This window comes from Desulfoluna sp. CYM3A, assembly GCF_056829965.1.
This window is the reverse complement of sequence record NZ_CP186556.1, coordinates 2,682,956-2,739,711: the sequence shown is the minus strand read 5'-3', so window position 1 is coordinate 2,739,711 and position 56,756 is coordinate 2,682,956. Positions and strand designations below refer to the sequence as shown.

General features: G+C 55.5%; 54 protein-coding genes and 3 pseudogenes (2 of these 57 running past the window's edge). 28 read left to right on the top strand and 29 right to left on the bottom strand.

All coding sequences use genetic code 11. The annotated features are described in order from the left end of the window. Both ACOYW1_RS13925 and ACOYW1_RS13920 read right to left on the bottom strand, forming a co-directional pair. Positions 1-383, bottom strand: partial view of an alpha/beta hydrolase fold domain-containing protein gene (locus ACOYW1_RS13925; protein WP_482423263.1) — the 5' portion only. 382 nt of this gene lie to the left of the window's left edge; 383 of the gene's 765 nt are visible here — the first part of the coding sequence; it begins with the start codon at positions 381-383; its stop codon lies beyond the left edge, outside the window. Between the two features lie 157 nt (positions 384-540). Continuing rightward, positions 541-1,737, bottom strand: a complete 1,197-nt coding sequence (locus ACOYW1_RS13920) for an MFS transporter (protein ID WP_482423262.1) — start codon at positions 1,735-1,737, stop codon at positions 541-543. Between the two features lie 393 nt (positions 1,738-2,130). Here ACOYW1_RS13920 and ACOYW1_RS13915 point away from each other — a divergent pair, with 393 nt between their 5' ends. From ACOYW1_RS13915 to ilvN, 5 genes and pseudogenes are all read left to right on the top strand, one after another. Then, the gene (locus tag ACOYW1_RS13915) at positions 2,131-3,006 is read left to right on the top strand and encodes a radical SAM protein (protein ID WP_482423261.1); all 876 of its coding nucleotides are present in this window, start codon (positions 2,131-2,133) and stop codon (positions 3,004-3,006) included. Positions 3,007-3,664: 658 nt separating this feature from the next. Continuing rightward, positions 3,665-3,951 (top strand): annotated as a pseudogene (locus ACOYW1_RS13910) (thiamine pyrophosphate-binding protein); the annotation flags it as partial. A gap of 12 nt (positions 3,952-3,963) precedes the next feature. After that, on the top strand, positions 3,964-4,683 hold the full coding sequence (locus ACOYW1_RS13905; protein ID WP_482423723.1) for an acetolactate synthase large subunit family protein: 720 nt from the start codon (positions 3,964-3,966) through the stop codon (positions 4,681-4,683). Continuing rightward, complete coding sequence (locus tag ACOYW1_RS13900) at positions 4,680-5,297, top strand: thiamine pyrophosphate-dependent enzyme (RefSeq protein WP_482423260.1); 618 nt, start codon at positions 4,680-4,682, stop codon at positions 5,295-5,297. Before ACOYW1_RS13905 ends, ACOYW1_RS13900 begins: the two co-directional genes overlap by 4 nt. Before the next feature lie 18 nt (positions 5,298-5,315). Next, positions 5,316-5,591: an acetolactate synthase small subunit gene (gene ilvN, locus ACOYW1_RS13895; RefSeq protein ID WP_482423259.1), complete on the top strand. Its 276-nt coding sequence runs from the start codon at positions 5,316-5,318 to the stop codon at positions 5,589-5,591. Between the two features lie 126 nt (positions 5,592-5,717). On the opposite strand, the gene ACOYW1_RS13890 is transcribed toward ilvN, so the two are convergent. Beyond that, on the bottom strand, positions 5,718-6,596 hold the full coding sequence (locus ACOYW1_RS13890; protein WP_482423722.1) for an acyl-CoA dehydrogenase family protein: 879 nt from the start codon (positions 6,594-6,596) through the stop codon (positions 5,718-5,720). A gap of 1 nt (position 6,597) precedes the next feature. Continuing rightward, positions 6,598-7,425: a hypothetical protein gene (locus tag ACOYW1_RS13885; RefSeq protein WP_482423258.1), complete on the bottom strand. Its 828-nt coding sequence runs from the start codon at positions 7,423-7,425 to the stop codon at positions 6,598-6,600. A gap of 384 nt (positions 7,426-7,809) precedes the next feature. Between ACOYW1_RS13885 and ACOYW1_RS13880 the strand changes: the two genes are divergently transcribed. Beyond that, a complete protein-coding gene (locus ACOYW1_RS13880; protein WP_482423257.1) occupies positions 7,810-8,517 on the top strand; it encodes a FadR/GntR family transcriptional regulator in 708 nt (235 codons plus the stop codon). Positions 8,518-8,653: 136 nt separating this feature from the next. Here ACOYW1_RS13880 and ppdK read toward each other — a convergent pair. Next, positions 8,654-11,316: pseudogene (ppdK, locus tag ACOYW1_RS13875) on the bottom strand (pyruvate, phosphate dikinase). A gap of 760 nt (positions 11,317-12,076) precedes the next feature. Between ppdK and ACOYW1_RS13870 the strand changes: the two are divergent. From ACOYW1_RS13870 to ACOYW1_RS13830, 9 genes and pseudogenes are all read left to right on the top strand, one after another. Continuing rightward, complete coding sequence (locus ACOYW1_RS13870) at positions 12,077-12,802, top strand: SulP family inorganic anion transporter (protein WP_482423256.1); 726 nt, start codon at positions 12,077-12,079, stop codon at positions 12,800-12,802. Positions 12,803-12,900: 98 nt separating this feature from the next. Continuing rightward, positions 12,901-13,209: pseudogene (locus ACOYW1_RS13865) on the top strand (SulP family inorganic anion transporter); the annotation flags it as partial. Positions 13,210-13,326: 117 nt separating this feature from the next. Next, complete coding sequence (locus tag ACOYW1_RS13860) at positions 13,327-13,794, top strand: STAS domain-containing protein (RefSeq protein ID WP_482423721.1); 468 nt, start codon at positions 13,327-13,329, stop codon at positions 13,792-13,794. 200 nt (positions 13,795-13,994) lie between these two features. Then, entirely contained in the window at positions 13,995-14,912 is a 918-nt protein-coding gene (locus tag ACOYW1_RS13855; protein ID WP_482423255.1) for a LysR family transcriptional regulator, read from the top strand. A gap of 122 nt (positions 14,913-15,034) precedes the next feature. Continuing rightward, positions 15,035-15,622, top strand: a complete 588-nt coding sequence (locus ACOYW1_RS13850) for a LysE family translocator (RefSeq protein WP_482423254.1) — start codon at positions 15,035-15,037, stop codon at positions 15,620-15,622. A 444-nt stretch (positions 15,623-16,066) separates the two neighbouring features. After that, the gene (locus ACOYW1_RS13845) at positions 16,067-16,501 is read left to right on the top strand and encodes a hypothetical protein (RefSeq protein ID WP_482423253.1); all 435 of its coding nucleotides are present in this window, start codon (positions 16,067-16,069) and stop codon (positions 16,499-16,501) included. Between the two features lie 1,550 nt (positions 16,502-18,051). Continuing rightward, positions 18,052-18,381, top strand: a complete 330-nt coding sequence (locus ACOYW1_RS13840) for a GNAT family N-acetyltransferase (protein WP_482423252.1) — start codon at positions 18,052-18,054, stop codon at positions 18,379-18,381. A 115-nt stretch (positions 18,382-18,496) separates the two neighbouring features. Then, positions 18,497-18,847, top strand: a complete 351-nt coding sequence (locus tag ACOYW1_RS13835) for a carboxymuconolactone decarboxylase family protein (protein ID WP_482423251.1) — start codon at positions 18,497-18,499, stop codon at positions 18,845-18,847. Positions 18,848-19,056: 209 nt separating this feature from the next. Further along, positions 19,057-19,800, top strand: a complete 744-nt coding sequence (locus tag ACOYW1_RS13830) for a class I SAM-dependent methyltransferase (RefSeq protein WP_482423250.1) — start codon at positions 19,057-19,059, stop codon at positions 19,798-19,800. Between the two features lie 168 nt (positions 19,801-19,968). On the opposite strand, the gene aspA is transcribed toward ACOYW1_RS13830, so the two are convergent. Then, positions 19,969-21,381 (bottom strand): aspartate ammonia-lyase, encoded by a 1,413-nt coding sequence (gene aspA, locus ACOYW1_RS13825; protein WP_482416005.1) that lies wholly within the window; start codon positions 21,379-21,381, stop codon positions 19,969-19,971. 621 nt (positions 21,382-22,002) lie between these two features. Then, positions 22,003-23,574 carry a sigma-54 interaction domain-containing protein gene (locus ACOYW1_RS13820; protein WP_482423249.1) on the bottom strand — a complete coding sequence of 524 codons (1,572 nt, stop codon included), beginning with the start codon at positions 23,572-23,574 and terminating at the stop codon, positions 22,003-22,005. Positions 23,575-23,779: 205 nt separating this feature from the next. Between ACOYW1_RS13820 and ACOYW1_RS13815 the strand changes: the two genes are divergently transcribed. Beyond that, on the top strand, positions 23,780-24,514 hold the full coding sequence (locus ACOYW1_RS13815) for a DUF169 domain-containing protein (RefSeq protein WP_482423248.1): 735 nt from the start codon (positions 23,780-23,782) through the stop codon (positions 24,512-24,514). A gap of 118 nt (positions 24,515-24,632) precedes the next feature. Here ACOYW1_RS13815 and codB read toward each other — a convergent pair whose 3' ends face one another. Together codB and ACOYW1_RS13805 are read right to left on the bottom strand one after the other, a co-directional pair. Continuing rightward, positions 24,633-25,898, bottom strand: coding sequence for a cytosine permease (gene codB, locus ACOYW1_RS13810; RefSeq protein WP_482423247.1), 1,266 nt, complete (start codon positions 25,896-25,898; stop codon positions 24,633-24,635). Between the two features lie 284 nt (positions 25,899-26,182). Continuing rightward, positions 26,183-27,211, bottom strand: coding sequence for a phosphoribosyltransferase (locus ACOYW1_RS13805; RefSeq protein ID WP_482423246.1), 1,029 nt, complete (start codon positions 27,209-27,211; stop codon positions 26,183-26,185). 435 nt (positions 27,212-27,646) lie between these two features. Between ACOYW1_RS13805 and ACOYW1_RS13800 the strand changes: the two genes are divergently transcribed. Together ACOYW1_RS13800 and ACOYW1_RS13795 are read left to right on the top strand one after the other, a co-directional pair. Continuing rightward, positions 27,647-28,087, top strand: a complete 441-nt coding sequence (locus tag ACOYW1_RS13800; RefSeq protein ID WP_482423245.1) for an enoyl-CoA hydratase-related protein — start codon at positions 27,647-27,649, stop codon at positions 28,085-28,087. Next, on the top strand, positions 28,021-28,452 hold the full coding sequence (locus ACOYW1_RS13795; protein WP_482423244.1) for an enoyl-CoA hydratase-related protein: 432 nt from the start codon (positions 28,021-28,023) through the stop codon (positions 28,450-28,452). The genes ACOYW1_RS13800 and ACOYW1_RS13795 overlap by 67 nt, the downstream gene beginning before the upstream one ends. Before the next feature lie 31 nt (positions 28,453-28,483). On the opposite strand, the gene ACOYW1_RS13790 is transcribed toward ACOYW1_RS13795, so the two are convergent. Further along, positions 28,484-28,672, bottom strand: a complete 189-nt coding sequence (locus ACOYW1_RS13790) for a hypothetical protein (RefSeq protein ID WP_482423243.1) — start codon at positions 28,670-28,672, stop codon at positions 28,484-28,486. Between the two features lie 26 nt (positions 28,673-28,698). Between ACOYW1_RS13790 and ACOYW1_RS13785 the strand changes: the two genes are divergently transcribed. After that, positions 28,699-28,989, top strand: a complete 291-nt coding sequence (locus ACOYW1_RS13785; RefSeq protein ID WP_482423242.1) for a GNAT family N-acetyltransferase — start codon at positions 28,699-28,701, stop codon at positions 28,987-28,989. Here ACOYW1_RS13785 and ACOYW1_RS13780 read toward each other — a convergent pair. From ACOYW1_RS13780 to ACOYW1_RS13755, 6 genes are all read right to left on the bottom strand, one after another. After that, positions 28,976-29,479, bottom strand: a complete 504-nt coding sequence (locus ACOYW1_RS13780) for a hypothetical protein (protein ID WP_482423241.1) — start codon at positions 29,477-29,479, stop codon at positions 28,976-28,978. The two genes, ACOYW1_RS13785 and ACOYW1_RS13780, sit on opposite strands and share 14 nt — an antisense overlap. 187 nt (positions 29,480-29,666) lie before the next feature. Beyond that, positions 29,667-31,115: an amidohydrolase family protein gene (locus ACOYW1_RS13775; protein ID WP_482423240.1), complete on the bottom strand. Its 1,449-nt coding sequence runs from the start codon at positions 31,113-31,115 to the stop codon at positions 29,667-29,669. A gap of 233 nt (positions 31,116-31,348) precedes the next feature. Continuing rightward, a complete protein-coding gene (locus tag ACOYW1_RS13770; protein ID WP_482423239.1) occupies positions 31,349-31,801 on the bottom strand; it encodes a DUF3465 domain-containing protein in 453 nt (150 codons plus the stop codon). A gap of 78 nt (positions 31,802-31,879) precedes the next feature. Then, on the bottom strand, positions 31,880-32,377 hold the full coding sequence (locus ACOYW1_RS13765; protein ID WP_482423238.1) for a GNAT family N-acetyltransferase: 498 nt from the start codon (positions 32,375-32,377) through the stop codon (positions 31,880-31,882). 173 nt (positions 32,378-32,550) lie between these two features. After that, the gene (locus tag ACOYW1_RS13760) at positions 32,551-33,072 is read right to left on the bottom strand and encodes a GNAT family N-acetyltransferase (RefSeq protein ID WP_482423237.1); all 522 of its coding nucleotides are present in this window, start codon (positions 33,070-33,072) and stop codon (positions 32,551-32,553) included. A 196-nt stretch (positions 33,073-33,268) separates the two neighbouring features. Next, positions 33,269-33,811 (bottom strand): GrpB family protein, encoded by a 543-nt coding sequence (locus ACOYW1_RS13755; RefSeq protein WP_482423236.1) that lies wholly within the window; start codon positions 33,809-33,811, stop codon positions 33,269-33,271. Between the two features lie 467 nt (positions 33,812-34,278). Between ACOYW1_RS13755 and ACOYW1_RS13750 the strand changes: the two genes are divergently transcribed. The 6 genes from ACOYW1_RS13750 to ACOYW1_RS13725 all read left to right on the top strand — a co-directional run bounded on the left by ACOYW1_RS13750 (position 34,279) and on the right by ACOYW1_RS13725 (position 41,399). Further along, entirely contained in the window at positions 34,279-35,805 is a 1,527-nt protein-coding gene (locus ACOYW1_RS13750) for a hypothetical protein (RefSeq protein WP_482423235.1), read from the top strand. 114 nt (positions 35,806-35,919) lie between these two features. Beyond that, positions 35,920-36,834 (top strand): lysophospholipid acyltransferase family protein, encoded by a 915-nt coding sequence (locus ACOYW1_RS13745; RefSeq protein ID WP_482416018.1) that lies wholly within the window; start codon positions 35,920-35,922, stop codon positions 36,832-36,834. A gap of 370 nt (positions 36,835-37,204) precedes the next feature. Continuing rightward, on the top strand, positions 37,205-38,770 hold the full coding sequence (locus ACOYW1_RS13740; RefSeq protein WP_482423234.1) for a hypothetical protein: 1,566 nt from the start codon (positions 37,205-37,207) through the stop codon (positions 38,768-38,770). 109 nt (positions 38,771-38,879) lie between these two features. Next, positions 38,880-39,446 carry an LPP20 family lipoprotein gene (locus ACOYW1_RS13735; protein ID WP_482416020.1) on the top strand — a complete coding sequence of 189 codons (567 nt, stop codon included), beginning with the start codon at positions 38,880-38,882 and terminating at the stop codon, positions 39,444-39,446. 322 nt (positions 39,447-39,768) lie between these two features. Further along, positions 39,769-40,173: a hypothetical protein gene (locus ACOYW1_RS13730; protein ID WP_482416021.1), complete on the top strand. Its 405-nt coding sequence runs from the start codon at positions 39,769-39,771 to the stop codon at positions 40,171-40,173. Continuing rightward, entirely contained in the window at positions 40,170-41,399 is a 1,230-nt protein-coding gene (locus ACOYW1_RS13725; RefSeq protein WP_482423233.1) for a transglycosylase SLT domain-containing protein, read from the top strand. The genes ACOYW1_RS13730 and ACOYW1_RS13725 overlap by 4 nt, the downstream gene beginning before the upstream one ends. A 12-nt stretch (positions 41,400-41,411) precedes the next feature. Here ACOYW1_RS13725 and ACOYW1_RS13720 read toward each other — a convergent pair whose 3' ends face one another. Beyond that, positions 41,412-41,879 (bottom strand): hypothetical protein, encoded by a 468-nt coding sequence (locus tag ACOYW1_RS13720; protein WP_482416023.1) that lies wholly within the window; start codon positions 41,877-41,879, stop codon positions 41,412-41,414. A gap of 453 nt (positions 41,880-42,332) precedes the next feature. Here ACOYW1_RS13720 and ACOYW1_RS13715 point away from each other — a divergent pair, with 453 nt between their 5' ends. Further along, the gene (locus tag ACOYW1_RS13715; protein ID WP_482423232.1) at positions 42,333-42,947 is read left to right on the top strand and encodes a YkgJ family cysteine cluster protein; all 615 of its coding nucleotides are present in this window, start codon (positions 42,333-42,335) and stop codon (positions 42,945-42,947) included. A 341-nt stretch (positions 42,948-43,288) separates the two neighbouring features. Continuing rightward, a complete protein-coding gene (locus ACOYW1_RS13710; protein ID WP_482416025.1) occupies positions 43,289-44,968 on the top strand; it encodes a DEAD/DEAH box helicase in 1,680 nt (559 codons plus the stop codon). 24 nt (positions 44,969-44,992) lie between these two features. Here the strand turns inward: ACOYW1_RS13710 and ACOYW1_RS13705 are convergent, their stop codons facing one another. From ACOYW1_RS13705 to ACOYW1_RS13670, 8 genes are all read right to left on the bottom strand, one after another. Continuing rightward, positions 44,993-45,418 (bottom strand): hypothetical protein, encoded by a 426-nt coding sequence (locus ACOYW1_RS13705; protein ID WP_482423231.1) that lies wholly within the window; start codon positions 45,416-45,418, stop codon positions 44,993-44,995. Between the two features lie 215 nt (positions 45,419-45,633). Next, positions 45,634-46,008: a hypothetical protein gene (locus ACOYW1_RS13700; RefSeq protein ID WP_482416027.1), complete on the bottom strand. Its 375-nt coding sequence runs from the start codon at positions 46,006-46,008 to the stop codon at positions 45,634-45,636. A 480-nt stretch (positions 46,009-46,488) separates the two neighbouring features. Beyond that, positions 46,489-47,538: a metallophosphoesterase gene (locus ACOYW1_RS13695; RefSeq protein WP_482423230.1), complete on the bottom strand. Its 1,050-nt coding sequence runs from the start codon at positions 47,536-47,538 to the stop codon at positions 46,489-46,491. 337 nt (positions 47,539-47,875) lie between these two features. Further along, complete coding sequence (locus ACOYW1_RS13690) at positions 47,876-48,607, bottom strand: amino acid ABC transporter ATP-binding protein (RefSeq protein ID WP_180141666.1); 732 nt, start codon at positions 48,605-48,607, stop codon at positions 47,876-47,878. Positions 48,608-48,609: 2 nt separating this feature from the next. Next, complete coding sequence (locus ACOYW1_RS13685; protein ID WP_482423229.1) at positions 48,610-49,617, bottom strand: amino acid ABC transporter permease; 1,008 nt, start codon at positions 49,615-49,617, stop codon at positions 48,610-48,612. Positions 49,618-49,820: 203 nt separating this feature from the next. Then, positions 49,821-50,636 carry a transporter substrate-binding domain-containing protein gene (locus ACOYW1_RS13680; RefSeq protein WP_482423228.1) on the bottom strand — a complete coding sequence of 272 codons (816 nt, stop codon included), beginning with the start codon at positions 50,634-50,636 and terminating at the stop codon, positions 49,821-49,823. An 80-nt stretch (positions 50,637-50,716) separates the two neighbouring features. Beyond that, positions 50,717-50,881: a hypothetical protein gene (locus tag ACOYW1_RS13675; RefSeq protein ID WP_482416030.1), complete on the bottom strand. Its 165-nt coding sequence runs from the start codon at positions 50,879-50,881 to the stop codon at positions 50,717-50,719. A gap of 115 nt (positions 50,882-50,996) precedes the next feature. Continuing rightward, positions 50,997-51,659, bottom strand: a complete 663-nt coding sequence (locus ACOYW1_RS13670; protein ID WP_482423227.1) for an arginine deiminase-related protein — start codon at positions 51,657-51,659, stop codon at positions 50,997-50,999. A 527-nt stretch (positions 51,660-52,186) separates the two neighbouring features. On the opposite strand from ACOYW1_RS13670, the gene ACOYW1_RS13665 reads away from it, so the two are divergent. After that, entirely contained in the window at positions 52,187-52,798 is a 612-nt protein-coding gene (locus ACOYW1_RS13665; RefSeq protein WP_482423226.1) for a MarC family protein, read from the top strand. Here ACOYW1_RS13665 and ACOYW1_RS13660 read toward each other — a convergent pair. From ACOYW1_RS13660 to guaA, 4 genes are all read right to left on the bottom strand, one after another. Then, on the bottom strand, positions 52,791-53,249 hold the full coding sequence (locus ACOYW1_RS13660; RefSeq protein ID WP_482423225.1) for a hypothetical protein: 459 nt from the start codon (positions 53,247-53,249) through the stop codon (positions 52,791-52,793). The genes ACOYW1_RS13665 and ACOYW1_RS13660 overlap by 8 nt on opposite strands. A gap of 38 nt (positions 53,250-53,287) precedes the next feature. Next, entirely contained in the window at positions 53,288-54,427 is a 1,140-nt protein-coding gene (locus ACOYW1_RS13655; RefSeq protein WP_482423224.1) for a SidJ-related pseudokinase, read from the bottom strand. Positions 54,428-54,886: 459 nt separating this feature from the next. Further along, positions 54,887-55,717 (bottom strand): hypothetical protein, encoded by an 831-nt coding sequence (locus ACOYW1_RS13650; RefSeq protein WP_482423223.1) that lies wholly within the window; start codon positions 55,715-55,717, stop codon positions 54,887-54,889. Positions 55,718-55,723: 6 nt separating this feature from the next. Next, positions 55,724-56,756 carry the 3' portion of a glutamine-hydrolyzing GMP synthase gene (gene guaA, locus ACOYW1_RS13645; protein WP_482416036.1) on the bottom strand. Its footprint extends 500 nt past the window's final position, so only the last 1,033 of its 1,533 coding nucleotides appear in the window; its start codon lies off the right edge, out of view; the stop codon is at positions 55,724-55,726.

The window sequence follows — 56,756 nt, the reverse complement described above, 5'->3', positions numbered from 1 at the left end:
GGGTAGGGGCATTCCGGGGCAAGGCGGTAGTCTGGGGCCACCACGATGTGGTCTGTGGCAAGGGCTGTTCTGCGGAAGATGGGGTCGTAGACGGTGACGCTCCCGGCCATGTGGCCGCCCCCGTGGAAAAAGACCAGGACCGGAAGGGCCCGGGACGGGTCCGGGTGGTAGATGCGTACCGGGATGTCAAAGCCTGGGCTGGGGATGATGTCGTCTTGGACCCAGGCAACATCGGGACTGGAACTCACCAGTCCCCGGGTGAGGTTTGCCAAGCCTTCCCGGGCGTTGGTGGGGGTGGCCTTGAAGCCGGTGGCCTGCAGATGAGCAAGGAGCGCGTTAAACTTTTTCAGCCAGGGTTCCAGTTTGGGGGATACCTTTCGCATGGTGCCTCCTATCCCGAATATTTGATGAGAAAACAAACGTCCAAGATGAAAACTGCATGATTTCAGAGTACTATAGCAAAAATGCCAGCCATTTTGAAAATGCAAAATGTAAAAAAGGGTTTGCTGCTTGATTTTCTCACCCTTCGGGCGAGCCGGGCTATAAGGTGTCTTCAGCGGTGACAGTTGGTGACGGTGCCTTTTGCCGACCGGTCTCAGGCAGGAAGAACGAGGCAAGGAAAAAGGTCGAAGAGCAGGCCACAGCAAAGTAAGCGGCAACGGAGATATTGCCCGTGGAGTCGGCTAACACCCCAGCCACGTACATCAGGATGGTTTCGATGAGGTAGGAGACGGACCAGAACATGCTGAACACCACGGTGATGCGTCCCGGCGTCATACCCGGTAGCTCCTGGGGCAGGGTGGTGAGGGCCGGCATGGGAAGGAACATGAAAAAACCGGCCATAAAGGCCGTGGCATAGGCAATGACCGGGTTTGTGGTGAGAACCATCACCGCCGCGCAGGCGGTCATGCTCAGCCCGCTGTAGCGGATGACGGGAATTCGCAGGGGGTATCGATTGGCGCTGAGGATCCCGGCAACGGTGCCGGCCATGCCCGCAGCGATCATGATGGCCGAAAGGTGGGCGGCCTTTGCTGCAAAGTCAGGCATCAGTGGAAAGAGAGCAAAAATGGAGATGTAGCAGAAGAGAAGCCCCGAGTACGTGATGGGGAGCCACCAGTTCACCGGCTCACGGAACCCTTGCGTGAGGGTGTACTCCGCGCTGTCTGCGGTGCCATCGGCCCCTTGCCCTCCCAGGTCGAAATCCTCGCTTAACACCCACCAGATGAGAAGGAGCAGGCCGCTGGCTGCGGAGATGGTCAGGTTAACGTTCTGCCAGGTACCGAGTTTGGAGAGCAATGCGCCGGTGAAAAGCAGGGCCAGCAGGTTTCCCGTGTTGAAGGCGGCTGCGTTGATGCCGTTGACCAGGGGGCGCTCCTCCGGGTCGAAGTACCGGACCACGATGGGGGCGAAATAGACGATCACCAGGGCCCCGCCAAACCCCATGACGAACCGGGAGGCGACATACACTGTGTAGGAAGGGGCAAAGGCGCCGATGACCCCGCAGGTGATGAGGACCGAGGCCAGGGCAAAGGCTTTCTTGGGCCGGAGTTTTACCAGGAACCAGGCCGCGGCAAGGTTTCCCACGATCTTTGAGAGGGTGATGGCGTTGTTGAGCCAGGTGGCGTCAGCCATGGTGTCGATGCCGAAGTGCTTCATGATATCCAGGGTCAGGGTGGAGCCTGCAACCCAGGACATGGCATAGGGAGTGAAGGCCTCGATGACGATCTTTTTTTTCATGGATTCAGGTATCCTGTTTGGGATGGCGGGGCGGGGGGCGAACAATGTGATTGTTTCGTTTACGGTTAGCAGGGATGATGAAAAAAGTAAAGTGTCTCAGTGGGTTGTCATGTCATGCACATGAGTGCACCCGACTCGTGAAATATCCGTACTAAATGCCTTTCATCGCATTTCCTGTAGAATGAAATGGGTCTCTCCTGCAAAAGCGGTTGCCATATGTCACACTGCACGCGAATGCCTCAAAAACGTTGGCATGATGATTGCCTTGGTGCCTTCGCAACCTGGCGTCCAGGGGATTTATTCCCTGGACGCCGGAGGCGTTTTTTGCTTGTCTCCATTCCTCAGGGATGAAATAGTTCCGTGGCATATTCACCCCACCTGAGGAGCGACACAATGCGATACGAAGGACAGATTTTCAGGCCGTTCAGCGAGGCCAACAGTTACTTGCTGCAGTGCACCGTCGGGTGCTCCCACAACAAGTGCACCTTTTGCGGGATGTACAAGGACAAGCGTTATCGGGTGCGCGCCATGGACGAGATCATGGAAGACATCCGCATGGCCAAGGCCCACTACGGCGATGTCGAGAAAGTGTTCCTCTGCGACGGGGACGCCATCGCCATGGAGACCGACGCCCTCCTTGAGATCCTTGCCGCCCTTTACCAGGCCTTTCCCTCCCTGCGCCACGTGGGCAGCTACGTGGGTCCCCAAAGCACCCTGGCCAAGGGAGGCGATCTTTCGGTTCTGCGGGAAGCCGGACTCACCAAGGCCTACCTTGGCGTGGAGTCCGGGGATGATCAGGTTTTGGCCGCCGTCAAGAAAGGGGTGACCGCAGGCGAGATGCTCGAAGCCGGGCAGCGCCTGGTCCAGGCCGACATCAACCTTTCCTCCATGGTGCTCCTGGGCATTGCCGGAACCGGCGAGGCCGCCCGCCGACACGCCGAAGCCACCGCAGAGATCACCAACCGCATGAAGCCCCGATACCTCGCTGCCCTCACCTACACCCCGGTTCCGGGAACCGCCCTGTTTAAAGCCTGCGAAAAAGGGACTCACCTGTTGCCCGACCCCTTCGAAACCCTGGAAGAGATGAAGACCATCTTCGAGAACATCACCATCGATAAGCTTAAATTCGTGGGGGCCCACGCCTCCAATTACCTGCCGGTGAGTGGGGAGCTTCAGAAGGACAGGGCCAAGATGCTGGCAACGGTGAATGAGATTCTTGAAACGAAGGATTCGGGGGCGCTGAGGAGCGAGGCGGCGAGGGGGCTTTAAGGCAGTGAATAGTGAATGGGTAATAGTGAGTAGGGAATAGGAAACAGGTCATAGGTTATAGGTTATAGGAGGGGGGCGTCGTGGGATTGATGGGGTTGTTTTATTTGCGTGACCCCGGCAAACTCACCTGAATGGTTTGATTTGTAAAAACAGTTGACAAATGTCTTGAATGCCTTCAAAGTTAACCAATATTCCATTTTTTGACGATAAGGAAACAACAACGTGCTCAGCCTCAACAACATTCAGATGACCGCTTCAAACGCCGACGTTCGCGTGGTGGGTGTGGTGGTGCATGTGGTGGTGTGCTCCGGCTGAGACTTTGCTCCCATAGATTGAGACAAAGCCCGGCCGGAACAACCGACCGGGCTTTTTTTTATATTTTTAACAACCTCGACTTAACCCAACGGACCTTTTTGATGATGACCATCTCAACCAACCATACCACCCTGACGATTTCCTCCCTCGTGGTGTGTGTGGTGGTGGTGGTGGTGGTGGTGGTCTGCGTGGGCAGGCCGGGGTGAGACGAGTCGCAGAGCAACGCTGATCAAAACCCCGGCCGGAACCAACCGACCGGGGTTTTTTTATGCATGAATTTTGGGCATCCGGCACGACAGCCGGACACGCACGCATGATTTCATTTTAAGGAAAGGAGAGAACCATGGAGTATTCAGGAGCAGAGATCGTTATCAAGCTTCTCGAACGGCAGGGCGTTGAGTGCTTTGCCGGGATCCCCGGCGGCACCAACCTTCCCCTGTACGACGCCTTGCGGGAGAGCCCCATCCGCCACATTCTGGCCCGGCATGAGCAGGGGGCGGGGTTCATCGCCCAGGGCTGTCCACGGGCGTTCCGGCGGTCTGTTTCGCCACGTCCGGTCCCGGTGTTACCAACCTCATCACGGCCATTGCCGATGCCCATCTGGACTCGGTGCCGGTTGTGGCCATCTCCGGCCAGACCCCCATGAGCCTCATGGGCACCGACGCCTTTCAGGAGGTGGACACCTTCGGCATGAGCCTGCCGGTAACCAAGCATAATTTTCTGGTCCGCAGCGCAGCAGAGCTTCTGGAGGTGATCCCCGAGGCCTTTCGCATTGCCATGAGCGGTCGGCCCGGGCCGGTCTGGGTCGATATCCCCAAGGATGTTCAGACAGAACTCATCGACATAGACACCCTGCCGGAGAAGGGCACAAGGATCTGTCCGGCATCACCGGAAGAGGAGGCCCTTGCCAGTGCCGCAGAGATCATCAACGCGTCCGAGCGCCCCGTTTTCTACGCAGGTGGGGGCATCATCAACTCCGGGGCCGGTGCAAGGGTTCGGGAATTGTGCGAGAAGGCGGGGATCCCGGTGGTCACCACCTTGATGGGTCTTGGCATCATGCCTTCGGAGTCGCCCCTCTCGCTGGGGATGCTTGGAATGCACGGTTCACGGGCCACCAACCTGATTTTGGATCAGTCGGACCTGCTCATTGCCGCGGGGGTTCGGTTTGACGACCGTGCCACCGGGCGCATTGCCGCCTTCTGTCCCCATGCGCGCATCATTCACATGGACATTGACGGAGCGGAGATTGATAAGCTGAGACCCTCGGATTGCAGCATCACAGGTATGAGATTCTTTCCAGCCTGTTGCCTAAGGTGGCGGACAGGGCCAGGCGGACCTGGGAGTCCTCGGTCGCCGTCATGAAAGAGGCCCACCCGACTCCGGCAGGGGAGCTGGACGACGCCAAGCCCCCCGCATTGATCCGGCGCATCGGCATGCTTGCGGAGGCCGGGAGCTTTGTCTCCACCGACGTTGGCCAGCACCAGATGTGGGTGGCCCAGCACTACCCCCACCATGAAGCCAGCCGTCTCTTGACCTCCGGCGGCCTGGGCACCATGGGCTTCGGCCTGCCCGCGGCCATCGGGGCCGCCCTTGCCAACCCCGAGGCCCCGGTGATCTGTTTTTCCGGTGACGGCTCCATCATGATGAATATCCAGGAGCTGGCCACCCTGGCCGAGCAGGACTTAAACGTCAAGGTCATCGTCCTGAACAACGGAGCCCTTGGGCTGGTCCGCCAGCAGCAGGAACTCTTCTACGGGGCCCGCTACATGGCCTCCCAGTACAACCGGAACCCGGATCTGACCACCATCGCCCGGGGCTTCGGTATTCCGGGGCGCCGTTTGCCTCTATCCGCCTGTACCGACGGGGCCCTGATCGTCTTCTCCACGCCCGTGGCCCGGCCCTCCTGGATATCGCCATTCCCCAGGAAGCCAATGTTTTTCCCATGGTTCCTCCGGGAGCCGCCAACACCCGCATGATTGAAGAAGGAGCCACCCATGATTGATTGCACATTGACCCTTACCGTTTCCAACCACCCCGGGGTTCTCTCCCGGATTGCCGGCCTGTTTGCCCGGCGCAACTACAACCTGGACGGCGTCTACGTGGTGGGCCTCACCGGCACCACCGAAAGCCGCATGCAGCTTCTGGTCAAACAGGACGAGAGGCTGCCCCAGATCATCAAGCAGCTGGAAAAGCTTTATGATGTGAAGGCCATCTCCGTGAATGAGGGCAGCGACATGCTCGGTGGCTGTGAGGTGAAAGAGGCGGGGTAGCCCGGGTCGTTCATGGGCCGGTATGCGGAAAACAAAAAAGGCAGGACCGATTCGGTCCTGCCTTTTTCTATTCAATGGAGCCTGCTTCTTCCCCATCTCAGGGAGAAGGAGCAGGTCGGGCTGTTCTTAGGGGTTCATCTTGTACGCGTCCACCAGGGCATACAGGTGGTCGTTGATCACGCGGTTGTAGCGCTCCTCGTTGACAACGGGCTTCATGACCATCTCTTTGCAGAGCTCCTGCTGCTTGTCGGTGCTGGAGGGCTTCATGGCCAGGTCGAGGGCGTAGCGGCTCATGTCTCGGACGAAGACGTCAAAGATGGAGTCGAGGATGTCGTCTTCGATGCCTTCACGCTTGGCGCTCTCTACGATGAGCTGGGCGTAGGGAATCACGCAGAAGATCTCGCCCATGGCGTAGAGGAAGTCGAAGTTTGCCATCTGGCCCATGAGGTCGTTGGCGGACTCCATGAGGAGCTGCTTGAAGAGCTCAACCTGCTTGATGAAGACCTTGACGTTGGGCAGGTCAACGCTTTCAAAGACCGGCATGTAATCGTGGAACTGGATCTTGCCGTAGCCTTTGGTGGGGCCCTGGTTGAAGAGGAAGTCGTCGTTTTCAGCGCCGTTTCTCAGGCCGACCTCTTCGTACTCTTTCGGGTTGAACATGAAGTTGGGGATCAGTTTGGCCATGAGGGCCATGTTGACGTGCTTGGTGCCTTCCAGCTTGGGCATGCCTTTGATCTGGACGGCTGCGTGCTCGAAGTGCTGATCCTTTTCAAAACCCTTGGCTGCCAGAACGTCCCAGATCAGTTCATGGACAATCTCGCCCTGGATGGCCACCTTCATTTTCATGAGGGGGTTGTACAGGAGGTAGCGGCGATCCTCGGGACCGGCGGCGCGCATGTAGTCGGTGGCACGCAGGCCGAAGAGCTTCATGGCCGTGATACGGATGTACGAGTCGAAGAAGAGCTGCTTGATGTGGGGGAACTCGGTGACTTTTTTGCCGAAGATCTCACGGTGGGCAGCATGGTTCAGGCCTTCGTACAGGGTGCGTGGAGAGGCCGATGGCAGCGGAGCCGATGTTGAACTTGCAGATGTTGATGGTGTTGAGCATGTCGTCCCAGGCCTTCTGGCCGCGGGAGAGGATCTCAGCGTCGGTGATGGGGTAGTCATGGAGCTTGAACTCGGAGACGTACATCTGGTCGCATGCGATGACGTTCTGGATGCACTCGTATTTCTCGTGCTTGGAGTCCACCATGAAGAAGACATAATCGTCGGTGTCTGCAATCTTACCGAAGACGGTGACGACTCCGGCTTCGTTGCCGTTGCCGATGTAGTACTTGCTGCCCTGGGCCAGGTAGGTGCCGTCGCCCTTGGGGTAGAGCTTCATGTCGCTGGAGTAGATGTCCGCACCGTGCTCGCGCTCGGACAGGCCGAAGGCACACAGGGGGTTCTCCTTAAGCTTGGCGGCCGCCTTGTGCTTGGCCTCTTCGTTGTCACCCAGCAGAACGGGGTCCAGGCCCAGGGTGGAGACGTGGTACATGTACCAGTAAGCTGAGCTGTAGAAACCGCAGATTTCGGAGAATTCGAACATTTTGTAGGTGCTGTAGTGCTGGTTGGGGTCGTCCCCGTAGCCCTTGGGCAGGAAGAGGGTCTCGAAGATGCCCTCGTTTTTCACGAACTCTGCAAAATCATAGGTGAAGGTTTTTTCTTGGTAGTCTTTTTTGATGGCAGCAAGACCCTTGTTCTCGAACCAGTCGATGGTCTTGAGCATGATCTCTTTGGAACGCTCGTCCGGGTAATTTCTGTCTTTGTATTTTTTCGGGTTTAAAAGGACCATGGGTTCACCTCCTGAACAACTGAAATAAGCAAATAAGCGGATACGACTCCGAGTGTTGAGAAACATTGTTTTGGTAGCACCAATTTCGGGGGGTATCAAGGGATTTTTGGTAGTGTACAAAAGTTTATCTCGGGGTCTATTTTCGAAATGTTAATGTTTACAGGGGCGAAACAGGCTTTTAATTGTTTGTGTGCAACATAAAAAATAAAATTGGTTGACCAATTTGGGGCCCTGTATTACTTGTGGCGTACGCCTTTTACCATCCGGTAAAAGTCTGTGTGTCGCGGTACCGCGGAGCGGGCTGAGTTTGTCGCTGCTTTTTGCGGTATCGTCAACGTTATTGATGCCTTTGTGGCTGCCCGGTGCGGCGGCCGGGATGGATCCATGCCCACATGTATTGCAGACACAGTCTTTGAGAGCCTTCGTAAGGATATCTTCAACGGTAACTATGAACCGGGAAGCCGCTTGCCCTCGGAGCGGGAGCTGGCCGACCGGTTTGATGCGAGCCGGAACACCGTGCGGGACGCCCTGAGCAGGCTCGATCACATGAAACTGGTCAAGCGGGTCCCCCAGAGCGGAACCTACGTGACGGATTACCGCAATGAAGCCGCTCTCTCCCTGTTGATTTACTATATTGAAAACAGCCTGGATCTAAACGATGAGGTCCTCACCTCGTTTATGGATTTTCGTCTTATCAGTGAGCGGTTTGCGGTGAAACGGGCCGTGCACAACCTGGGCCCCGGGGACCTTTGCCATCTCCACGGGATTCTGGATGAAAAGCAGGCCGCACGAGAAGACGCCCGGGCCCTTGCCGAGTGTGATTACGCCTTCCATGAGTTTCTCTTCCAAAAGGCCGAGAGTCTTGCCGTGCAGCTGATTTTCAATACCTTAAAGCCCGTCTTCATCAACTACCTGACCTACTACTACAACCTGGGAGACGACCCGGACGGGATCATCGAGTACCAGAGAAGCCTGGTTTCTGCTCTGGAGACAAAGGATGAGGAACTTTGCGGGTACATGATGGAAAAGCTGCTGCTCTTCGGCATCAACCTTATCAAGGAAGCGCGGTTGACGGATAAGAGCAGGAGGTAGGGGGGGCAGGTAAAATAGGTCATAGGGGGATAGGTCATAGGGGGATAGGGCGCAGGGAATAGTGAATGGTGAGTAGGGAGTGGTGAGTGGTGAGTGGGCAGCCCGGAAAGGGGCTGCCCGTGGTGGTTTTACGGTGCTATTTTTTCCCTTCCGACGCCTCAATGGCAGCGTGGGCGGCGGCCAGTCGGGCGATGGGGATACGGTAGGGGGAGCAGCTTACGTAGTCCAGGCCTGCTTTGTAGCAGAACCGTACCGAGTCCGGGTCGCCCCCGTGTTCTCCGCAGATTCCCAGCTTGAGGTCCGGGCGTGTTTTGCGGCCCCGCTCCACGGCGATCTTGATGAGCTCTCCCACCCCGGAGGGGTCCAGGGTCTGGAAGGGGTCGGCGGGGAGGATTTTTTTCTCCAGGTAGGTGGGCAGGAACTCACCGACGTCGTCCCGGCTGAAACCGTATGTAAGCTGAGTAAGGTCGTTGGTGCCGAAGAGAAGGTGCAGAGTTCGGCCATCTGGTTGGCCCGCAGGGCGGATCTGGGGATTTCGATCATGGTCCCGAATTTGTGGACAATGGAGGCCAGGCCGTAACGCCGCGCCACTTCTTCACAGGCGGTGTTGACGATTTTGCGCACGAACACAAGCTCTTCCACGTCGCAGGTCACAGGGATCATGATCTCCGGCTGGGGATGGAATCCGTCCTTGGCAAGCTCTGCCGTGGCCTCGAAGACGGCCTTGACCTGCATCTCTGTGAGGTCGGGGACGCTGATCCCCAGGCGCACGCCCCGGTGCCCCATCATGGGGTTGCTCTCCTGAAGGGCTTCGCATCGGCGCTTGATCTCGGTGACGTCCACGCCCAGAGCCTCGGCCAGCTCCACCTGTTTGGCCCGTGAGTGGGGGACGAATTCGTGGAGGGGCGGGTCCAGGGCCCGAATGGTGACGGGCATGCCGTTCATGGCCTTGAGGGTCTCCTTGATCTCCTCCTTTACATAGGGCTCAAGCTCTTGGACAGCTGCTTTCCGCTCGCCCTCGGTGTCGCTCAAGATGATTTTCCTCAAGATAAAAAGGCGGTCGTCCGCCCCGGCGCTGTAGAACATGTGCTCGGTGCGAAACAGGCCGATGCCTTCTGCCCCGTAGCTTTTGGCCACCAGGGCATCTTCCCGTGTGTCGGCATTGGCCCGCACTCCCATGGTGCGGTAGGCGTCGGCCATCTGCATGAACTTTTGGAAGCGTGTATCTTCCGTTGCGTCCACCATCTTGAGTTTCCCTTCGTAGACTCGCCCCCGGGTGCCGTTCAATGTCAGGATATCTCCCTGGTTGAAGGTCTTGTCCCCGATCTGCATTTTGTTCATGGAAGGGTGGATGGTAATGTCTCCGGCGCCCACGATACAGCATTTTCCCCAGCCCCGTGCCACCAGGGCCGCATGGCTGGTCATGCCGCCCCGTGCCGTGAGGATGCCTGAGGCCGCCCGCATCCCTTCGATGTCCTCGGGATTGGTCTCTTCGCGAACCAGAATGACGTTGGGATGGGTCTTTGCGAGCTTGACGGCATCATCCGATGTGAAGGCGAGGTGGCCGAAGGCCCCGCCGGGCCCGGCCGGGAGCCCTTCGGTGAGGCATTCGGCCCGGCTCTCCTCCTCGGGATCCACGATGGGGTGAAGGAGTTCGTTGAGCTGCTGGGGTTTCACCCGCTTGATGGCCGTGACCTCGTCGATGAGTCCCTCTTCGAGCATCTCCATGGCCATGACAAGGGAGGCGGTACCCGTGCGTTTTCCCACACGGCACTGGAGCATGTAGAGCCGTTTGTTCTGGATGGTGAACTCGATGTCGAGCATCTCCTTGTAGTGCCGCTCCAGGGTGGTTCGGATGGCCTCCAGCTCGTTGTAGGCGCCGGGCATGGCGACTTCCAGGGAGGTGACCCCTTTGTTGGTGTCCCGCTTGGTGGCGTCGTTGATGGGGGCGGGCGTTCGCAGGCCGGCCACCACGTCTTCGCCCTGGGCATTGGCAAGCCACTCGCCGAAAAAGGTGTTCTCCCCGGTGGCGGGGTTGCGGGTAAAGGCCACGCCGGTTGCCGAGGTGTCGCCCATGTTGCCGAATACCATGGCCTGGACCGTGACACCGGTGCCCCAGGAATCGGGGATCTGCTCAATGCGTCGGTAGGACTGGGCCCGTTTGCCGTTCCAGCTTTTGAAGACCGCCCCGATGGCCCCTTGGAGCTGGGCTTCGGGGGAGTCGGGGAACTTTTCGCCCAGTACTGTTTCCACCCGTTCGGTGAACAGCCCGCAAAGGGTTTTCAGGTCGTCTTCGGTGAGGTCGGCGTCGTTTTGGAGGTTTCGGGTCTCCTTGAACGCGGCAAGGATTTTTTCCAGCTGGTTGCGGATGCCGTTTCCGTTCATCGCCTCAATGCCTTCGGCCTTTTCCATGACCACGTCCGCATACATCATGATCAGGCGGCGGTAGGAATCGTAGACAAATCGGCCGTTGCCCGTTTTTTTGATAAGGCCGGGGATGGTTCCTGAGGTGAGGCCCACGTTGAGGACCGTCTCCATCATACCGGGCATGGACTGGCGTCCACCGGACCTGCAGGAGACAAGCAGGGGATTGTCGGGGTCTCCGAAGGCAAGACCCATGTTTTTCTCCAGGCATACAAGGGCGTCGTTGAGCTGCTCGGCATACCCGTGGGGGTAGCTCCCGCCCGAGCGAAGGAAGGCGTTGCAGCACTCGGTGGTGATAGTAAATCCCGGGGGGACGGGGATGCCGAGTCGTGCCATCTCCGCCAGGTTGGCTCCCTTGCCGCCCAGCAGGTTCATCAGGCTCGCGTCGCCTTCGGTTTTTTCGCCGTTGAAGCTGTACACATATTTTTCCACGCGTGAAGTCCTCCATAACATTAATTCATACGTTGTCCGGTGGGGCTTGCGGATCATTTCGAGACATCTGGGGTCACCTTTCGGGTATCGTGTGCAAAACGTCGTTGGTCGGGCAAGGACTAAGGAAGCCAGGGAGCTGAGAGGGGCTTCGGTGAGCACTGAAGATGCACATCAGCACATGATAAAACGTGTTTTGAACGGTCTCCGGTCTGGCCGGCGCCGTTCAAACGTACACTGCTTTACGTCCAAACCCTGGGATGTTTGTTGGGAGAATAAACGGAACGACTGAGGCGTCACAACGGCCTGTGGGTCAGGCACATGGCACGACCGGGTGGGGATGGGGAAAGACCGAAGGGCGCATGACACGATGGAAAAGTGACAGGTGCTCAAATGAAATTACGGCATGGATGGTGCCTGTGGGTGGTATTTCCTGGAGGGAAACCGGGTCGGATAGATGGGCAGGGGACTCGGCTGAGGGTGGTTGAGAAAATCGCGGATCACATTTTGTCTGTGGGAAATACCCGGGTTCACATGGATTGCTTGCCTTGACATCTTCGCCGTGTTACTTGCAGTGTCCCGTGGGATTGATTACAATCGAACCCATTGACACCCCCGGGGCAGACGACCCTCCACGGAATACATCGCTGTCCCCATCACCTCCGGAAACCGCGTGTCGATGAAAGCCCACCCGACGGAGAGAGACGTGATCGCAAGACTCTTCCCCTTTTTAACATGGCTTCCCCTGGTTGGCCGGGCCACCTTGAAAGCAGACCTCCTGGCCGGGTTCACCGGTGCCGTCATTGTGCTTCCCCAGGCCGTTGCCTTTGCGGCCATCGCAGGCCTGCCCCCGGAGTACGGGCTTTACACCGCCATGGTCACCCCGGTGGTGGCAGCCCTGTTCGGCTCGTCGTATCACCTCATATCGGGGCCCACCACAGCCATCTCCATTGTGGTTTTTTCCGCGGTGAGCCAGTACGCCGAGCCCGGCAGCGGGGCGTACATCGGCCTTGCCCTGACCCTTACTTTCCTTGCGGGCTTCTTTCAGCTTGCCTTTGGGCTGGCGCGCCTCGGCGCCCTGGTGAACTTTGTCTCCCACACGGTGGTAACAGGCTCCGGGGCCGCCCATGCCTCTGGCGCCGGTCGACGCATCTGCCTGGGGCTGACCTGCACAGGGGGGAGTCCTTTATCGACACCTGGGCGGCCATGGCAACCCATTATTCAACGGTCAACGGGTTCGTGGTGGCGGTGGCCGCCGTCACCATCGGTGCGGCCGTGGTGCCCGCAGGGTTTGAAGGCAACCTTCGTGGGCATGGTGGCCGGAGGACCCTGTCGCCTATCTTGCCATGGGCGGCCCCGAGCACGGGGTTGCGCTTCTGCGGGTGGAGATCCCCTCAGAGCCCCCGTATGGAGCCAGAATCCATCCCCGTGATCCGGCAGCTTGCCCCGGATGCCTTTGCCATTGCATTGTCGGCTGTTGGTTGGGGCGTCTGATTTGGCCCGTTCCATTACAGCGCCAGGTCCCGGCAGCTCATCGACGGCAACCAGGAGTTCATCGGCCAGGGGCTCTCCAACCTGGTGGGAAGTTTTTTCTCAAGCTACGCGGGGTCGGGCTCCTTCACCCGCTCCGGCATCAACTACGCCGCCGGGGCCAAGACGCCCCTGTCTGCAATCTTTGCAGCCGTTGCCCTCATGGCTCTGGTCCTTCTTATCGCCCCGCTTACGGCCTGGCTTCCCCTGGCCTCCATGGGGGGCGTGATCCTTATTGTGGCGTGGAATCTCATCGATTTCAGGCATATCCGGTTTATCCTCCGCGTGAGCCCTTCGGAGTCTGCGATCCTTGCGGTGACCTTTTTCTCCACCCTGTTTCTGGAACTGGAGTTTGCCATCTACATCGGGGTGTTTCTCTCCCTGATCCTTTTCCTCTCCCGGTCCTCCACCCCGGACATTGTGGTGATGGCCCCGGACCCCGCCACCCGGTCCCGGCAGCTCACAAGCATCGAAAAACGACCCCTTCACGAGTGCCCCCACATGAAGATTATCCGCATCGACCGATCCATCTACTTCGGATCCGTGGGAAGCATCCGAAGCCGCATCGAAACGATGATCGAAAAGGAGAGGGTGACCAACATGCTCATCGTCAGCGAGGGGATTAACTACATCGATCTGGCAGGGGCGGAGATGCTGGTGGAGCTTTCGGATGTCCTCAAGGCGCGGGGGGGCGGCCTCTACTTCTGCAACCTGAAAACCACCGTGTTTCAGTTTATCGCCCATGTGGGGTTCATCGATCGCATCGGAGAGGATCACATCTTCGAGCACAAGAGCGAGGCCATCGCTGCCTTTGTGGCCCGTCGAGACGAGGCGTGTCGCAGGGAGTGTGCCTGCCGGGTGTTCAGGGAGTGCAGTGGGGAAAAGGACTCCTGACGGCGGAATTAGAAAAGCCTTCGTCTTCGCCTTTGGCCACGCCGTGACAAGTCGCAAAAAAAAGTTTCAAATGCCTGTCAATGTCGATTCGGCGGAGCCTGGCAAAACGTCCTCAAAACCTGTAACGTTTGACTCCCGGCAGCGCTTTTGTGCCGTTTGCCTTGAGTCACCCCCGGTATGAATGGATAAAGGAGTTGGGTATGTCTGTGGATTCGTTGTCGCCGTCTCATCTAAAGGCCCTGGGGCTGCTTCTGGAAGAGCGGCATGTCACCAGGGCTGCTGCGCGGATGCGGGTGAGCCAGTCGGCCATGAGCAAGATCCTGGGAAAGCTTCGCGAGGCGTTTTCCGATGATTTGCTTGTGCGGGTGGGGAATCGCCTGGAACCGACGGAGCGGGCTCGAATCCTGCAACCGAGGTTAGAGGTGATTCTGGGTGAGCTGGCCGCCATGGCCATGGAGGTACCCTTTGATCCGGCCGGATGCCAGCGGTGGTTTACCCTTGCGGTGAGCGATTACGTGGCCCAGTTCGTGCTCCCTGATCTGCTTTGTTCCCTCCACACCGAAGCACCCGGTATTCGGCTTTCCGTGATCACCAAATGCTCAGAGACCGTGGTGGAAGAGCTTGTGGAGAACCGCATTCAAGTGGCAAGCGCCATGGAAGGGGAGGACCCCCTTCCTCCGGGGGTGGTGTGCCGCTGGATCGGTACGGATACGTTTGCCTGTGTGGGAGCAAAGGGGCATCCTCTGGCCCGGAACCGCGATATGGAAGGCTATCTGAAGGCCCCCCATGTGGTTGTGACCGGCGGAAGCGACAAGGCCGGCCCCATTGACCGGGCCCTATCCGCCCGGGGCAGGCAGCGCACCGTGGCCCTTGAGACCTCCCTGTTTGCTTCGGCCATGGAGGTGGTGACCCAGAGCGATTTTCTTCTGACCATCCCTACCCACATCGCCCGACACCTTGCCCGGCGGTACGACGCCGACGTGTTCCCACTGCCCTTTGAGGTGCCCCCGTTTCGCTATGGCCTTCTCTGGCATGAGCGCCACAGGCGAGATGCCGCCCACACCTGGCTGCGCCGAAAATTCGAAACACAGCTCAAGGAGTCCCATTACTCTCATTAAGGCATATTCCGTGTGGGAATGATATGTATTCCGGGTATGCGTTTTACATCATGATCCCGTTGGGCTATCCTTTTTTTTCTTCTGAACCGTTACCCAACCATGACAACACGGAGTACCCGATAATGTTCGAATCCCTTGTGGTCGTCCTGGGGGTGGCCCTGGCCGCCCAACTCTCCCCCGGACCCGACATGATGCTGATCTTCCGCCACACCACCACGTCCCTGCGGGCCGGTATGGCCTGTATCCTGGGCATTTGCCTTGGCTTCACCGTGCACGTGACCCTGTCCGTTGCAGGCCTTGCCGTGATTATCCGCACCAGCCCGTTACTGTTCAACACCATCCGGTACGCCGGGGCCGCGTACATCCTCTACGTGGGAATCCGCTGCCTCACCGGTAACTCCGGCCTCACCTTCGATGCCAGTGAGAAATCCTCGGCCCCCTTTGGCCAAGCCTTTCGAGACGGCCTCTTCTGCAACCTGCTTAACCCCAAAGTAACCCTGTTTGTCCTCAGCGTCTTTTCTCAGCTCCTCGCCCCCGAAACCCCCACAGCCATCCGAGCCCTCTTCGGCCTTGCCCTGATCGTCGAAGCCATCGTTGTCTGGACGCTTTTCTCCATGCTCCTGGACAGGCCTTCAGAACCCGCTACGAGCGATTCCAGAACCCCATATCACGGGGCTGCGGCGTGGTTCTGTGCGGTCTTGCCGTGTTGATGGTCGCGGGGTAGAAGATCAAATAAAAACAAACCTCCGGGGTAAGGGTGGCGAAGTCGCCCTTGTGAAAACACCTCGAAAATGGATTACCCTTACTGTTAAGCCGTAAGGGTAATCCTATAGCATAAAGCCTCACCAAATATGGTTGTCCTCTGTCTTCCCACGTTTAATCCTTCGTTGATTAGCTCCATAGACCTTGTTTTTTTATATCCAATTAGACTCTTGCATTTGTACTGGTCACAGAGTAAGAAATTAATGGCGCTTAGAGGGATGACTGCTTTGAATACATGTGGTGGGCGTTGCCCCGTGTTGTGGTTTTTTTAAGGGGATTGCTTGATGCTTGGAGAGGTAAACGCCACTCCCGCAGGGTGCGAAAAACAGGAATTGGACGGATTGTCGGATTGTTTTGTTCGATGATAGTTGTCATTTATGTCGAGGAAATAAGTGAAGCCATCAAACCCGCTTGTGAAAAGAATGGTACAAGGCATTTACAGTTTCATACTGTTTTGGCTTTCTGCCGGTATTACAATGGTCTTTATGTCTCTACTGATGGTTTTAAAAGACTTTTTGAAGGGATACAACATTGAAACCAATGATTTAGAAATCTTTATCGTTTTTGGCGTGTTTTTAGTACTGATCCTTTATTCATTATGGCTGTCAAAAGAGGCCGCGATAGAATTTTCGGAAAATAATAGATATTTTTTAGAAGCTTTATATTCTTCATTTAAAGCATCATTTGTTTTTTTATCATTGATTCCAATTATTGGATCGTTTTTTAGCAAGCACAATCAATTGACAGTATCAAGCTCAGATTCGGGAAATCTCATTCGGTCACTGGACACTCGAACTCGGTTTGATGATCTTAAAGATAACAAATAAATTGAGAGGGGGTTTTTTAACGCTGTGCTCGTGTTTCGCTTCACTTTAAAAATTCCTCATCTAAAAGGTATGGGATTGAATTTGAAATTCTATCCAACGCTTATACTTTTATCGTTGCTTTGTTCTTGTCACATTGTGGAGATCGACGACTATTGCCATGAGCCCACTCATGAAATGAGAAATAGCATAAATCATGGTAAATATAGTCAGATAGTAGGGCTATCCAATGCGGAAGTCATCATTGTACCAAATTTCAGAACGTTCTCACGGTCATATTCTCATTCTTCAGGGTGGATATGCATTTTAGACAAGAAGCAAGGGCAAGTTTATCTAAAAACGTTTCTTTAAAAACAGAGTTGAAACCAGAAGAAACCGTTGTTATGAATAAAAGTGTCAGCCTGGATCAAAAGTTAAGGGACACCCAGTATTTTTATACCCAATTGCCTGTTTTTGACTCGGATAGCTTCGACATAGAGGCATGGAATAATCAGCCCGCCATATTTTTCTCGATTACTTATTCAGTAAATTGCGGCAAATTAAAAACTAAACAATTTAAACTGCATCATAAAACCCATAAGGACATAGCATGGCCAACGTAATCCATTAACAGTCAATTTCAGTGGGTTCAAAAAACACGCGCCGCTGATTTAGGGGTTGATCCTGTTGAATAAGTTATATTTTAAGATGTATATGCATTTATGACTCGTATTTACTGTCTCTCCTCTGGGTAAACCAACGAGGTAAGCCTGGCATGATTCAAAAGTTATTCTCAATCCCAATCGGTTTTTATTGTTTACAGATTCGACAAGTAAATCATCCCCTGCAATGTTTATTCATGCAATTAATCATTTTGTGGATTACAAACTTGACCTATCGATTTTTGATACGCATTTCTGAAGCGATAACTTGGGGGTCGGATTTGCAACCCTTAAGTCCTTTTAAAAATCATTATCAAACATTATAAGTCAACTATACTAACAGCACTGATATGGGAACAGTCTTCGGATGAAAGCTTTAGTCGTAATCGGCTTCAGTCTATTCGGTATATTTCTGGTTATTGTCATTTTTGACCATATTATCATTAAGTCTCAAAGATATAGAAACAAGATAGATCAGTTTTTCAGTTCAGAAATTACCAATAACACCGCTATTGCATATTTTTTATTTTCCGCTGTTTTATTAGGCATAGGGTGCAGCTATTTTATTAGATAAATCTGAATTTACATTGTATATGGGGTTTCCAATTCACTCTTATACCAATGGCTTTGTATGGTTGTTCTTGGGGTTATCTCTATTTCTTAAGGTATTTAAAAAGTAGCTATCAATAATAGCCTTTTTTATTGTCGTAGTACTACATGTTGGAAGGCATGGTAAAAAGCTGCGCTCGTTACTCACTTTTCTTTTTGAGCCCTTAGCGTAGCATTATGTTTTAAAGGGGATACAAGGAATGGTAACCATCTGCAAATCAGATCGATACGCCGAGCTAATAAAACTTTTTATTGAAAATGGCTTAGAATTTACAGAAAAGGATAAAGAAATTCCAGAGACCGATGGTCAAATATTGGGAAGCCGTTGATGATGAGAAGCTCATTGGAGGTTGCGTTTTGGGTATGAGGGAAGGTGTATACGTTCTTGAAGGTATAGCAACCGACTCAGATTACAGGAATAAACGCGTAGGTAAACAGCTTCTTTGTGAAGGTCTGTTGCCACCCAAGAAAGTAGGTGCTAAGAATTTATACTTGTGTGCAAGGGCTCCCGGTTTTTTCAAAACTCAAGGTTTTTTGGTAATCGACAGAGAAGATTCACCGAGCTTTGGGTGCATGAACTGTGACCAGTTTGGTGTAAACTGTTTCCCGGAAGTAATGATGAAAAACATATAGGGCATTTAAAAGAATCGACGAGGATGAGTTTATCATTCAATATTAATGAAAGGGGCTACACCTCCACATTCGACATTCTTGGTTAAGTATTCAAACCTTAAAAAAGGAATATATAATGGGGAAATTGAAAGACGAGTACAGCCAGATCAGTGATAATTTCTGGGAGTTGATCGACTGGCAAGGGGAGCAGGGAGAGCTTTACCAAGCCCATTACAAGAAAACGTATGAGCCTGGCGTTCTGGATACGAAGACCAAGCGGTTGATGGCAATGGGTGCCGCCATTGTGATGGGCTGTAAGGGGTGTATTTTAGGACAGACACAAAAGGCGATTGATGCAGGGGCAACACGGGATGAGATTATGGAAACCTGCTCTGTTATGCTTTCTCTTGGTGGGACCATGGCAGGGTCAAAGATTTCAATTGTCATGGAGCTCTTGAAAGAGATGGACATGATTGATGCGGATTGACATTGAACTAGAACAATGTCGGTACGTTTATGATCTCAACAGAGATAGGCATGGTTCATCATTTTGTCATGTTCTCTTTTTGATTTAATGATGCGAATGCAGCCGACGGAAATAAGCGTTTGGCTGCTTAGAAGCGTTGGCTTGATGGTCGACTGGCACATTGTTTAACCGATTCAAATAATGGTGATTAACATATCATGAGGCATATAGTGGATACTGATTCATATATCCGTAGCCTTTTGGTGGCCAATCCCTTGAGAGAGTCGATTCTTCGCGGCGTGATCGAGGCAATACAGCTTCCTTTCGGAAGCAGGGGACTTGATGCGGGGTGTGGGATCGGTCTTCAGAGTTTGCTGTTGGCCGAGGCCGTAGGACCCACCGGCCATGTCACCGGGCTTGATCTATCTGCGGAGTTGCTGAATCGGGGGGAAGCACTTGTGAAAGAGGCTGGTCTTTCACAAAGGATTTCATTTCAGAAAGGGGATGTGACAACTCTTCCCTTCGACAACCATACCTTTGATTGGGCATGGAGTGCTGACTGCATTGGGTATGCTCCTTTGGTGGAGCCGCTGCCGTTGTTGAAAGAGCTCTCACGGGTGGTAAAACCCGGTGGCATTGTGGCAATATCTGGCTGGTCTTCGGAAAATCTGCTTCCTGGATATCCTCGCTTGGAAGCCCGTCTGAGAGCGACATCGGGTGGACTGTCCTTCATACACGGGAGAAAAACCAGAGACGCACTTCCTGCGTGCATGTGGTTTCGTGACATAGGCTTAAAGGAACCCAGGGTAAAAACGTTTGCTGATGGTTTCTATGCTCCCCTCAGCCATGAAATACGAACAGCGTTGACGGACTTGATTGAAATGCGCTGGCCGGATGCAGAGCGTGAGCTGTCATCCGATGCACTTGTTATATTTAATGGCTGTGCCTGCCGGACTCACCGGGTTTTATTCTGAATCTTTCAGACTATTATGCCTTTTTCACACACACACTGTTCTGGGGCTATGTTGCCGAATGACTTGCACAGACGTGGGACAGAAGGGGTAAGTGTTTTACTGTGAGAAGGCGTCTATACATCAGGGAAAAAGCCCCCGGTCATAATCCGCCGGGGGCTTTTTGTTCTGTTAGTCTTTTTTATGGAAATACCGGGGCTTGATCATGTTCTCAGGGGAGAGGATGTCGTCCAGGTCCTCTTTTTTCATATACCCCTTGGCAAGGACGATGTCGTACACTGACGTGCCCGAGGCAAGGGCCTCGTGGGCCACTTCTGTGGACTTTTCATAGCCGATATAGGGGTTCAAGGCCGTGACCAGGCCGATGCTGTTGCGGACGTAGTTGCGACAGACGTCTTCGTTGGCGGTGATGCCGTCAACACATCGGGTTGCAAGGGTTTCAAAGGCGTTGCGCAGGTACATGAGAGAGCTGAACAGGCTGTGGGCGATCACCGGTTCCATGACGTTGAGTTCCAGCTGACCGGCTCCGCAGGCCATGGTAACGGTCATGTCCGCACCGGCTACATAAAAACAGGCCTGGTTGACCACCTCGGGAATGACGGGGTTGACCTTGCCCGGCATGATGGAGGACCCCGGGGCCATGGGGGGCAGGTTGATTTCGTTGAAACCGCAACGGGGGCCGGAAGACATCAGGCGCAGGTCATTGCAGATCTTGGAGACTTTCACCGCCACACGCTTGAGCACCCCGGAAAGCTGGACATACGCTCCGGTATCCTGGGTCGCTTCCACCAGGTTTTCAGCCTTGATCAGGTTGATGCCCAGCAATTTGGACAGCTTTTCCGTCACCAGATCCGCATATTCGGGATGGGCGTTCAAGCCCGTGCCGATGGCGGTGGCCCCCATGTTGATCTCACGCACCAGGTCCGTGGTTTCCTGCAGGCGCATCATGTCTTCGCCGAGCATCACGGCGTATACGGAAAATTCCTGTCCCAACGTCATGGGCACGGCGTCCTGGAGCTGAGTACGCCCCATCTTGATGATGTCCTTGAACTCCTCGGCCTTTTTTTCAAAGGACTTTTTCAAAAATGCCATGGCCTCGATAAGCTGGCGTATTTTGGCAATCAAGGTGATACGCATGGCTGTGGGGTACACGTCATTGGTGGACTGGGACATGTTCACATCAATGTTCGGGTGCAGGAACTCGTACTCACCGCAGCGATGGCCCATGCCTTCCAGGCCGAGGTTGGCGATGACCTCGTTGGCGCACATGTTGGTGGAGGTTCCTGCACCGCCCTGGATCACGTCGACCACAAACTGATCGTAGTATTTCCCTTCCAGGATTTTTTCACAGGCCAGTGTGATGTGTTTTGACTTGTCCTCTTCCAGCAACCCCAGCTCGCAGTTGGCCTGGGCTGCGGCCATTTTGATATATGCCAGGGAGTCGATCAGCTGGGGATAATGGCTGATGGGAATGTTGCTGATTTTGTAGTTTTCAGCAGCTCTCAGGGTCTGGATGCCGTAATAGCATTCACAGGGGACTTCTCTTTCACCGATGCAATCATGCTCAAGACGATAACTTTTCACTGCATTTCCTTCTTACTATCACTGTGTTCCTGTTTCCCGGGGCCAACAGCACATGTTGATCTGCCGGGGAATATATCAATAGGGTACAGGGTGGTTCCGTGTACTGGATCCCATTCACTTCATTTCTTTCAGCTACCAGAAACGGTTGCTTGAGAAGGGGGCAGGCATGCATATTTGATACTATCCTCTTTGAAAGAGTCTCCCAGGGAACTAACATGCTAAAATAGCATTGTTAATTTTTTTGCTTATTTTTAGAATAATTTGTTTTGGCTTTGCAGAAAAACAGGTCGCTATGAATCGGCGATCAGGCTCTATAGACGTGGGAATCTTCCCGCCACTCAGGCGGTTTGGCGGGATCGAAAGGTGAGGATCCCCATTTTTTAATTCCCGGGTTTACCCCCACGGGAACTGATGCCGAAGGCTTGGTGCCAATCGAACCCGTTCCTCTTCTGATGATTCAGTCATCGAAAATGACGATCACAGAAGCCTGGGTGAGCTGGATTTGTATGGTCACAATGCACGAGGGATGTGGTGGAGAAAAAATTTTGAGGAGGGGCGTGGACGGCATGTTGTCCATGAAGCGGTTCACGGAATGATATCCCTTGCGGCGATGTCCCAACTCTACGAGGGCTTTTTGGCTTTTGTTCTATGGAACCGGATGTTGAGCTTTTTTATTTTACTTCTCAGGGTGTTCGGCTTCATGTTCAGGAGTTTTGCAGCGCCATTGGGGCCTTCAATGCGCCCGCCTGTGCGTTTTAACACCTTGACGATGTATTGTGAAATCATGTCATCAAAGGGGATAATGTCATCATCGTTTTTATCACTTTGGATTTCCGAGGCGTTACGTGTGGCAGAATTGATATGCAGGTGATCAAAGGTGAGTGGGGTGTTGCGGTTTAGAATCAACGCTCTTTCGATGACATTCGAAAGTTCTCGTACATTGCCGGGCCAGTCATAGTCCATCAACTGATCCATGGCCCGGGGGGCAAGTCTTTGAGGCGGGTAAAGGTTTAAATCTTTGGCTTTTTTCTCGATAAAGTAATGAGCCAGGGCCGGGATATCTTTTTTTCTCTTCCTTAGCGGCGGAATGTGGATAGGAAAAACGTTTAGTCTGAAGTAGAGATCCTCACGAAATGTGCCGGATTTAATCAACTCATCCATATCTCGATGGGTTGCAGCAATAATACGTGTATCCACAGGAATTGTTCGGGTGCCTCCCAGGCGTTCGATCTCCTTGAACTGGATAGCCCGTAACAACCTGACCTGGGCAACCAGGGAGAGCTCGCCGACTTCATCTAAAAAAAGAGTGCCGGAGTCAGCGCGTTCGAATTTTCCTCTTTTTTGGGATACAGCACCGGTAAACGCGCCTTTCTCATGGCCAAAAAGCTCAGAGTCTATAAGGTTTTCCGGGATAGCCCCGCAGTTAACCTTGACAACCGGTCCTTCGTGTCTTTTTGAAAACTGGTGAATAGCATTTGCAATGACATCTTTGCCTGTGCCTGTCTCCCCAAGAAGCATCACGGGACTTTCCACTTCAGCCACATGCCGGGCAAGGGTCATGACCTCTTTTAAGCCGGACTCCGCGCCAATGATTTTATCCCCCGAGATTTTCATCAGTTCAAGGTAGAGCCTCTGGGTCTCTTTTTTGAAATTTTCCGAGCGGTTCTGTACGTCACGGTGCCTCAGGGCATTGGACATGGCCATCGAAAATGGCTCCTTTACTGCTGAAAAGAGCTTTGCATGGTCTGCTGTGTAGGCATGTTGAGAAAAAGAGTACAGGGAAATCGTTGCAGGGAAACTGTCCTCAAAGTCCACCGGCAGGACAAGATTGGATGCTTCCTTGAGGTTAAGGACTTTGGCAAAATCCTTACTGATGGGATTTATGTTCGGTGCATTGAAAATCAGGACATCGTCAATTTTTTTATTCTCTTTTTTCTCAAAATACCGTTGCTCTTCTTCTATGGATTCAGGTGAGAACGGAATAAGAATATCCTGAATTTCGACCCCTTCTTTTGTTACCCTGACAATACTGACTGTGGCGCCGTTAGGTTCGGTAATATCGAATTGAAGACCATCTGCCGGGATGTATTTCCTGATATATTGAAAGCACTTAAAGAGCGCCTTTTCAAGGTCAAGGCTGCTGCAAAGGCTTAGCGTTACATTTCGGAAAAATTGGTGTTTATCAACCGTCACCTAAACCCCCTTTACATGAACCGGACAAAAGAACCACGATATTAAATAGTTTATCATGTAGCCACGAGATTTAGTAGCTGAAAGCCATTTAATATCGTGGTTTTGAAAATTACGTCTCGGTATTAATCGTATTTACAGTGTCTTATGTTTTGGCATGTCTTTTGAAATAATAGATATCAACTTTTAAACACAAGGGGAATCTTAAATGAATTCAGAAATAGTAAAAGAGAGCCTGAGGAAATTTTCAGAAGTCGTGTCTTTTAATTATCCTGCCATCGGTTGGTATTTTTCACCTGAAGAGATAGAAGACTCGTTTGTTTATCAAAAGGAACGATGGGTCTGCATGTTCATGTATCTGAAAATGATGATGAAACAGGGAAAAAGAATCCGGTTTTCAGAGGATAACGGCAAGGCATGCACCGGCTCGACGGAATATTTTGGTTTTGCAGAACTGGAAGATGATGGAGGCGTATTTTTAGCGGAAACCGAACGGTTTTTTAAAAATCTCGAGCTTTCAAAGGCATATACCCGTGAGTCGGCAACCCTTATCCAGCCGCCAAAAGAAAAATATCTGTACATGGAACAAGTCGAAAAGATTGATAAAAACAGGGAAATTGAGGTCGTGAATATTTTTCCGGCGGATCTCACCAACCTGACAAAGCTTGTCACCCTGTCAGGCTACGACAGCACGACCAGTTTGATGGACAATGTGTTGATTCCCAATTGCTCAGGGTGCCAGTCTGTCTTTACGCTTCCCTATAACGAAAAATTTCAGGAGCATCCCAGGAGTATCGTGGGGTTCATGGAGCCCATGGTCAGGAATTTTGTTCCTGAAGACATGGTGTCCTTTTCGTTGCCTTCCACTCGTTTTGTTGAAATGGCGAACAATATTGAGGGCAGTTTTCTTGATAAAAATTTCAATAATCCCAAAGGTTTTTGATCTGTTAGCCGCCGGATCAAAGGCCTGCAGACGTGATCAGCCATAAAAAAACCGATGCCCACGGAAGTGCGGGCATCGGTTTTTCGCGTTTTATGTGTGTCGCTGATTTGCTTATGAACTAAGCCGCTTCGCTTTCAGGCCTTTCGCCGTTTTTGATGAGCCCCATCACATGTTCAGCCACAAGGTAGACACCCACGGCGGCCAGAACACTGTTGACCGGGGCAATGCCGGGGATCACCCTGGCGGCTGTCACGCCTGCGGCCCAGGCCAGGATGGCGGTGGGTCGGATGGTTTCGAAGCGGGTTTTGTCCAGGTGGCCGTAGAGCCGCTTTCGGACCATGAAGTAGTCTGCGATGAGGATGCCGCCGATGGAGGGGAGCATGGTGTTCAGAAAGGCGAGCCAACCCACGAAGTTGTTGTAAAGGTAAAGGGCGGCAAGGGTTCCCACCACACCGTTGGCCAGGACCACCCATTTTTTGGGCAGGCCGGTGATGTTGGAGAAACCGAGGCCTGAGGCATAAAGGGCGTTGTCGTTGGTGGTCCAGATGTTGAGCCCCAGGATCACCATGGCCCAGACGATCATGCCCTGTTTCAGGAGCACGTCGGAGATATCCGCCTGCTGGTAGAAAGCCGCGCCCACGGCGCCGAAGAGAAACATGAGGCTGTTGCCGAGGAAAAAGGCCATGACCGTGGTGGAGACGGCGGTTTTGGTGTTCTTGGAAAACCGCGTGAAGTCCGGGGTGAGGGTGCCGCCGCTGATGAAGGAGGCCACGCAGATGCCGATGGCCGTGAACAGGCCCATGGGCTCGGCAGGGACCATGGAAAACCAGGCGTCCAGGCCGCCGAAGTCGGTGAAGGCCTTGCCCACGGAGAAGCTGCCCAGGACGGCGATGGAGGGCACGGCAATGAAACTTAAGATGGTCAGCGCGCGGATGCCGAACCAGGCCGTGGCCGTCATGACAAGGCCCGAGGCCAGGATGAGGGCGTGGATGTTCCAGCCGGTGACCTTCTGGACGGGCAGGGCGAACATGGCAACCCCGACGCCGAACCATCCTACCTGGGTGATGGACAGGAGAAAGGAGGGCAGGTAAGAACCTTTTTCCCCAAAGGAGAACCGGGCAAGCAAATGGGTTGAGAGACCGGTTTTGGCGGCGATGGCCGCAAGCAGCCCCGTGTAGCAGCCCAGAAGCAGGTTGCCGGTCATCACCGTGGCGATGAGCTGCCAGGCGGTGAGCCCGGTGCCGAGCTTACCGCCGGACCACATGCTGGCGGAAAAAAAGGTAAAGCCGAGCATCACCACCAGCATGGGCCAGAACCCTTTGCGGTGGGAATCGGCGACATGGGTGAGGGCGAAATCAGCGTCTGTTGTGTGGTCTTTCTTCATCTGTTTCTCCTAAAAGATGGACAAAAGCGTGCCTCCGGCAGGCAGGGGATGAATCCCCTGCACCCCGGGTTCGCAAATGCTCCGTGCCTTCGTTCCTCAGGTACGTCACATTTGCTGACGGGCTTTGCCCGTGACAAGCCGCAAAAACGTTTCGGTTGCAAACGAATCGTCATGATGCGTGGAGGTTACCGTAAACCTCAGGACTCGTTTTGTTTTAAATGCCTGTTTGTCAAACTTTTCAAAGGTTTGGCCCCCGGCAGGGTTGCCGGAGGCGTTTTTTCCTATCAGGCGTCCAGCTGTGATATCTGCTTCCGGCAGATTTCGGCCAGGTCCACTTCGCTAAACCGGCCCGCGTCGAGTTCGGGGAATCGTTCTTCGAGCAGCTCGGCAAATCCCATGCCTTTTTCTGCCAGGGCCAGGGTGTCGCCCCAGTATTCTGTGAGGTCCGCGATGTACTCCGGGGTCCAGAAGGCCCGGGAACCCGCATCGTAGATGGCGCAGCGCTGGATGGGGTAGGAGGGATCTTCGTACTGGGACTCGATGAATTCCGGTGCCATGAGGGCGCCCTTGCGCAGGAGGTCGGTGCCGGTGATCTTGATGGTGAGGGGCGTCTCCTCCGTGGGCACCACAAAGCGTCCTTCCAGGTAGATGAGGGTGGTGCCTTCGTAGGAGGGAAACCGTTTGCGGCACATGGCATCGGCCGCTTCCAGGATCTCCTCGGCACGGGGCCCGCCGAAGGTGAAGAAGACGATGGATCGCAGGGCGGTTCCCTGCTTTTCGGCTTCGGCCACCAGGGCTTTCATGGCATGCTCCAGGCTGGTGCCGGTGGCCACCACATCCCCGATGACGATGCTGGCGGTTTTGGGCATGTAGACCTTGCTGTATTCACTCTCCATGATGTGCCAGTTCTCGGGATCACCGTCCACGCGGGCGCGCTGGGCGCTGATAAAGGAGCAACCGTGGCGGTTCCAGCCGAAGGCGTCGGCCAGGGCTTCCCGGAGGCCGAAGTTAAGGCCGCCGCGGAGGATATCAAAGACGATGGTTTCGTCTTCGGTGAGGCAGGTTCGCTTTTCGGTGTTGAGGATGGACAGAACACGCGTGCAGGCGGCCTTGAGGCGACGGGTGTAGTCGACTCCCATGACTCTGGGATCGTTGGCGATGGCACGTGTTTCCGGGGTGGAGACAACAAGTCGGTTGACCGTTGACTGGGTATGGTCTTCAATGCGGTGAATGGCGCATTCGGGGGTGTTGACGACGGGGTGCAGCATGGGCAGTTCTCCTTGGGCGTTGTACGATCCGCCATGGTCTGCCATGGCGGAGCCCGCCGCAGGGCATTCCCGCTGAGTGCGGCAAAGGGAGTTGCACCGTAAGGTTTTCTCCAGGCACAAAAAAACCCGCGCGATGACGGGTACCCTGAGCCGGTGCCGACAAAAGAGCACCATGCTGCGAGCTTACGCTTTTTAATCGGAGATTCTTTCGGTGTCAAGTCTTCTGTCATGAAAAAATGCACCAGGCCCCTTATGGAAGGTGAGGGCACGGCCCTGCCCGCTGCATTTTCCAGGCCCTACGGCACAACTCCTTGATGGTGCGGGGTTTTTCATTTTCGGTGAAATATGAGGCCTGGTTTGCTACAGTATCTGAGACAACGGCCCGGCCTTACATCAGCCCGGATATTTCACGGCCTGCTTGCCATGTATCCGGCCACGGCGGGTTACCGGAAAGGCTCACTTGATGGGAAAGGAGAGACCATGAACGGGTTTACCGACATTTGCGTGGAGCAAAACGGGCGGGTTGTGACGGCAACCCTGAATCGCCCGGAGAGTCGCAACGCCATCACCGGAGAGACCATGGTGGAGGACCTATGCAGGCTGGTGGACGAGGTTAACAAAGATCCCGGCATCAGCGTCCTGGTGTTGACGGGAAGCGATCCGGCCTTTTCATCCGGGGGCAACATCAAGGACATGGCCGGGAAAAAGGGCATGTTTGCAGGGGAGGGGCCGGAGCTGGTGGCCCGGTACAAGAACCATGTCCAGCGAATCCCTCTGGCCATGGAAACCCTGGAGATCCCGGTTATTGCAGCAGCTGCGTCACCGGCTGTGGGGCTGGTTCGATCTCAGCCCTCATGTGCGACCTGCGCATCGCCTCGGAGCGGGCGACATTCGGGGAGACTTTTCTCAACGTTGGGTTGATCCCCGGTGACGGCGGGGCCTGGCTCCTGCCACGGGTCCTGGGCATGGCCAAGGCCTGCGAACTTGCCTTTACCGCAGAGGTCATCGACGCCCAGCGCGCCCTGGAGATGGGGGTGGTCTCCCGTGTGGTGCCCCACGAAACCCTGATGAAGGAAGCTGCGGCCCTGGCCGAAACCATTGCGGCCAAGCCGCCCCGGGCCCTGCGCATGACCAAGCGGCTTCTCAAGATGGGTCGGAACACGGAGCTGCCTGATTTTTTGGAAACCTGCGCCCTGATGCAGGCCCAGTGCCACGGCTCTGAAGACCACAAAGAGGCCCTTGCGGCCATGTTTGAAAAACGAGAGCCCCGCTTTACAGGAAAGTGACCATGGGATTCAACCTGATCAAAAGAGAGCTTTATCCGGTGTCCGGGCTGTGCCCGGACGGATTTCGGACCCCGCGCCTTGCCGTGTCTCCCTTTGTCCCTTCGGATGTCGCAGGCATGGAGACGGGGTTTGACTCGCCGTCTGTCTGGAGGTTTTCACGGGGCATCGATTCGGCTGCGTCTGCCGGAGAGTGGCTGGTCTCTACCCTGGAAGATGCCACACCGGCAGCTTTTTCCGTTGGATTGCGTGGAGACCGGCGAACTGGCGGGGTTTTGCGTGCTGTTGCCTTTCGGCAAGGATCGTGTGGAGGCGGGGGGCTGGCTCTCGTCGCAGTTCTGGCGCCGGGGCCTGGGCCGTGAGCTTCTGGATGCGTTGACTCAGCATACCTCAGATCCAAAGGGCCATTGCCCCCTGGTGGCCGATGTGGATCCGGAGAACAAGGCGGCCTGCTCTCTCCTTGCCTCCGCAGGGTTTGTGGCCCGCGGAGGTCTCTGGACGCACCATTCGGTCTCTGAGCGTGGGGCTATCGCCACTTGAATACCAGGTCGTAATCGGAGGTTGTTTCCACCGACGTGTCTGCGTCCTTGATAAAGACCTGCTTCTCATCGGACACCGGGTAGGTGAGGTACTCCGAACACTTGGCGGACTGTCCGGTGCCTACGACAATTTTTGTTCCGGGCTTCAACCTGCCCACCACCAGTTTGTCTAATGGGGACCACTGGTAGCAGATTTCACAACCCGAGCGATAGGCGGAGACCAGCCCCGTGGGCTTGCTGAAGGACCACCACTGGCCCATTTTGCTGTGCGGGTTTGTGCTGTTCCACGCTCGGTAGATGGTAATGTCTGAATTTTCTTTGGCCACATACACCTGGCCCCAGCACAGTTTGCCCTTGTCGGGCGCTCCCAGTGCAAGATCCAATAACACACTGTCTTCTGCCTCCCTGAACTGGTCTTTTAATGCCGATGGAATGTCCGTATCTCCGAGACAATCCGGCGTTAAGACCATGGTGACGGTTTTGTTGTCCATGGAAGAGCAGCCAAAGGCAAATAAGACAGAGAGTAAAAGAAGTGTTTTTTTCATCATGGGGTACCTGTGGTTGGGGTGTTGTTGTCATGCGGCGGGCCCAGGCGGGTTTTGACGGGATGGTCTCCAGAGCAGTGTCCGCGAAAACGCGTGCATATAGGGTTCAAGGGGCCCATCCCGTCAGCACGGATTATTTCATCATTGAAGCGGAATACTCAGAGATTTCGGCTTCGAAGGATTCAAAGCGAAGGTCAAGGGACCGAAGCAATGAATCTTTATCTTCTTTTGAAAGAAAAGAGTGGTGAATACTGTTGTATACATACGCTTTGATTGCTTTGTAGCTGGGTTTATATCGTTCCGCCAGCAACACGTACTCACCGGTCAAATTGTTTCTGGAAACCCCGGAATCATCCGTGCAGATAACCATCGGGACGCCGTAGGCGGAATAGATAAGGTACGGGTGGGTGTTGTCTTTGACGCCCAGGATAAATTCATTGCTTGTGAGGCAGATCTCCACGGCAGCGTTTTCTTTGATTTCCTGCAACAGACCAACGGGGTCCTCTTCATAGGGCAGGTCCACGCCATGCCCTATCCTCTGGGCCTTGGCGACCTGTATTGCCTGGGAAATATGGAAGGTGAGATTTTTGGGGCGCACCATGCCAAGGGTCAGCTCCCCTGCATGCAGTGACCTGTTAACGTTCGGGAATTTTGCATGCAAATATGCAAACATCTGCATATGCAAGGCGTAGTCCTCGATGGCAACCACACCGTTTTCTGGGCCGACGATGTTGACGCCAACAAGGAGGTCGGATTGATCAACCGCTTTAAAGGCTGAGTAAAGTGTGGAAAAGACGATGCTTGGCGGGCTGTTCCTTGATGCGTATGTCTGGTAACGCATCATAAATTGGTCGTCATCTATGCCCGCATGAGCCGCGTTCAATGTGGCGATGAATGCGTCGACTTTCGTCTTAAGCCCATCATCTGCATCTATTTTTGAGGACAGCTCGTCAAAAAGAGCCCAGTTGGACGTGTGGCCGGTGGCCTGTCTGATGTGTTTATCGAAGGACGTATCCGTAAGCAAATAACCGACGGATTTAAGCATCACCTCGATAAAACTGACATTTTCTTTGATGGCCCGCTCTTTTAAAATCATCAGCCCTTGATTGTAGTTCTGGGCGATGGGACCGAAGTAACCGAAGGTGTCGAAAAAGTTTTGGTCGGGGGGCGGCTGTGAGTGGTAATGGTTGTGGTAGTCTTTGTCTGACCAGAGCGTTAAAAGGGTCCGGTAGAGTCTGGTGTCGGAACGTAATTCATCAACAGACAAACTGGTGTCCGTCTTTACTTTGCTGATATGAAGTGTCTCTTTGTCTATCCAGTAACCTGCCTCCTCGACCCAATCCAGGTATGTTTCCGCGTAGATACTTCCTGAATAATGGTTGTGCAGGTCGCCACCCTTGGGCATTTTAGACATAAAAAGGGTGAGTTGGGCGGTGTTCGGTGCCTCACCTTCGATCAATTTGTCGTACAGCAACGCTGTTTTCCGTTCATTGTCGGCATCAGCATTTGATTTGATATCGAAGGTCGAACATCCGACGATCGCCAACATTGCAACCATGATTGTGCATATTCTAAACTTCATCTCTCTCCCCAAATCATTACGACACATTCGTCACTGCCGACGCTGGTACCCGCGGGCTTGTATGCCCGGCACGGGCAAGATCTTCGTTGATACGTCCTTATAAGAGGGAATACTACCGGCCAGAAAACGATTTAACATAAGTACTAACTTAAGACAAGGCTGGCCTGGATGAAGTCATTTGGCGGGATGCGGGGAGAAGGGTAACCCTGGCTGGGTTGTTCCAGGGATCAGGCTCACCGGTACAGTTTGCCTCCATGGTTCAACCAGCCGTCTTCATGACGCCCGCTGGGGTCATGATGCGTCCAGTGAACAACGCCCCCTTTGGCGTTCCACTCGTACTGACCGTAGAAATTGATGTGGTCGCCGACCCGGAGTGCGTCAATGCGTGGGGCAAGGTCAATGTTGTGGGCAATCAGAAGTGTTTGACCGGAATCAAGCCGGACAACAAAGCGTTGGTGCCTGCTACCCTTGGTGTCGTCGGGCAGCATGGTGATCACCTTACCCGAGCCACCGACCTGGATACCGCTGAGCTTCTCATCAAATGCTCTCTGAAGGGCTTCATCGCTTGAAGACACCTCGGATGTGAAGAGGGAAAAGAGGGGCTTGATGGAAAAAGGGATATTGAACCGAGTAAAAGCCCCGTAAGCACCCAAGCCGATAATGATGATAATGACTGCTTTTTTCATGTCAGGCTCCGTATGCTGTTGGCTCAGGGCACGTCATACCCGGCGGTGGGTTGAAATTGATTGCGCGAGTCTATCGGTTTAAGGCAAAGACCCAGTCGGCATAATTGTCGGTTCCCTCTTTTTGACAAAAATTTGTTGTTCATGGTTGATTTCAGTTTTTTGAAAGCCACACACCTTTTCGTAAAAGTAATGGTTTCTTGTGGCCCAGGTGGGCGTTTCAAGTCTCCAGTATTTTGATGGATACCTTGTTTCAATGAAGTTCCAGGCTTCCCGTCCGATCTGCATGTTGTGAAAACAGGGGTCGATGAAAAGTGCGCCCAGAATGCTCATGCCTTGCTCAACCCACCAAATAATAAAGGCGCCAACGCTTTTGTCGTCAAGGACGATTTTATAGGCGATTGATTTTGGATCATCAATGGCCCATTTTTGAAGGAACGACCCATCGTTATAGCCCGGGGGACCGCCTTTTTCGATACCGTCATAAATCTTGGCATCGTTCTCAAAGGCCCTTGTCATGGGGCCTGTCAGGCCAACGATATCGTTTTCCTCTAAAGGGATGAATTGGATGTCAGGCATTGGTCATATCCCACTGATGTTGAGCACTGAAAAAACGTCGGCACTGCTTTTTGAGAACGCTGACATGATCCTGTTTTGCCTCATAAGGCAGGCCCTCTATGCCGGGCAAATTCGTTTTCCTGCCACCATATATGTGGCAGATTAAAAAAGTCAAATGTGCAGGCCTGGTGCCGTCATTCTGTCTTCTCGATTATTTTTCTGTACTCAAAAAGCCTGAACGGATTGTTGGGGATTGGCTGGGATTCGCCCGTTTTGGTATAGCCGTTTTTCTCATAAAAATGATGGTTTCGAAACGATTTGTAAGGTGTTGACAGTACCCATTCTGCTGCGTTGCTATACTGTTTTTCGATTAGCCCTAAGGTCGTCGAGCCAATTCGTCTGTCTTGATATTCCCCACGGATGAAAAAGTACTTTATTTCGATTCGCTTACCATCCGATGGAATCACGCAGATGCCACCAACAAGGTCGCCGTTTAATAGAATTTTGTAATAATGACCTTTTTTAATCTCTGATTGATGCCAGACCAACGACTCAATCCCCGGTGGGTAAGAGCCGTACTGATCATAGTCAGTTGTGAACGCCTCCACACTCAGGGCTTTGAGGGCTTCGGCATCATTGATATTTGCCGGTTCGAGTGTTGTCGTCGTCAATTTTATGTCTCCCTGCTTTTTGCCTGGTGCGATGATGCGGTACATGACGTATGTATGCTTCACCCAGTGGGTGTCGAAGACGGGCGTGGTGTAGAAAGTCCGTTTAGACCTCGCCGGTGTGGCTGATTTGAATGTTAAAAAAAATTGTTATGATCTGGGTGCCTTTGTGGGGCGCACGGTATACATCCGATGTGAGCGCCATATTGACCCGGGTTGCGTGGAGGCAGGGGGGAATCCCTGGCTACTCTATTTCGTTTGCTTTTTTTATTGCATATATTTCAGTAAGGGAAAAATCATATTGAGACAGAATGCTTGAGATAAATTCCGTTTTTGCTTCGCAATAGGCATCTACATTATTGGGGTACTTTTCGGCAAGTTCATGTTTGAGTCGTGCATACCTTTTGGCAGCTTCAGGGTGACCTCTCAGGTGGTCTCTGAAAGTAAGGTGGTTTTTGAGTGCTAACGCATGAGGGGCACATACATATGCGTTGTGGGGATGTATCGGGTTGCTGATTTGAAACATTTCCCGCCCCTCAAGGCCTAAATTCCCTCTATGGTAATAACCGATTCTTTCAAGTGCTTTCTTTGCAGACTCAAAACGATTGAAATCATCTAAGATAATATCAATGTCTATGATTGGTTTGGCGTCTAATCCTTCGACAGAGGTGCTCCCGACATGCTCAATGCGACATGAGATGTCCCGAAGGGCATACGATAGCTTAGATGACAAGTCTTCGAACCAGGTTTTCCACTTTGAAGAATATGTGACAACATGAACGTTCATATTTTACAAAGTCCGATAGCTAAAATGGTTACGGCCAGTAGGGGGCTCTTTATAAAGTGCTTTTTCTATCTGCTCTACCGTTTATCAGGTGTTTTGATGCGTGGTCTGTCCGGGGAATGTGTGACCGAACCTCGTGAATATATATTTACTCTATTAAAATAGATAATTTCAAGGGGGATCCGTCTCGGTTTGCAAGTGCACCGAAAAGGGCTGTGAGTTTTTGCTGCACAAGCAGGCATGATGTCCGAAGGGCGGGTGGACGCGACGGCCGGGTTGGGGTCGGGCCTCAGGGCCATCTCGGTTGCGCTATGGGGCCAGTTGTTGTACGTTTAGCTTGTTTTGACAAGCTGGCCGTTACCATTACAAGTCCTTAATCTATACTCCTCGGTACCCCACAGGTGACTATGTCGAGTTCTACAAATGGGATGAAATGCCCGGTATGCGGATATCTGAATGACCCGGAGGATGTGGAGTGCATTGCCTGCGGATCGGACATGGCCCTCTCTGCTGAGTCCATTGCCATCGAAAAACAGCGCAGCAAGGAGGCCATGGAGCGCTATCGCCTTCAGCAGGAAGAGCTGCGGCGGGAGCTGGGCATAGACGAACCCGAAGAAGGGCCCCTTGTCATGGCTCGGGAAGAGGAGACCCCTGCGGTTTCAGAACCCGGCGACTCGGGCCCCCTTGGACATTGCCTTGAGATGGAGAGCATCCCTTCGGATTTTTATTCAGACGTGTTCTTGTGTCCTCAGTGCGGCTTTCGAAACGCCAGGGAGGCCATCGAGTGTGTGCGGTGCGGGGTGATATTCAGCAAGCTAAAAGGGATGGACGGAAAAGGCGGTGCTGAGTCCTCGGACTTGTCCGGTTCCACGGTACCCGTTCTTGATGACCTGGGGGAGGCGCCCCTTGATACGGGGGCGGGGTACTCTCCTTATGTGCCCGATGCAAAGCCCGAGTCCTTGGTCGGGGTCAGGTCCACCGGAGAAAAGGTGAAGGCCGCCTGGCGGGACGTTGACTTGCCGGGAAAAAGCGAGTCCGCCTTGAAAGGGCTTGGGGGAATAGGCACCCGGATGAAGGCCGTTCCACCGAAATGGTACGGGCTGGCCCTGGGGGTGGTTCTGCTTCTTGTCGCTCTGCCCTTTGCATGGAAGGGGGGCGTTTTTCTTAAGTCTGAGTGGGCACAGCGCTCGCGGGTGAAGCTTGAAGCCGCCCTGGTGGATGAGTTTACCGGGAACCGTGCGGCCATCGGTGCAGAGGTGCGAGCCTTCGCCGATTCGGAAAAGTTTGACGAGGCCCGGGCCGTTTTGGATCGATTTGATATCGAGCCCCTTCAGGCAGAGCTTGAACCCTTGAAACGGTACCTGGAAGAGAAGGAGACCTACGCCAGGGTGCTGGCGGTTCCGGCCTGGAAGTTTGAAACCAATTACACGCTCTTTTCCCGTCTCGTTGCGCTGGCACCCTCCAACACATTTTACAGGTCCAAACAGGAATTTTACAAAAAACGCCTGGCAGGGCAGTGCCATGACAAGGCCTTTCGGCTTTACCAGAGCCGGAAGAACGATGCGGCAAAGAGTGCAGAGGCTGTCTCCCTTATAGAAAAGGCTGTGGGGTTTTACCCCAAAAACCGGGCATTCAAAGAGCTTCGAGCCAAAGTGATCCACGCAGACCTTCTTTATTACAAAGGCAACGGAAGCCTTCAGATGGCCCTTCGTGATGAAGGCCTGGGAAAAAGCCTTTATAAGAAGCAACGGAAAATCACCATCTGGCTTCGCAACACAAGCGATGAAATCCTGTATATCAATCCGGACTTTTTTACCCTCAAGACCCGGAACGGTAAGAGCTTGAAATATAACAACGTCATGGAAACCGGGTTTCAGGGCAAGCTTTCGCCCGGAGAGAAAACAGCGGGGGTGCTCTATTTTCGAAGTCTGGCCATGCCAAGGACGCTGACCTTTGAACACCTGGTTGCAGGGACCATACAAAGGGAGTTTCCTTGACCAGTCGGCTGTGATATGCCTGTGTCCGACATGGATCGTTGCGTCAACGGCAACGACCCGGTGCCGCGTGCGGCATTGTTTTTTTAGGATTTTCAGCATGGTTTGGACGATTTAATGAACAAGCGTTTCGTGAAAAAGATCAAGAATGATATCATCTACTACGCCATTTTGGCTCTCATCACTCTGCTTCGGACGCTTAACCGGCGTGCCTCTATCCTGTTGATGCGGGGTGTCGGGCGTCTTGCCTGGTACCTTGCTGTCCATGAACGAAAGAAGAGTCTTCGTCATTTAACACGTGCCTTCGGAAGTGAGATGTCTCGAAAGGAGATTATCCGCCTGTCCAAGGGCGTATTCGACAACCTTTCCGTGTGTGTCGCAGACGCCGTGCGATTGCCGAACCTGGTACGTCAGGGGCTGGATCGTATTGTGAAGGTTGAGAATTTTCATTATCTTACCGATGCCGTGGCCAAGGGCAACGGGGTCCTGCTCCAGACCGGACACTTCGGCAACTGGGAGCTCATGGGGACCTGGCTGGTACAAAAGGGGATTCCCTTGCGCGTCATCGCCAAACGGTCCTATGATCCGAGACTCGATGCCATTATCGTGGGATACCGCAACGGGGCCGGTTATTCCAATACCGCACGGGGAAATGCCTTGAAGACCATGCTTGACGGTCTGAATAACGGCTGTGTGTACGGCATGTTGTTTGACTTGGACACCAAGGTAAAAGGGGTCTTTGTGGATTTTTTCGGCAAGCCTGCCCACACCGCGGTGATCCCCGCCATGATGGCGGTTGAGCATGATATCCCCATTGTTCCCGTGTTTATTCGTCTCAATGACGACTATACCTATACCATTGAGTGTCAGTCGCCCCTTTCTCTTCAACACACCGATGAGCCTTACGTCGATGCTCAGGTGAACACCCAGACCTGTTCCAATGTATACGAGTCCATGATTCGCCGTCATCCCAGGCAGTGGATCTGGATGCACTCCCGATGGAAAAAGCAGCCCCCGAAAGCCGCTGCGTGATGCACTCCGTCCGTTTGCCGGGGGTGCCCTTTCCGGGCACTGCGTCCTGCCTTCCCCGGCGCAGCGAAACCCGTGGGAACAAAGGGTCGAGATATCTTTTGGCCCTGTGATCCCACTCACAACCCCCCACCGGATTCCTGTGGTAAATATATGGGTAAGTGGCAAGGCTGTCATGCCCGCAGTGCGGGCCGGCAGGCAGCGCGAAAGGCCATTGAAAACAGGGGCGTGTTCATGTATTTTTTAAAAACAGACAATGAAGAAAACACCATGGCTCCTGCCATCTTCCATACACGGAGACTTTCATACTATGGCTTCATTTAACATACGCATACGCACCGGTTGTCTCGTCGCACTGGCGTTGCTGATAGCAATGCCGCTTTCGGCCGACGAATTCGAAGATTTTGCCAAAAGTGAGATGGGCAGCTTTGCCCAGTATCGCGATGAGCGGGATGCAGAATTCGTCAATTTTCTCAAGGCCCAGTGGGCGGAGTTCGATGCCTCTCGCGGGGTTGTCAGGGACAGTATCCCCAAGCCGTCGGCCATCCCCGTGGCCAAGCCACCGGCCCCTCTGACCGAGGGCGAAGAGGAGGGGGTACAAACACCCCCTGAACCTGCCACGCCTGTGGGGGAGATCGTGCTTCCTGCCTTGCCGCCGTCTCTGCCCCCCGAGCCCGTTGCTGTTCCCGGTGAGGACGGGGAAGAGGGCGTTACACCGGCCCCGGCAGAGCCCCCTGTTGTGGTGGTACCCGTGCCCGAACCGGACGTTCTTGAGGTTCCGGAAGAGCCCTCACCCTTTGACGAGCCCTCCGGCGTAGAGCCCGAGATGATCCCTGTTGGGCTTTCCGTCTCTTTTTTCGGTGCAAACCACCTGTTCCGCGGCAAGTTCTCTTTTCCCGAGGCGCCCCTTGCGCCTCCGCTCAAACCGGCCATCGCAGCCTACTGGGAAGCCATGAGCCAGTCGTCGCAGTTTGAGGCCTTTTTGTCCCAGGCCCAGGACATGTCCGGCGACCTCGGTCTCAATGACTGGGGCTACCATAATTTTCTTTTTACCTGTGGTCTGGCCGTGCATGGCAACGACCGGGACCTGGCCAACCTGTTCACCTGGTTTATGTCCGTCAAGAGCGGGTACGACGCCCGGGTGGGGTATTCCGATGATCGGGTCTATCTGTTGCTTCCGTCGCGAAACACCCTTTACAGCGTGTCGTACCTTACCCTGCAGGGCACCCGATACTACGCCGTGACCTTTGACGGCAGCAGGGAAAAGCTGGGGAAGCTTTATACATACAAGGGCAAGTATCCCAAGGCTGATCGCCTGATGGATTACCGGCTCCTCAAGGTGCCGGCCCTGAAGCCAGAGATCACGGAAAAGGAGCTTCGTTTTGAGTACGGAGGAGAACCCCAGTCCGTTAAGGTCTCGTACAACAAGAGCCTGGTAGACTACTACCGGTACTATCCTCAGACCAACATCAAGATTTACTTTGACGCCCTGACCTCCGATGAACTGAACTACTCCATGGTGAGGGAATTGAAGGAAAAACTTGAGGGCAAGAGCGAGAAGGAGGCGGTGGATTACCTCCTGGGCTTTTCCCAGAAGGCCTTCGCCTACAAAACCGATGATGATCAGCTCGGCCATGAAAAGTACATGCTTCCCGAGGAGACCATCTGGTATCCCTATTCGGATTGCGAGGACCGATCCTTTCTTTTTGCTTACCTCGTGCGCCGGATCCTCAAGCTTGACGTGGTGGGGCTCAACTACCCCGGCCATGTGGCAACGGCGGTTCGGTTCAACGACAACGTACCCGGAGATTACGTGGTGATGAACAACAGGAAGTATATCGTTTGTGACCCGACGTATATCAACGCATCGGCCGGTATGGCGATGCCTAAATACAAACGACGGAATCCCGATGTGGTGAAAATCCGGAACTGGCAGTAACCGACTTCCGCGTTACAGCTATGACCCTGGTCAAGGATGCCGTGAAAAGGAGGTGGTCTCGAAAATGATACCGGACTGCCCCATCAATTACACAAAGGAGAATGAGACGATGAAACGAGTATGGACAGCGGTACTGCTGGTGGTATGTTGTGCATTTGTGATGACCGGTTGCCAGAGCAGCCCCCAGGTTGCGCCCAGCGATCTTCCCTCTTGGGTCCTGATGCCCCCTGAAGGCGGGATCAGCGCTGTGGGTTCCGCAAAGATCGGCCCTGCTGGGATGAGCTTTGCCAAGCTTGAGGCAACCTCCAATGCCCGTGACGAGATCGCTCGCAGCATCAACGTCAAGGTGAAGAACATGATCAAGAACTTCACCGAAACCACCGGCGTCGGCGACGACACCACCGTGGACAAGGTGTTCACCAACGTATCCAAGCAGGTGGCCAAGGTGGACCTCACCGGAAGCCAGATCAAGAATGTTCACCTGGACAAGGCCAATGAGGAGATCTACGTGCTTGTGGCTCTTCAGCCCGAAGCTGTTGCAGGTGTTGCCGACGCCATGAAGCAGGCAGCCGTGACCAGCTACAAGAACGACAAGGCCCTCTGGCAGAAGTTCCAGGCCAAAAAAGGCCACGAAGAGCTGGACAAAGAGATCGAAAAAGAGTTCGGCAGCATGTAGTCACCTTCGGGTGCCGCTGATCGGATGATTCCACGACGGGGGGAGGGTTGCCAAAGCCCTCCCTCCTTGGGTGGATGTGATAGAGGGGGGAGAAGGGCTCGTGTGACACGCCGGCTGGAATCGAACACCGGTGAGCACCGACTAAGGACGAATCATGGCGTGCCTTAGGGGGAGTCCTTCGGATTTTTTTTGCCGCGTGTGTGATACCTGTTCACGGGCGCGGTGTTTTGTTTTGTGATGCGGGGTGGGGGCCCGAATGCTCGGGCAAAATATGGATCGTCCGGACACGTGGGCGGACGTGCATCACATGGGAGGATGCGGTGTGAAACGAGTATATGTGCTTGTGGGTATGATGGCCTGTCTGTTGGTTTTGGGGGGATGCACCGGTGCAACGGCACCTGCCACACATCCCCCGGCATGGATCCTGAATCCGTCGGATGGCGGGACGATGGCCGGTGTGGGCAGTTGCCGTCCTCACCTTAACGGCTACAGTGCCCAGAGGAAGCAGGCCATTCGGCGTGCCCTTGATGAAATTGCCATGCAGAAGGGGACAACCATCAGCAACGTGTCTCTGGTGGGCACAACCGGCACCAGGGCCGGAACGAGTACCAGCATGGAGAGCTGGAGTTTCCAGACTGTCGACAACCAGACGGTGACGGCTGTTGTCAGGGCATCCTGGAAGGACCCTGTAACCGAGGAGCTGTTTGTATGGGTGGTTTCAAAATGAATGTACGGTGTGCAGCCGCCCTGCGGGGGGCTGCCTTGGCCCTTTGTGTTGCCCTTATCTGTGGGGTGACGGCCTCGGCATGGGCCGAAGGGATGGCAGACGCCCAGAGTGAGTTTGCAGCCTTTAAATCTGATGAAGCGGATTTTGAGCGCTACAAAACGGGAATCGGCGATGAGTTCGCGGCTTACAAGGCCATCATTGACGAGGAGTTTGCATCGTATCGGAGCAAGATCCTCAAGGTCTGGGGCGTGCCCGAGGTCTCCACGAAAAAAACCTACGTGGGCTATTCCTCCGATTTCAAGGTGAAGAAGGTCGTGGACTATGAAAAAGGGGTCATCAAGGTCAGCGCGGTGGTCCCCGCATCGGAAAAGAAACCGGAGAAGGTCCTTGAGGGGCACTTGAAGGACCTGATGAACCAAAGCGCCAAGGGGGCGTACAAGGCCGATCAGTTTACCACAGGGGTGGAGAAGAAGCTGAAAAAGCAGGTGACCTCCTCGCAACTGAAGGAGGCCGAGGTGGGGAATCATCCCATCGTGGCCGACATGGTGACGGGGAAGCTTCGCCCCTCCGACAAGGAGATCGATGCGTCCATGGCCGGGTTGATGGGAACGGCCACAACGGCCGTGAAGAAAGCCCCCAAACAGGCCGGGGCCAATGTGGTAACCCTGGAAGTGAAGATTCCGTCCACGGGGCGGGCTGTCAAGGCCAGGGCCTATCTGTCTGACGTGAAGAGGCAGGCCGCCAAGCGCGGTGTGGACCCGGCCCTTGTGCTGGCGGTCATGGAGACGGAGAGTGCGTTCAATCCCATGGCGCGTTCTTATGTGCCGGCTTACGGGCTCATGCAGATCGTGCCCAAAAGTGCCGGTCGGGACGCCTCCAAAGTGGTCCTTGGCAAAGATGTGGTGCTCTCTCCGTCGTACCTTTACAACGGACGGAACAACATCGCCATGGGCGTGGCGTATCTCTATATTTTAAACGATCGCTACCTGGCGTCCGTCAAGAACCCGGAAAGCCGTCTGTATTGCGTGATTGCGGCATACAACACCGGTGCGGGCAACGTGGCGCGGGCCTTTATCGGCACCACGAACATCGAGAAGGCGGCAAAGAAGATCAACAGCATGCCGCCGGAAAAGGTCTACAAAGTGCTTGTCCGGAAATTGCCCCACAAAGAAACCCGCGACTATTTGCAGCGGGTTTCCATGCGCATACCGACGTATCGGGCGTAATTCGTATTTTTATTAACCGATGCCGTACTCCAGGGGGCGAGAGGCCTGCTCTTCGCCTTCTGGGTCGGACGGCGGGCTGGAGAGATTAAAGAAGCCGGATTGGCCGGTGATGGTCCAGCCGGTGGTATCCCAGAGGTTGGCCCTCTCCATTTCAGAGCCGTGGTAGTAGAGTTCTCCGAGGGGGGTTGTGAGGGTTTCTCCCTTTTTGCCTGAAACGGGAGAGCCGTTATGAAAGAGGTCTCCGTGGATGCCCTGGCTTCGTGTGCCTTTGTTGGTGACGTAGACAACGAGCTTCCAGCCCTCTTTTTCGTAGATTCGCTCGGGCATCTGTTCGCATGCCCGGGTTGTTTTCATTGCTGTGTTGTGGCCCATTTCGCGCGAGGCGTAGGAGGACCCGGATTTCATGGTGGTTCCACCGCAGGACGCGATGAAAACCGTTAAGGCCGTTACGATCAGGATCGACACTTTTTCAAGGCTCATGCAATCAAACTCCTTACAGAAAAAACGTGGCACGCCGCAGGGGGTATTGCCGGGATTGCTGTCAACGCATTAAACAGTCACAGGCGTTGTCGTAAATCCCAAGGCGCCCTGTTGCCGGGTGTCTATGTCAAACGAGTCCATACATATCACAATTAACTTCCTGAATCTACCTTAAAAAAAGCTTTCCATGGGCGCCGGACTCCGGTGGGGGGAGGGAACTTTTTTTCGCGGGCGGGTATTTACCTGGAGACAAACAAAGAAATAAGTTGACATCCTGCCGTTAATGACCGATGCTCCCGTCCGTACCTGACTCCTTTGGGAGATGTCCTTATATCAAGGCGACCTCATACCTGAACGTTCCCGCCCTTTTATAAAGTCCTTCTCAAGTTGGATCCAACATGGTGTTGAGTGCCTTTGGGCCAGGTTTATCCCTTACTTGAAAAGGTGAAAACCATGGCTGAAGGTGCATGGGACGCTGCGGTCCGCGAGGTGCTGGTGCGTGTTGCCGAAGAGTGCCCGCAGGAGGAAGCAGGCCCTCGTCTTGCAGCTGTCGGCTGTGAGATGGGCGAATACATGGTGGCAAAGGTGGAGGCGGATCAGGGGCTTGAAGGAGCCTCGGATTGCCGGAAAGGATGCGGCTGGTGCTGTCATGCCCAGGTCCCCGTGTCCCGGCCCGAAGCGGAATGGCTGCGTGACTGGATGGATACCCATTTCCAGGCGGCCGAGCGCGACGACACCCTGGAGCGGATCGCCCGCAACCTGGACCTCACCAAGGGCCGCTCCCTGGACGAGCGTGTCGCTGTCTGGGATCAGACGCCTTGTATTTTCCTTCATGAAAACGTCTGCCGGGTTTACCCGGTAAGGCCCCTGGTGTGCCGAGCGTGGCACGCCGTGGACAATGAGCAGTGCCGAAGGGCCTTTCTGGCCCGGGAGGCAAACGCCGAAGTCGACAACACCCCCTTCAGGAATTTTATTCTCGGGGTGGTTCGAGACGAACTGGCGCGGCTCATGCCCTGGCCCGGAAACGGTGTTCTGCCGCTCCCGGAGGCCATGGCGCTTCTGGTGTAGAACCGCACCTTTCTCCGCGACTGCACCGCATGGTTATGAAAACCGTTTTTAGTTGATATGTTCGGGCGATCCACCGGGCTGATCCAGAGCCTGTGTGCCGCCCTTTTTGTATGCCCTGTTCGGGGCTTGCGGCCTTCAGGGAAGGCCTTTAAGAAAAATATGTTCGCGACACGTCCTGGGTTTGATGTCTCTTGTGCCTTGTGATGCACTGCGGTGCCGGTGCGAGAAAGGGAAGATATCAGTGGATTCGGTGACGGTTTGCGACAACAACCACCACCACGCCCGTGCGTGATGAAAGAGAGCAAGCGAATATTATGTCCCTTTGTTTTGATGAGTTTGGATTGCGTCAGGAACTGGTTGACGCCGTAGCCGCCCTTGGGTTCACCGAGCCCACCCCCATTCAGGAAAAAGCCCTGGACACCCTGCGAGAGAACACAGGGGACCTTGTGGCCCTTGCCCAGACAGGAACCGGCAAGACCGCGGCCTTCGGCCTTCCCCTGATCAACCGTATCCAGACGGACAACCGCCGTATCCAGGCCGTTGTACTTTGCCCCACCCGTGAACTCTGCATCCAGATTTCTCGGGACTTTCTTGCCTTTGCAACGAACATTCCCTCACTTCAGATCGCCTCCATCTACGGCGGGTCCTCCATTGCCCTTCAGATCCGTCAGGTCAAGCGCGGATCCCAGATCGTTGTGGCTACCCCGGGTCGTCTTCTGGACCTCATGGGACGCGGCGTGGTGGATCTCTCCAATGTGACCAATGTGGTTCTGGACGAAGCAGACGAGATGCTCAACATGGGCTTTAAAGAGGCCATCGACGACATCCTCAAGGAGACTCCGGACTCTTCGGCAACCTGGCTTTTTTCCGCTACCATGCCCAAGGGGGTCGCGGCCATTGCCCGTGGCTTCATGACCGATCCGGTGGAGGTGACCGTGGGCAAGAAAAACAGCGCCTCGGCACGCATCGACCACGAAAACTACGTGGTTCGTCCCGGCGCACAGCTCGTGGCCCTGAAGCGCATTATCGACGGCTACCCGGATATCTACGGGGTGGTCTTCTGCCGCACCCGTCATGAAACCCGGCAGGTGGCAGAATCCCTTCTTGAGGCCGGCTACGATGCCGACGCTCTCCACGGGGACCTCTCCCAGCAGCAGCGCGATGTGGTGATGCAGCGTTTCAGGAACCGTCGCCTCAAGCTCCTCGTGGCAACAGACGTTGCCGCCCGCGGGATCGATGTGGAAGGGATCTCCCACGTGATCCACTTCGGCCTTCCCGATGAGGTGGCGGCCTATACTCATCGCAGCGGGCGAACGGCCCGTGCGGGTCGTTCCGGAAAGTCCCTTGTGATCATGAGCTGGCGCGATCACCGCAAACTCGGCCTTGTGGCCGCACGGTGCGGGATTCGCTTCAAGGCGTGCAAGGTGCCCGAAGGGGAGGCCATCTGCAAACTCAAGCTGGCCGATATGGTGGAGAAGCTCAAGGCTGTTGAGGTGGACTACGACGCCGTGGGCGAGTACCTGCCTTCTGTTTACGAATCCCTTGAGGGGTTGAGCAAAGAAGAGCTGATCAATCAGATCGTGGCCGAGCGGTTCAACAGTGTGGCCGCAGCCTACAAAGGGGCGGAGGACATCAACGACCGCGGTGCGCAGCCCCGTCGTCCCCGTCAGGACCGTGGGAACCGATCCTACGGCGACTCCCGCTCTTCAGGCATGCAGCGCATTACCTTCAACAAAGGGGCCAACAACCGTATCAACCAGGGCGCGGTCATTCGCCTGGTGTGCGAACGTGCCGGTATTTCATCCCGCCAGATCGGACGCATCGACATCGGCAAGGACGCCTCTTACTTTGAGGTGGAAGGCGGGCTGGCCCGTCACGTGTTCCATGCCATGAAAGGAGCGACCCTGGACGGGCAGCGCCTGTTCGTTGAGATGCAGGGTGGAGGGGACTCCGCCTGGCGCGGCGCGCGCCGGACCAACCGTGGCGGCGGTCGCCGACCCCAGGGGCGACGCGCTTCCTGAGCCATGCCCTGACATGTGATTTCGTTAAAAACAAAAAAACGGCCGACGTCTGATGACGTCGGCCGTTTTTGGTTTATGGGGATCAAAATAAAAGCCGCCGGTTGCGATGCCGGCCGGGATGTGCGTTACTGTGGCCGCTGCCGCAGGCATCATGAGAAGATCCTGGCTGACCGTTTGGAATTCACGGTGGATAAGGTGGGGCTGCTGCACCGTGTGGTTCATGTCCCGGATCTCCCTGAGCACATCGGAGGGCACCATGGCATTGAGGGTCGAAAGGACCTGGATGGCGTCCTGCCGGTTCTTTTCTTCGCGGCGTTGTTCTTCCGTTGCCCTTTCTCCCTGAAGGGTGGCAATACCGCTCTGGGCGGTTATTGCCATCATCTCCCGGTCTGTCATGCCTTTGAGCTCTGCAAGGGCATACGGGGAGGTAAACAACAGGCTGCCAATCATCAGTAACGTATAAGCTAATTTTTTTATTGCAGGTGTCATTCTTTTTCTCCATGGCGGGCCGACATCAAACCGTTGACTGGGGGCCCGCCGGATTAAACCCGTACCGGTAGTGTTCCGGGCCCTCGGGGTGCCGCTGCGGTTGGGGTGGTGAGCGGCACGGGCCCGTTGGAACCCGGCTGGCGGGATGCTTGCCGTACGTTGGGAGTCGGGAAAGCTTAGGGGTTGGTGATTTTCAAGGCTTCGTCGATGAAAAACTGGGGAAGCCGCCCGGGTGTGGCCTCATCGAAAAGCTGGCTGATGGTCTGGCCGGATGCCTTTCCTGCCTCGAAGTTGGCGAACTCGGTGAGGCGTTCGTGGGAGTTTTCCACCGGGTATTCGGTGGTGTTGTTGCGCCTCAGGATCTCCCGGTTAACCTCGGTGTTGCGTTCGGCAAGGTGTGCGAGGGCATGCTCGGAGTGGATGCCCCTTGCGCCGGAGATGTCAGCCATGGATCCTTCGGAGAGGCGTTGGGGATCTGCCTGGACGTTGCCGGCAACAAGAAGAGCACCGACGGCAATAAGGGCCAGAATGGTTAACGGAGGTTTTTTCATGGGGCTTCTCCCGTGCCTTGGTGTGGCTGTTGCATGGTTTGGTGTGTCAGGCCGTCACTGCACGCGGAGAAGAGGTGAAAGGGGCATCGGCTGAATGCTGGCTTTGTGACCTGAGGTGTTGCTTACAGGTATTTCACGTTCCGTACCAAGGGGGAGAAAATGGGGCTTTTTTTTAAGGCATGGGGGTGACAGAGGGGGGATGACGCGAATGATGGGGGCTTCGAGGGGGCGTAACCGCATGTGGGGGAAGATCGGTCCGGTGATGGGGGTGGTGGTACCGCTTTGGTTTTGTTCACTATACCACACCCGGGACTATCTTTCCCCTATGGCGAATATGGGGGCGTTCACTATCTGGAACACAGGGGGTTACGAAAAGAGGTGGAGGGTGATTTCGGACGGGGAGCCGAGGCGAAAAGGGGGGCCCCAGAAGCCCGTGCCGCGATTGATGTAGAGGCGGTGGCCGTCTTCTTCGTAGAGCTGCTACTGATGGCTACGCGTGTGGATCACCCAGGTGTAGGGCAGGTACTGCCCGCCGTGGGTGTGGCCGCTGAGGGTGAGGTGGCAGTTCTGGGCCTTGGCCTCGGTGAAGGAGAGGGGCTGGTGGGCCAGGAGAATCCGATAGACGTCTTCCGGGGCACCCGAGAGGGCCTCCTTCGGGCTGGAGGTGTGTTCGGGCACCAGGCGGCCTGCGTGGTAGTCCGTAACCCCCGCAAGGACCAGGGGAGTACCCTTGTAGTCCAGGGTCAGGTGGCTGTTGAGGAGCGTGGTGAAACCCAGCCGCGAGACTTCGTCGAGCCAGGGGCGCACCCCGGAGTAGTACTCATGGTTGCCGGTGATGAAGTATTTACCCATGGGAGGGGCAAGGTCCGCCAGGGGGGCGACATCATCCCTGAGCATGGCCACGGACCCGTCCACGAGATCCCCTGTGAAGACCACCATATCCGGTGACAGGGCAGAGATCTGGCTGACCACCCGTTCCACCATGCTGCGGCGGATGGTGTGGCTGACGTGGAGGTCGCTGATCTGGACGATGCGAAGGCCCTTGAGGCCGGGCTGTACCGCAGGGTGGGTGACGGTGACCACCTCCGGGGCTTTGAGCCCTCCTTTAAGGGCCAGGCCGGCAAGGGTTGCGGTGCTTCCTGCGATGGCCAGGTTGATGCCGTTAATGAGAAAGCCCCGGCGGTCAGGGGCAAAGGGCAGAGCCATGGCCGCGTGGCCTTTTGTGGAGCCAAAGGGAAGAAGGGAGACAAAGGCACCCACCAGGTCCCGAGCCATCACTCCGCAGATCAGGATGGAGTAGGTGCCCATGAGGAGATAGCCCACCCAGGCCATGGCGTCGAACAGGGGGCCTTTCTGCCCCAAGGTTCGCAGGTAAAAAAGCAGGGGGGAAAAGAAGAGGGCGTAGAAAAGGCTCAGCCAGAGAAGAAAGCGGATGAAAACCGGCAGGGGGAGCTGGTTGAAGAATCGGATCCCTCCGAACCAGATGAACACGGAGATGGAGACGATAAGAAAAAGGATAAAGAGGCTCATGGTTTGATTCTTTGGTTGGGTTGTCATGGCGTCGGGCTGCGCGGGGCGGCAGCCTGTGTCGCTGACGCTTGGCCTCCGGTGGCATCGGAGGTCAGGCGGGATTTTTTTTAGAATATCCGGGCCAATGGCATGTTTTATAGTAGGGCAATATGGGGACGCGGCACAATCTAAAATACGCGGTGCCGGTGTGCGGGCATAAAAAAAGCGGCCACCCTGTGGAGGGTGGGCCGCTTTTTGGGTATCGGGGCTCTATGCGATGCACGAAACCGGATGTTTTATGGGCCGGTGGCGCGGCACCGGAATGCACCGGGGCCACAGACACACATGAAAATCCGGGCTAAAGGATCTGGTTGAGAAAGGTCTGTGTGCGCTCGCTTTTGGGGTTGGAGAAGAACTCCTCGGGGGTGCCCTCTTCGATGACGCATCCGCCGTCCATGAAGATGACCCGGTCGGCCACCTCCCGGGCAAAGCCCATTTCATGGGTAACCACCACCATGGTCATGCCTTCCTTGGCAAGGCCTTTCATGACGTCCAGTACCTCGCCCACCATCTCCGGGTCCAGGGCGCTGGTGGGTTCGTCAAAGAGGATGACCTTGGGGTCCATGGCCAGGGACCGGGCAATGGCCACGCGCTGCTGCTGGCCGCCGGAGAGCTGGTTGGGGTAGACCTGGGATTTTTCCTCGATGCCCACTTTTTTAAGGAGCATCATCCCCTTTTCTTCGGCCTCGGCCTTGGAGCGCTTTCTTACGCTCATCTGGGCCATGGTGAGGTTTTCCAGCACGGTTTTGTGGGGAAACAGGTTGAAGGACTGGAACACCATGCCCGCTTCGGCCCGGATGGCATTGATGTTGGCCTTGGGGTCGAGGACGTCGTCGCCGTCGATGGTGATGGAGCCGCTGTCGGCGTACTCCAGTCGGTTCAGGCACCTGAGGAAGGTGCTCTTCCCGGAGCCCGACGGGCCGATGATGACCACCACTTCTCCGGGGGCCACCTCAAGGGAGGCGTCCTTCAGGGCGTGGATTTTGTGGGGCGCATAAAAATATTTATTCACATGTTGTGCACGTATCATGATTACACCGCTCTTTTTTCAAGTTTCTGGACAAGCAGGGAGAAACCGAAGGTGAGGACCAGGTAAAGGGCCGCACAGACGATCCAGAGTTCAAAGGGTTGCAGAGACGAGGTGACCACCTCACGGGTGATTTTGGTCAGCTCACGGACGGAAATGACCCCCAGTAGAGAGGAGTCTTTGATGAGGCTGATGAACTGCCCGGCCAGGGCCGGTAAAATCCGGTTGATGGCCTGGGGCATGATCACCTTGCGCATGGCCTCGGCGTAGCTCATGCCGAGGGACCGGGCCGCCTCCATCTGGCCCACCTGCACGGACTGAATCCCCGCACGGACGATCTCTGCGGTGTAGGCGCCGGTGAAGATGGCCAGGGACAGGATCCCGAACCAGAGGGTGGGGATCTTGGCTATGCCCAGGTCCATGAGGATTCGGTTGACCAGGGTGCCGATGACAAAATACCAGATCATCAGCTGAACCAGCAAGGGGGAGCCTCGAACCAGTTCAATATAAGTGATGGCGGACCATTTGAGGGCCGGGTTGTCCGAGATGCGCATCAGGCCGGTGACAATGCCGATGACCATGGCCAGGATGATGGCGTAGAAGCTCGCCTTGAGGGTGATCCAGAGCCCGTAGAGGAGAAGGCCCGTCTGCCACTTTTTTTCCATGCCCAGGGGGTCGCCGGCGTAGATGTAGTCGCCTTCCGCCGCAAGGAGGCTGCTGGTGGGAAGGGTGTAGGTCTCGGCCTCGCCGACACCTCTCACCGTGACGCGGGTGGTCTTGCCCTCGGTCTCGATCTGGGCCACGAGGCCTGTCTCATTTCGCTGAGGTTCTTCGGCACCCTTCTCCCAGGACACAAAATAGTCCGGCACCTGGTACCAGCGCCACACGTAGTCCACCGACTTGGTGGCCACATACAGGCCGGCCATGCTGAGGATGAGGGCGGCGAAACCGTCCAGAGGGTTTTTTCGGGACGCCTTGGGTCGCGGCGCATCCAGACCCGGGTAAAGTGACATGTCCTGCTCCTTTGTCCGCGGCCGGCATGTGGCGGTTTGCCTGAAGGCTGCGGGAGGGGTCGTGCCCGAACCGGTTGCCGAAGGGCGTCGGTTCGGATCTTAAAGAGGTGAATCGGGGGGGACACAAGACGGCCACGCAACAAATCACCCCGGAAGCTCAAGGCTGCCGGGGTGACTGTGTGCGGAAAACCGTCGGGGTCCGATTACATATTTTTAAACCACTTGGTGCTCGTGATCCACTTGTGGTGGAGACGGTCGTAGGTGCCGTCTGCCTTGATCTGGCGAACGAAGTTGTTCAAAAAGTTGAGGAAATCGGGGTCGCCTTTGCGGATGCCCATGCCCAGGGGCTCGTAGGTGAAGGGCTCGTCCAGGAGGATCGCTTTGCCTTCTCCGTGCTGGGCCATGAACACGACGCCGAAGGGCAGATCGTAGACAAAGGCGTCGGACTGGCCGTTGACCACGTCCATGGCGCCGTCGGCCTCCTTGTCAAAGGACTTGTACTTGGCCTTGGGGATCATGCGCTTGGTGGCCATCTCGCCGGTGGTGCCGATGCGTGAGGCAACGGTGTACTTGGGATCGTTCAGGTCCTTATAGGAGTGGACCTTGTCCTTGAGGCGCTTGTTCAGGATGATGGCCTGACCCACCACGATGTAGGGCTCGGGGAAGTTGATCTGGGTGTTGCGGCTCTGGGTGATGGTCATGCCGCTGAGGATGACATCGAACTTGTCGGTGAGCAGGGCGGGGATGATCCCGTCGAAATCGGTGTTGACGATGGTGAGCTTGACGCCCAGGGACTTGGCCAGGAGCTTGGCGATGTCAATGTCGAAGCCGACGATGTTTCCCTTTTTGTCGGTCATCTCAAAGGGCTGGTAGCCGGGGTCAAGGCCGATGCGGAGTTCTTTGCGTTCCAGGATCTTGTTCAGAGTGGACTTCTTGGCCAGTTCAATGTCGTCTGCGAATCCCTGGGTGGCAAATGCCAGCAGGCACAGGGACGCAATCAGCATCTGTTTGAGCTTCATCGGTGAATAATCCTCCAGTTCGTTCTCTCCGTTAACACATAACCCTTACGGTCAGGCGGGTGCAAGGCACGGCCTTTGGATCAATACTTGCCTTCCGTAAGGACCTCTTTGATGATCATTTTTTTTCGACAGACGGGGCAGTCCGGCATTTTTTCATCGGGAAGGTAGATGATCTGGCTGCGTTTGCACTGCGGGCAGTGCACCTCCACCGCTTCCCTTTTGTATCGGTTTTTGATGATGTCCATGGGACCTCCTCGTCAAAAAGACTGGTAACATTAAACCAGGGACAGACAGGTCAGCCCGCCGTCCATTTTCCGCGTTTCGCTGGTGTCCAGCTCCACAATGGGAAGCGCCAGCGCCTCAAGCTTTGCCCGTGTTTTGGGGAAGCCTTTGGGCATGATCAGTGTCTGTCATAAGGGGCGTTGCGTACTCTTCTTCCGGGTCCAGTACGATGAGGGTGTAGTCCTTGAGCTCGCTGCGGTCCTTGAAGGCTTCGGTGACCAGCAGGGTGTTTTTTCCCACGTAGTTGACGCTGGACTTGAAGTGGAGCCCGGCGGCCACGGGGACGGGGGTCCATGTGTAGCCGTGTCGGCTGACGATGCCGCCCAGCTGGGAGGCGCCCTCCTCATTGGTTCGATCGGAGACGCCGATGAAGAAATGGCGATCCACCATGAGGATATCGCCGCCGTCCACGGTGCCCGGGGCCGTGATCTTTTCAAGGGTGCGGTGGGCAGTCAGGGCCTTTTCGATGGTGACCTCTTCGCCTTTTCGCGCATCGGCTCCGGGGTTGGTGATGACGGCTGCTTCGGGAAAAACCACGGCGGTGTCCTCCACAAAGTGGGCATCCGGGTAGGCCTCTTCCGCCTCAAGCTCCTCCACCGCAAGGCCCAGGTCCTTCAGGGCCTGAACATAGGCTGCGTGCTGAGCAAGCATTGTATCATAGTTCGGGGCACCCAGGGTCTGCGTGGTGATGCCTTTGGCGAAATTCTTACAGGGTTTTCTGACGATAGCTTTCTGAAACATAGCGAAACCACCAACTCCTTACAACAATAACGGTAACCGATCCCTTCCACAGCAGAAAAAGTAACTGATGCATAGCCATGGTGCCGTCGGCGGGCAACAAACGGGTCAACAGAGCCGGGACCGTCATGCGGGCAACCCGAGAGTGCGAACGTATCCTAAAAAATAGATGACGTTACGTTTTTAGTCGTGGAAAGAAGTCATGTCAACCCTATTTCAAAAGGGGGCCGGAAAATCGGGGGCGCGACGGGGCGAACGTCCACGCGGCTTACTGAAACATCCAGAGATACAAGGGGTTGCCGGGCGGGTGACGCGGGAACGGACGGCAGGGTTTCGAGCTCGGTATGGAAACTCCTTTCTTTTGTTCTTCAGGTGGGTTAGAAAACAGGGGTTGCCTCTTTGAAGCATTCCTTAAAAAATAACGGCGGTTGACACAACAGCCTGCCCCGGACCCTTTCCGGCCAGGGTGGTGGCTTCTTGCGGCAAGCCGCCTTTTATCACCTTATCATGCGTTTTTCTGGAATCGAACCATGCCTGTTGAAACGTTTCTCCATGCCCTGACATCGTATTTTGTCATCATCGACCCCCTGGGGGCCGCCATTATTTTCGATGCCTCTACCGACGGAAAGGGCTGCTCCGACAGCTGGCACACCATGGCCGTGAAGTCCATTGCGGTCTCCACGTGCATTATCCTGGCCTTTGGCTTTTTCGGGGAGGTCCTCCTGACCCGCCTGGGCATCAGCATTGAGTCCTTGCGCGTGGCCGGGGGGCTCCTTTTGTTTTACACGGCGTTTCACATGATCACCGGCTCCGATTCTCACCAGCAGAGTGGGAGCATCCAGGGGCTGACGGACATCAGCGTGTATCCCATGTCCATCCCGCTTTTGTCCGGCCCCGGGTGCCTGACCCTCACCATTCTGCTCTTTTCCGGTGCCACAGGCACCGCCGAGATGGTCGCCGTGGTAGGGGCCGCCCTTATCATCAACACCATCACCCTTGTATCGTTTCTCTTTGCAGGCACTGTGATGCGGTGCATCGGAGGGACCGGCGACGACATTATCAAGCGTCTTTTCGGCGTGCTTCTGGCAGCCCTGGCCATTCAGTTCATCGCCGACGGCATCCGTCAGCTGGCCGCTATGTAGGGCTGTCTGCGGGGCCGGTGGGCCTTGTGAACGTGTCGAGGTGGGATTTCAGCGTGTTTTTTTCGGCATGGAGAAGGGGACGCCAGGTGATGGTGTAGATGGTCTCATCACCGTCGTGGTATGCGGGGGTGAAATGGGCCGCGTGGAAGGCCTCTTTGAGGAAGGGGTCGCACTCGATCCACAGGGTGCGCCGGATGCACAGATCAAAGGTGCGGAAAATGTGACGCCCCAGGCTTTCTGCGCAGATACGGCGCCGCGGGCCCTCGGAGATGTCTTCTGCAAGCACCACATGGCGTTTCAGGGGCATGGCAAAGGGCGTGTCCGCGGCCAGGTCGATGATGCGCAGTCGGCACGTGATAAGGCAGGGGGAACTTTGGCCGTCCTGCCCCGCACACTCCCTGCATCCCCCTTGGGGGCCGTTCCATCGATAGATATCATCGTAGATGAGCAAAACCGGCTCTCCTTGTTTCTGTAGACCCTGGGGACGGGTTACGGTGCCTTTGCCAGAAACCCGTCGGTTATTGTAATGGATGCGAGGGTGGCCGTAAACTCAATTAATTCAGGACAGGATATTTTTCCATTGAATTTGGCTGAGGTGGGGGCCGTGAGGATGATGTCGGCCACCCCCTTTTGCACGCATTGCGCCTCCTCCTCGCTGTAGCCCCGTTCCATCAAGAAATCCCTGAAAGCTTCCTCCGTCATGGTCTGCTGGTCCCGTGCCCGCAGGATCTCTTCCATGTGGCGATCCTCCCCCATTTCGTCTGTCATTCGCCGGGCCAGGGCCTTGATATCCGTTGAACAGAAGTGACCCTGATCCTTTCCCGTATATCCCCTGTAGTACCCGGTTGCAATGGCCGCCAGCATGGCGGTGAGTTTGTCCTGGGAAAAGAGAGACCGGTGATCGGTGCGGCCGGGGGAAGGGGAGGGGCCTGCTTCGCCCTCCCTGCTTCGGAAATGGCTCCCCGCCACCAGGAGGAGGCTCAGGATCTGGTCCCCCATGGTGCGGTAGGTGTCACTTAAGGAGAGTTCCGGCACGGTTTCCATGTGCTCAAAATCCCTGAGTCCGGAGAGGCCGAAGTTGGGAAACCGGCAGGAGGCGAGCCAGCGGTCCAGCCGCCCTCCCTTCTGCCACAGATAAATTCCCTCGTCGTCCCTGCGGTCGGTCTGGACGCGGTTGTGGAAGAGAGGGACCGGTGCGGTGTGAAGAATGCCCCGGGCGGCAAGGTGCCCGAAGAGAAACGCCGCTGTTTTAAGGACCTCCGTGGCTTGCTTCGTCTCCATGGGGGCCGTGGGCTCGTTGGGGTAGGTGAAGTAGGCCGGTGTGGTGAGAAAGGCCATGGCCGTATCCGATGCCGCTTCCGGGGGAAGCCCCGTCATGCGCATGAGGGCAGGGCCCACCGGGGTGGGGACGTGGGATCCTGCGGGGAGTATGGAGGCCAGGGCGCGCATCCAGTACCATTCGGCGGACAGACCTGCCGGGTCTTCACCGGGACGGGCGCATTTGATGACCAGGGTCTGGGAGCGGTGATGGAAGAGAAGGCTGCGGCCCGCAGGGTGGGCCGCGGTGTTCGGGGGAAATGGGAAGGCCTGAGCGCCTCGGCCAGGGGCCGAAGGGCCGGGGCGGGGCATGGCCCGGCAGGAGGAAGGGCAGCCTCCCGGGGGGCAAGGCAGCGGCAGGCCGTGCAGACGGCCATGTGACGGGGGCCCGATGCCTCACCGCACAGGGTGCTGACACCATGCAGGGCCAGCCGGGCAACGGGATGGTCCGGGCCCAGCTTCCACGCGGTGTCGGTGAGGACATGCGCCAGGCGTTCGTAGAAGAAGTAGGCGGTGCGCCGGTTCTCGAACCGGGGGTCTGCCAGGCAGGCGAGGAGCATTCGGGCCCCTTCTTCCGTCAGGTTCTCCGGGCTTTCCTCGCAGGCATTTTCCAGGGCACCGGCGGCGAGAAACAGGGCGTTGTAACCCCGCGATGCGGAAAAGAGCCGTTCGATGTCTTCGGCGCTGGAGGTCATGGGCTCCTGTAAGCAAAAGGGGCCATGCCGCGGCATGGCCCCTTGGGTTGGTGTATGGCTGGCGGGAAACGACGGGTCAGCCGCCGATCTCCTGCTCGCTGATGGTGCCTGCCGGTGAGGCGGGCGGGGGTGTCTCCGCAGGAGGAGCTGCCGGCGCTGCCGGTTCCGGAGTGGCGTGACTCTCCCTTTCAAGGGCGTCCATGCGGGCGCCGAGGGCGGTGCGTACCTCGTCAATGCGGACCTGAAGGAGGATGCGCTCCTTCTTCAGGCGCTTGTCGAGTTCCGCCAGGGAGGGCAAGGAGCCGGAGAGCTGGGTGAGCTCTTTGCGGGCAGCGGCAAGGTCGGCTTTGAGCCGTGTGATCCCTTTGGCGTCGGCCGCGCTTTTCTTCTCCAGCTTCCGGGTGCGGTCGATGGCTTCGTCCACATCGGACTGGGCCAGGGCCAGGGCCTTGTCGTTTTTATCCAGTCGGCCGGTAAGGGCGCCCAATCGGGTCTCGGTCTGTTTCTTGGTGAGCCGGGTGGCCACGATGAAGTCAACATCCTTCTGGGCTTTTCCGACCTTTTTCTCCAGGGTTCTGATCCGGGTCTTGATGCCCCCCAGTTCTTCGCCCAGGAGTTTTTCAAGCCGGGCGTTTTTGACCTGGAGGGAGGAGACCATGCGCTCCATGTCCTTGGAGGCGCTGCGCACCTCCTTGGAGCCGGTGTCTTTGAACGCCGCCATCCTCCGGTTCATGTCCACATAGCCGAAGATCATCACGATGCCGATGAGGCAGGGCATGATGACGGCGATGAGCGTCACCTTGAGGTTGAGGCTGTCCAGCCGGGAACGTTCGGGTTCTCCTAAGTTCACCGGCTCATCCCTGTTGTCGGACCCGAACACGAACCGTTCGTCGTTTTTCTTGTCCATACGGGCCTATTCCCATTCAATGGTTCCTGGGGGTTTGGAGGTGATGTCGTACACCATGCGGTTGACCCCGTTGACTTCGTTGATCACCCGGTTGGAGATGCGGGCCAAAAGGTCGTGGGGGAGGCGTGCCCAGTCGGCGGTCATGGCGTCCTTGCTGGTGACGGCGCGCATGGCCACGGTGTAGTCGTAGGTTCGCTGGTCGCCCATGACGCCCACGCTCTTGATGGGGAGCAGAACGGCAAAGGACTGCCAGACCTTCTTGTAGAATCCGGCCTTTTTGATCTCTTCCACGATGATGGCGTCGGCTTCCCGCAGGATGTCGAGGCGTCTCTTGGTGATCTCGCCCAGGACGCGGATACCCAGGCCGGGGCCGGGGAAGGGCTGGCGCCAGACCAGGTCGTCGGGGATGCCCATCTCTTCGCCCAGGGCGCGGACTTCGTCCTTGAAGAGGTACTTCAGGGGCTCTACGAGCTTGAGCTTCATGTCCTCGGGGAGGCCGCCCACGTTGTGGTGGGACTTGATGACATCCGAGGCACCGCCGAATACGGACTGGGACTCGATGACATCCGGGTAGAGGGTGCCCTGGCCGAGGAACTCGGCCCCTTCCACTTTGGAGGCTTCGTCTTCAAAGACGTCGATGAAGATGTTGCCGATGAGCTTTCGCTTCTGCTCAGGGTCGGAGACGCCGTCCAGGGCGGTGAGGAACCGCTCGGAGGCATCCACGAACTTGATGTTCAGGTCCAGCTTGTCGGTGAGGGACTCTTCCAGCTTTTCACGCTCGTTGAGGCGCATGAGGCCGTTGTCCACGAAGATGCAGGTGAGGTTCCTGCCGATGGCCTTGTGGATCAGCACGGCGGCAACGGTGGAGTCCACGCCGCCGGAGAGGCCCAGGATCACCTTTTTGTCGCCCACGGTGGCCTTGATCTCCTCCACGGAGGATTTGACGACGTTCTCCATGGTCCAGGTGCGCTCGCACTTGCAGACGTCGAAGAGGAAGTTGGAGAGCATCTCGCGGCCCTTGAGGGAGTGCTCCACTTCG

Coding starts and splice junctions, on each gene's coding strand:
- ACOYW1_RS13920 (WP_482423262.1), bottom strand. CDS start 1,737: ATGAAAAAAAAGATCGTCATCGAGGCCTTCACTCCCTATGCCATGTCC.
- ACOYW1_RS13915 (WP_482423261.1), top strand. CDS start 2,131: ATGCGATACGAAGGACAGATTTTCAGGCCGTTCAGCGAGGCCAACAGT.
- ACOYW1_RS13905 (WP_482423723.1), top strand. CDS start 3,964: ATGAGCCTCATGGGCACCGACGCCTTTCAGGAGGTGGACACCTTCGGC.
- ACOYW1_RS13900 (WP_482423260.1), top strand. CDS start 4,680: ATGAAAGAGGCCCACCCGACTCCGGCAGGGGAGCTGGACGACGCCAAG.
- ilvN (WP_482423259.1), top strand. CDS start 5,316: ATGATTGATTGCACATTGACCCTTACCGTTTCCAACCACCCCGGGGTT.
- ACOYW1_RS13885 (WP_482423258.1), bottom strand. CDS start 7,425: ATGGTCCTTTTAAACCCGAAAAAATACAAAGACAGAAATTACCCGGAC.
- ACOYW1_RS13880 (WP_482423257.1), top strand. CDS start 7,810: ATGCCCACATGTATTGCAGACACAGTCTTTGAGAGCCTTCGTAAGGAT.
- ACOYW1_RS13860 (WP_482423721.1), top strand. CDS start 13,327: ATGGCCCCGGACCCCGCCACCCGGTCCCGGCAGCTCACAAGCATCGAA.
- ACOYW1_RS13855 (WP_482423255.1), top strand. CDS start 13,995: ATGTCTGTGGATTCGTTGTCGCCGTCTCATCTAAAGGCCCTGGGGCTG.
- ACOYW1_RS13850 (WP_482423254.1), top strand. CDS start 15,035: ATGTTCGAATCCCTTGTGGTCGTCCTGGGGGTGGCCCTGGCCGCCCAA.
- ACOYW1_RS13840 (WP_482423252.1), top strand. CDS start 18,052: ATGGTCAAATATTGGGAAGCCGTTGATGATGAGAAGCTCATTGGAGGT.
- ACOYW1_RS13835 (WP_482423251.1), top strand. CDS start 18,497: ATGGGGAAATTGAAAGACGAGTACAGCCAGATCAGTGATAATTTCTGG.
- ACOYW1_RS13815 (WP_482423248.1), top strand. CDS start 23,780: ATGAATTCAGAAATAGTAAAAGAGAGCCTGAGGAAATTTTCAGAAGTC.
- codB (WP_482423247.1), bottom strand. CDS start 25,898: ATGAAGAAAGACCACACAACAGACGCTGATTTCGCCCTCACCCATGTC.
- ACOYW1_RS13805 (WP_482423246.1), bottom strand. CDS start 27,211: ATGGCAGACCATGGCGGATCGTACAACGCCCAAGGAGAACTGCCCATG.
- ACOYW1_RS13800 (WP_482423245.1), top strand. CDS start 27,647: ATGAACGGGTTTACCGACATTTGCGTGGAGCAAAACGGGCGGGTTGTG.
- ACOYW1_RS13795 (WP_482423244.1), top strand. CDS start 28,021: ATGTGCGACCTGCGCATCGCCTCGGAGCGGGCGACATTCGGGGAGACT.
- ACOYW1_RS13780 (WP_482423241.1), bottom strand. CDS start 29,479: ATGGACAACAAAACCGTCACCATGGTCTTAACGCCGGATTGTCTCGGA.
- ACOYW1_RS13775 (WP_482423240.1), bottom strand. CDS start 31,115: ATGAAGTTTAGAATATGCACAATCATGGTTGCAATGTTGGCGATCGTC.
- ACOYW1_RS13770 (WP_482423239.1), bottom strand. CDS start 31,801: ATGAAAAAAGCAGTCATTATCATCATTATCGGCTTGGGTGCTTACGGG.
- ACOYW1_RS13765 (WP_482423238.1), bottom strand. CDS start 32,377: ATGCCTGACATCCAATTCATCCCTTTAGAGGAAAACGATATCGTTGGC.
- ACOYW1_RS13760 (WP_482423237.1), bottom strand. CDS start 33,072: ATGTACCGCATCATCGCACCAGGCAAAAAGCAGGGAGACATAAAATTG.
- ACOYW1_RS13755 (WP_482423236.1), bottom strand. CDS start 33,811: ATGAACGTTCATGTTGTCACATATTCTTCAAAGTGGAAAACCTGGTTC.
- ACOYW1_RS13745 (WP_482416018.1), top strand. CDS start 35,920: ATGAACAAGCGTTTCGTGAAAAAGATCAAGAATGATATCATCTACTAC.
- ACOYW1_RS13740 (WP_482423234.1), top strand. CDS start 37,205: ATGCCGCTTTCGGCCGACGAATTCGAAGATTTTGCCAAAAGTGAGATG.
- ACOYW1_RS13735 (WP_482416020.1), top strand. CDS start 38,880: ATGAAACGAGTATGGACAGCGGTACTGCTGGTGGTATGTTGTGCATTT.
- ACOYW1_RS13725 (WP_482423233.1), top strand. CDS start 40,170: ATGAATGTACGGTGTGCAGCCGCCCTGCGGGGGGCTGCCTTGGCCCTT.
- ACOYW1_RS13720 (WP_482416023.1), bottom strand. CDS start 41,879: ATGAGCCTTGAAAAAGTGTCGATCCTGATCGTAACGGCCTTAACGGTT.
- ACOYW1_RS13715 (WP_482423232.1), top strand. CDS start 42,333: ATGGCTGAAGGTGCATGGGACGCTGCGGTCCGCGAGGTGCTGGTGCGT.
- ACOYW1_RS13705 (WP_482423231.1), bottom strand. CDS start 45,418: ATGATTGGCAGCCTGTTGTTTACCTCCCCGTATGCCCTTGCAGAGCTC.
- ACOYW1_RS13700 (WP_482416027.1), bottom strand. CDS start 46,008: ATGAAAAAACCTCCGTTAACCATTCTGGCCCTTATTGCCGTCGGTGCT.
- ACOYW1_RS13695 (WP_482423230.1), bottom strand. CDS start 47,538: ATGAGCCTCTTTATCCTTTTTCTTATCGTCTCCATCTCCGTGTTCATC.
- ACOYW1_RS13690 (WP_180141666.1), bottom strand. CDS start 48,607: ATGATACGTGCACAACATGTGAATAAATATTTTTATGCGCCCCACAAA.
- ACOYW1_RS13685 (WP_482423229.1), bottom strand. CDS start 49,617: ATGTCACTTTACCCGGGTCTGGATGCGCCGCGACCCAAGGCGTCCCGA.
- ACOYW1_RS13680 (WP_482423228.1), bottom strand. CDS start 50,636: ATGAAGCTCAAACAGATGCTGATTGCGTCCCTGTGCCTGCTGGCATTT.
- ACOYW1_RS13675 (WP_482416030.1), bottom strand. CDS start 50,881: ATGGACATCATCAAAAACCGATACAAAAGGGAAGCGGTGGAGGTGCAC.
- ACOYW1_RS13670 (WP_482423227.1), bottom strand. CDS start 51,659: ATGTTTCAGAAAGCTATCGTCAGAAAACCCTGTAAGAATTTCGCCAAA.
- ACOYW1_RS13665 (WP_482423226.1), top strand. CDS start 52,187: ATGCCTGTTGAAACGTTTCTCCATGCCCTGACATCGTATTTTGTCATC.
- ACOYW1_RS13655 (WP_482423224.1), bottom strand. CDS start 54,427: ATGCCCCGCCCCGGCCCTTCGGCCCCTGGCCGAGGCGCTCAGGCCTTC.
- ACOYW1_RS13650 (WP_482423223.1), bottom strand. CDS start 55,717: ATGGACAAGAAAAACGACGAACGGTTCGTGTTCGGGTCCGACAACAGG.